The sequence below is a fragment of the Paracoccus sp. R86501 genome (assembly GCF_042466435.1).
Classification (GTDB): Bacteria; Pseudomonadota; Alphaproteobacteria; order Rhodobacterales; family Rhodobacteraceae; genus Paracoccus.
In genome coordinates this window covers 2,925,001-2,982,251 of the sequence record NZ_JAXHPZ010000001.1, presented here as the reverse complement: position 1 = coordinate 2,982,251, position 57,251 = coordinate 2,925,001, and the positions used below count along the sequence as shown (strand labels likewise).

51 protein-coding genes, 1 tRNA gene, 2 rRNA genes, 1 pseudogene and 1 riboswitch (2 of these 56 only partly in view) are annotated in these 57,251 nt (G+C 63.7%); of the genes and pseudogenes, 24 read left to right on the top strand and 31 right to left on the bottom strand.

The annotated features are described in order from the left end of the window. The 3 genes in view from SJY40_RS14580 to SJY40_RS14570 are tightly spaced (at most 14 nt apart) and all read left to right on the top strand, a layout consistent with a single transcriptional unit that may run on beyond the window. Nucleotides 1-12 carry the 3' portion of a circularly permuted type 2 ATP-grasp protein gene (locus tag SJY40_RS14580; protein WP_378947984.1) on the top strand. 1,398 nt of this gene lie to the left of the window's left edge, so only the last 12 of its 1,410 coding nucleotides appear in the window; its start codon lies off the left edge, out of view; the stop codon is at nt 10-12. Between the two features lie 14 nt (nt 13-26). Beyond that, the gene (locus tag SJY40_RS14575) at nt 27-983 is read left to right on the top strand and encodes an alpha-E domain-containing protein (RefSeq protein WP_378947982.1); all 957 of its coding nucleotides are present in this window, start codon (nt 27-29) and stop codon (nt 981-983) included. 4 nt (nt 984-987) lie between these two features. Then, entirely contained in the window at nt 988-1,800 is an 813-nt protein-coding gene (locus SJY40_RS14570; RefSeq protein ID WP_378947980.1) for a transglutaminase domain-containing protein, read from the top strand. Between the two features lie 43 nt (nt 1,801-1,843). On the opposite strand, the gene SJY40_RS14565 is transcribed toward SJY40_RS14570, so the two are convergent. Next, nucleotides 1,844-3,817, bottom strand: coding sequence for a bifunctional 2',3'-cyclic-nucleotide 2'-phosphodiesterase/3'-nucleotidase (locus SJY40_RS14565; RefSeq protein WP_378947977.1), 1,974 nt, complete (start codon nt 3,815-3,817; stop codon nt 1,844-1,846). A 165-nt stretch (nt 3,818-3,982) separates the two neighbouring features. Between SJY40_RS14565 and SJY40_RS14560 the strand changes: the two genes are divergently transcribed. Together SJY40_RS14560 and SJY40_RS14555 are read left to right on the top strand one after the other, a co-directional pair. Beyond that, complete coding sequence (locus tag SJY40_RS14560; protein ID WP_378947975.1) at nt 3,983-4,708, top strand: peptidase; 726 nt, start codon at nt 3,983-3,985, stop codon at nt 4,706-4,708. 89 nt (nt 4,709-4,797) lie between these two features. Next, nucleotides 4,798-7,077: an NADP-dependent malic enzyme gene (locus tag SJY40_RS14555; RefSeq protein ID WP_378947973.1), complete on the top strand. Its 2,280-nt coding sequence runs from the start codon at nt 4,798-4,800 to the stop codon at nt 7,075-7,077. 9 nt (nt 7,078-7,086) lie between these two features. On the opposite strand, the gene SJY40_RS14550 is transcribed toward SJY40_RS14555, so the two are convergent. Beyond that, a complete protein-coding gene (locus tag SJY40_RS14550; RefSeq protein ID WP_378947971.1) occupies nt 7,087-7,962 on the bottom strand; it encodes a rhodanese-related sulfurtransferase in 876 nt (291 codons plus the stop codon). Between the two features lie 127 nt (nt 7,963-8,089). Here SJY40_RS14550 and pncA point away from each other — a divergent pair, with 127 nt between their 5' ends. Continuing rightward, complete coding sequence (gene pncA, locus SJY40_RS14545) at nt 8,090-8,686, top strand: bifunctional nicotinamidase/pyrazinamidase (protein ID WP_378947969.1); 597 nt, start codon at nt 8,090-8,092, stop codon at nt 8,684-8,686. Between the two features lie 63 nt (nt 8,687-8,749). After that, entirely contained in the window at nt 8,750-10,042 is a 1,293-nt protein-coding gene (pncB, locus tag SJY40_RS14540) for a nicotinate phosphoribosyltransferase (protein ID WP_378947966.1), read from the top strand. On the opposite strand, the gene SJY40_RS14535 is transcribed toward pncB, so the two are convergent. The 6 genes from SJY40_RS14535 to SJY40_RS14510 form a co-directional block, all read right to left on the bottom strand. After that, on the bottom strand, nt 10,039-11,478 hold the full coding sequence (locus SJY40_RS14535) for an inorganic phosphate transporter (protein WP_378947963.1): 1,440 nt from the start codon (nt 11,476-11,478) through the stop codon (nt 10,039-10,041). The two genes, pncB and SJY40_RS14535, sit on opposite strands and share 4 nt — an antisense overlap. Before the next feature lie 15 nt (nt 11,479-11,493). Next, nucleotides 11,494-11,952 (bottom strand): NUDIX hydrolase, encoded by a 459-nt coding sequence (locus SJY40_RS14530; RefSeq protein ID WP_378947960.1) that lies wholly within the window; start codon nt 11,950-11,952, stop codon nt 11,494-11,496. Continuing rightward, nucleotides 11,949-12,371, bottom strand: coding sequence for an alternative ribosome rescue aminoacyl-tRNA hydrolase ArfB (arfB, locus tag SJY40_RS14525; protein ID WP_378947957.1), 423 nt, complete (start codon nt 12,369-12,371; stop codon nt 11,949-11,951). The genes SJY40_RS14530 and arfB overlap by 4 nt, the downstream gene beginning before the upstream one ends. A gap of 70 nt (nt 12,372-12,441) precedes the next feature. Further along, the gene (locus tag SJY40_RS14520; protein ID WP_378947955.1) at nt 12,442-13,302 is read right to left on the bottom strand and encodes a carbon-nitrogen hydrolase family protein; all 861 of its coding nucleotides are present in this window, start codon (nt 13,300-13,302) and stop codon (nt 12,442-12,444) included. Next, nucleotides 13,299-13,883, bottom strand: a complete 585-nt coding sequence (locus tag SJY40_RS14515) for a GNAT family N-acetyltransferase (RefSeq protein ID WP_378947952.1) — start codon at nt 13,881-13,883, stop codon at nt 13,299-13,301. Before SJY40_RS14515 ends, SJY40_RS14520 begins: the two co-directional genes overlap by 4 nt. Further along, nucleotides 13,880-14,275 carry a ketosteroid isomerase-related protein gene (locus SJY40_RS14510; protein ID WP_378947949.1) on the bottom strand — a complete coding sequence of 132 codons (396 nt, stop codon included), beginning with the start codon at nt 14,273-14,275 and terminating at the stop codon, nt 13,880-13,882. The genes SJY40_RS14515 and SJY40_RS14510 overlap by 4 nt, the downstream gene beginning before the upstream one ends. A 165-nt stretch (nt 14,276-14,440) precedes the next feature. Between SJY40_RS14510 and SJY40_RS14505 the strand changes: the two genes are divergently transcribed. Then, the gene (locus SJY40_RS14505; RefSeq protein ID WP_378947946.1) at nt 14,441-15,829 is read left to right on the top strand and encodes a phosphomannomutase; all 1,389 of its coding nucleotides are present in this window, start codon (nt 14,441-14,443) and stop codon (nt 15,827-15,829) included. Between the two features lie 43 nt (nt 15,830-15,872). Here the strand turns inward: SJY40_RS14505 and SJY40_RS14500 are convergent, their stop codons facing one another. The 8 genes from SJY40_RS14500 to cysQ form a co-directional block, all read right to left on the bottom strand. After that, a complete protein-coding gene (locus SJY40_RS14500; protein ID WP_378947944.1) occupies nt 15,873-17,270 on the bottom strand; it encodes a hypothetical protein in 1,398 nt (465 codons plus the stop codon). Continuing rightward, nucleotides 17,267-18,961: a beta-1,6-N-acetylglucosaminyltransferase gene (locus SJY40_RS14495; protein ID WP_378947941.1), complete on the bottom strand. Its 1,695-nt coding sequence runs from the start codon at nt 18,959-18,961 to the stop codon at nt 17,267-17,269. Before SJY40_RS14495 ends, SJY40_RS14500 begins: the two co-directional genes overlap by 4 nt. Next, on the bottom strand, nt 18,958-19,983 hold the full coding sequence (locus tag SJY40_RS14490) for a glycosyltransferase family 2 protein (protein WP_378947938.1): 1,026 nt from the start codon (nt 19,981-19,983) through the stop codon (nt 18,958-18,960). The genes SJY40_RS14495 and SJY40_RS14490 overlap by 4 nt, the downstream gene beginning before the upstream one ends. Nucleotides 19,984-20,070: 87 nt before the next feature. Continuing rightward, a complete protein-coding gene (locus tag SJY40_RS14485; RefSeq protein WP_378947935.1) occupies nt 20,071-21,114 on the bottom strand; it encodes a glycosyltransferase family 2 protein in 1,044 nt (347 codons plus the stop codon). Continuing rightward, a complete protein-coding gene (gene galE / locus SJY40_RS14480; protein ID WP_378947932.1) occupies nt 21,111-22,097 on the bottom strand; it encodes a UDP-glucose 4-epimerase GalE in 987 nt (328 codons plus the stop codon). Before galE ends, SJY40_RS14485 begins: the two co-directional genes overlap by 4 nt. 5 nt (nt 22,098-22,102) lie before the next feature. Next, entirely contained in the window at nt 22,103-22,999 is an 897-nt protein-coding gene (locus tag SJY40_RS14475; protein ID WP_378947930.1) for a UTP--glucose-1-phosphate uridylyltransferase, read from the bottom strand. 190 nt (nt 23,000-23,189) lie between these two features. Continuing rightward, nucleotides 23,190-23,990: a 3-deoxy-manno-octulosonate cytidylyltransferase gene (locus SJY40_RS14470; protein ID WP_378947927.1), complete on the bottom strand. Its 801-nt coding sequence runs from the start codon at nt 23,988-23,990 to the stop codon at nt 23,190-23,192. Between the two features lies 1 nt (nt 23,991). Beyond that, complete coding sequence (gene cysQ, locus SJY40_RS14465; RefSeq protein ID WP_378947924.1) at nt 23,992-24,789, bottom strand: 3'(2'),5'-bisphosphate nucleotidase CysQ; 798 nt, start codon at nt 24,787-24,789, stop codon at nt 23,992-23,994. A 159-nt stretch (nt 24,790-24,948) separates the two neighbouring features. On the opposite strand from cysQ, the gene SJY40_RS14460 reads away from it, so the two are divergent. The 8 genes and pseudogenes from SJY40_RS14460 to SJY40_RS14425 all read left to right on the top strand — a co-directional run bounded on the left by SJY40_RS14460 (nt 24,949) and on the right by SJY40_RS14425 (nt 34,085). Further along, nucleotides 24,949-25,773, top strand: coding sequence for an ABC transporter permease (locus SJY40_RS14460; protein ID WP_378947921.1), 825 nt, complete (start codon nt 24,949-24,951; stop codon nt 25,771-25,773). A gap of 203 nt (nt 25,774-25,976) precedes the next feature. Next, nucleotides 25,977-27,887, top strand: a complete 1,911-nt coding sequence (dnaK, locus tag SJY40_RS14455) for a molecular chaperone DnaK (RefSeq protein ID WP_378947919.1) — start codon at nt 25,977-25,979, stop codon at nt 27,885-27,887. A gap of 85 nt (nt 27,888-27,972) precedes the next feature. Then, entirely contained in the window at nt 27,973-29,145 is a 1,173-nt protein-coding gene (gene dnaJ, locus SJY40_RS14450; protein ID WP_378947916.1) for a molecular chaperone DnaJ, read from the top strand. Between the two features lie 46 nt (nt 29,146-29,191). Then, nucleotides 29,192-29,962 (top strand): DNA repair protein RadC, encoded by a 771-nt coding sequence (gene radC / locus SJY40_RS14445; protein WP_378947914.1) that lies wholly within the window; start codon nt 29,192-29,194, stop codon nt 29,960-29,962. A gap of 172 nt (nt 29,963-30,134) precedes the next feature. Then, nucleotides 30,135-30,698: a ubiquinol-cytochrome c reductase iron-sulfur subunit gene (gene petA / locus SJY40_RS14440; RefSeq protein WP_378947911.1), complete on the top strand. Its 564-nt coding sequence runs from the start codon at nt 30,135-30,137 to the stop codon at nt 30,696-30,698. A gap of 11 nt (nt 30,699-30,709) precedes the next feature. Continuing rightward, the gene (gene petB / locus SJY40_RS14435; protein WP_378947908.1) at nt 30,710-32,032 is read left to right on the top strand and encodes a cytochrome b; all 1,323 of its coding nucleotides are present in this window, start codon (nt 30,710-30,712) and stop codon (nt 32,030-32,032) included. Between the two features lie 340 nt (nt 32,033-32,372). Continuing rightward, a pseudogene (locus tag SJY40_RS14430) lies at nt 32,373-33,092 on the top strand (cytochrome c1); the annotation flags it as partial. Nucleotides 33,093-33,209: 117 nt separating this feature from the next. Beyond that, nucleotides 33,210-34,085 (top strand): ribokinase, encoded by an 876-nt coding sequence (locus SJY40_RS14425; protein ID WP_378947905.1) that lies wholly within the window; start codon nt 33,210-33,212, stop codon nt 34,083-34,085. On the opposite strand, the gene aroC is transcribed toward SJY40_RS14425, so the two are convergent. Together aroC and mutS are read right to left on the bottom strand one after the other, a co-directional pair. Beyond that, a complete protein-coding gene (aroC, locus tag SJY40_RS14420; protein ID WP_378947902.1) occupies nt 34,076-35,182 on the bottom strand; it encodes a chorismate synthase in 1,107 nt (368 codons plus the stop codon). The two genes, SJY40_RS14425 and aroC, sit on opposite strands and share 10 nt — an antisense overlap. Further along, nucleotides 35,179-37,809: a DNA mismatch repair protein MutS gene (mutS, locus tag SJY40_RS14415; RefSeq protein WP_378947899.1), complete on the bottom strand. Its 2,631-nt coding sequence runs from the start codon at nt 37,807-37,809 to the stop codon at nt 35,179-35,181. The genes aroC and mutS overlap by 4 nt, the downstream gene beginning before the upstream one ends. Nucleotides 37,810-37,878: 69 nt before the next feature. Continuing rightward, a riboswitch (TPP riboswitch) is annotated at nt 37,879-37,979 on the top strand. Nucleotides 37,980-38,010: 31 nt separating this feature from the next. Between mutS and SJY40_RS14410 the strand changes: the two genes are divergently transcribed. The 6 genes from SJY40_RS14410 to SJY40_RS14385 all read left to right on the top strand — a co-directional run bounded on the left by SJY40_RS14410 (nt 38,011) and on the right by SJY40_RS14385 (nt 44,759). Next, a complete protein-coding gene (locus tag SJY40_RS14410; protein ID WP_378947896.1) occupies nt 38,011-38,991 on the top strand; it encodes a thiamine ABC transporter substrate binding subunit in 981 nt (326 codons plus the stop codon). Further along, on the top strand, nt 38,967-40,505 hold the full coding sequence (locus SJY40_RS14405) for a thiamine/thiamine pyrophosphate ABC transporter permease ThiP (protein WP_378947893.1): 1,539 nt from the start codon (nt 38,967-38,969) through the stop codon (nt 40,503-40,505). The genes SJY40_RS14410 and SJY40_RS14405 overlap by 25 nt, the downstream gene beginning before the upstream one ends. Beyond that, complete coding sequence (locus tag SJY40_RS14400; protein ID WP_378947891.1) at nt 40,498-41,190, top strand: ATP-binding cassette domain-containing protein; 693 nt, start codon at nt 40,498-40,500, stop codon at nt 41,188-41,190. Before SJY40_RS14405 ends, SJY40_RS14400 begins: the two co-directional genes overlap by 8 nt. 83 nt (nt 41,191-41,273) lie before the next feature. Next, the gene (locus tag SJY40_RS14395) at nt 41,274-42,230 is read left to right on the top strand and encodes a TAXI family TRAP transporter solute-binding subunit (RefSeq protein ID WP_378947888.1); all 957 of its coding nucleotides are present in this window, start codon (nt 41,274-41,276) and stop codon (nt 42,228-42,230) included. A gap of 55 nt (nt 42,231-42,285) precedes the next feature. Then, entirely contained in the window at nt 42,286-44,391 is a 2,106-nt protein-coding gene (locus tag SJY40_RS14390; RefSeq protein ID WP_378947885.1) for a TRAP transporter permease, read from the top strand. Next, a complete protein-coding gene (locus tag SJY40_RS14385) occupies nt 44,391-44,759 on the top strand; it encodes a DUF1850 domain-containing protein (protein ID WP_378947882.1) in 369 nt (122 codons plus the stop codon). The genes SJY40_RS14390 and SJY40_RS14385 overlap by 1 nt, the downstream gene beginning before the upstream one ends. Here the strand turns inward: SJY40_RS14385 and SJY40_RS14380 are convergent. From SJY40_RS14380 to SJY40_RS14335, 10 genes are all read right to left on the bottom strand, one after another. Further along, nucleotides 44,756-44,860 (bottom strand): DUF2474 family protein, encoded by a 105-nt coding sequence (locus SJY40_RS14380; protein WP_378947879.1) that lies wholly within the window; start codon nt 44,858-44,860, stop codon nt 44,756-44,758. The two genes, SJY40_RS14385 and SJY40_RS14380, sit on opposite strands and share 4 nt — an antisense overlap. Then, nucleotides 44,860-45,891 (bottom strand): cytochrome d ubiquinol oxidase subunit II, encoded by a 1,032-nt coding sequence (gene cydB, locus SJY40_RS14375; protein WP_378948473.1) that lies wholly within the window; start codon nt 45,889-45,891, stop codon nt 44,860-44,862. Before cydB ends, SJY40_RS14380 begins: the two co-directional genes overlap by 1 nt. Before the next feature lie 2 nt (nt 45,892-45,893). Further along, nucleotides 45,894-47,342 (bottom strand): cytochrome ubiquinol oxidase subunit I, encoded by a 1,449-nt coding sequence (locus SJY40_RS14370; RefSeq protein ID WP_378947877.1) that lies wholly within the window; start codon nt 47,340-47,342, stop codon nt 45,894-45,896. Nucleotides 47,343-47,492: 150 nt separating this feature from the next. Then, a complete protein-coding gene (locus tag SJY40_RS14365; RefSeq protein ID WP_378947874.1) occupies nt 47,493-48,503 on the bottom strand; it encodes a YeiH family protein in 1,011 nt (336 codons plus the stop codon). A gap of 54 nt (nt 48,504-48,557) precedes the next feature. After that, nucleotides 48,558-49,616: a TRAP transporter substrate-binding protein DctP gene (gene dctP / locus SJY40_RS14360; RefSeq protein WP_378947871.1), complete on the bottom strand. Its 1,059-nt coding sequence runs from the start codon at nt 49,614-49,616 to the stop codon at nt 48,558-48,560. Nucleotides 49,617-49,636: 20 nt separating this feature from the next. Beyond that, the gene (locus SJY40_RS14355; RefSeq protein ID WP_378947868.1) at nt 49,637-50,926 is read right to left on the bottom strand and encodes a TRAP transporter large permease; all 1,290 of its coding nucleotides are present in this window, start codon (nt 50,924-50,926) and stop codon (nt 49,637-49,639) included. Further along, nucleotides 50,926-51,513 (bottom strand): TRAP transporter small permease, encoded by a 588-nt coding sequence (locus SJY40_RS14350; protein ID WP_378947864.1) that lies wholly within the window; start codon nt 51,511-51,513, stop codon nt 50,926-50,928. The genes SJY40_RS14355 and SJY40_RS14350 overlap by 1 nt, the downstream gene beginning before the upstream one ends. Nucleotides 51,514-51,568: 55 nt before the next feature. Further along, a complete protein-coding gene (locus SJY40_RS14345; RefSeq protein ID WP_378947861.1) occupies nt 51,569-52,075 on the bottom strand; it encodes a flavin reductase family protein in 507 nt (168 codons plus the stop codon). Continuing rightward, entirely contained in the window at nt 52,075-52,965 is an 891-nt protein-coding gene (locus SJY40_RS14340; RefSeq protein WP_378947858.1) for an aldo/keto reductase family oxidoreductase, read from the bottom strand. The genes SJY40_RS14345 and SJY40_RS14340 overlap by 1 nt, the downstream gene beginning before the upstream one ends. After that, a complete protein-coding gene (locus SJY40_RS14335) occupies nt 52,966-54,120 on the bottom strand; it encodes an LLM class flavin-dependent oxidoreductase (RefSeq protein ID WP_378947855.1) in 1,155 nt (384 codons plus the stop codon). Between the two features lie 97 nt (nt 54,121-54,217). Here SJY40_RS14335 and SJY40_RS14330 point away from each other — a divergent pair, with 97 nt between their 5' ends. Beyond that, on the top strand, nt 54,218-54,943 hold the full coding sequence (locus tag SJY40_RS14330; RefSeq protein ID WP_378947852.1) for a GntR family transcriptional regulator: 726 nt from the start codon (nt 54,218-54,220) through the stop codon (nt 54,941-54,943). A gap of 10 nt (nt 54,944-54,953) precedes the next feature. After that, nucleotides 54,954-56,087, top strand: a complete 1,134-nt coding sequence (locus SJY40_RS14325; RefSeq protein ID WP_378947849.1) for a Gfo/Idh/MocA family protein — start codon at nt 54,954-54,956, stop codon at nt 56,085-56,087. Nucleotides 56,088-56,456: 369 nt separating this feature from the next. Here the strand turns inward: SJY40_RS14325 and SJY40_RS14320 are convergent. The 3 genes from SJY40_RS14320 to SJY40_RS14310 all read right to left on the bottom strand — a co-directional run. After that, nucleotides 56,457-56,533: transfer RNA gene (locus tag SJY40_RS14320), tRNA-Met, on the bottom strand. Between the two features lie 59 nt (nt 56,534-56,592). Continuing rightward, nucleotides 56,593-56,707, bottom strand: a 5S ribosomal RNA gene (gene rrf / locus SJY40_RS14315). A gap of 89 nt (nt 56,708-56,796) precedes the next feature. Further along, nucleotides 56,797-57,251 (bottom strand): 23S ribosomal RNA (locus tag SJY40_RS14310); it runs 2,381 nt beyond the window's last position.

Sequence of the window (57,251 nt, the reverse complement as noted above, 5' to 3'; positions counted from 1 at the left end):
CTGTCAGAATGAGGGGACGTTCCACAATGCTCAGCCGCACCGCCGCGAACCTGTTCTGGATGGGCCGTCATCTGGAACGCGCCGAAACCGCCGCCCGCCTGCTGGATGTGGGCCAGCGCATCACGCTGCTGCCCAATACCGATGCGGGTTACCAGAACGAATGGAATTCGCTTCTGCAGGCGTCCGGCACATCAGAACTGTTCACCAGCAAATACGACGACATCAGCCAGGAAAACATCGAGGAGTTCATCTTCTTCGACCGTGACAACCCCTCGTCCGTCGTCAACTGCATCGAGAAGGCGCGCGAAGCCGGTCGCATCGTCCGTACTGCCCTGACCAGTCAGGTCTGGGATGCGCTGAACGTCACCTATCAGGAATTGCGCAAGATCGAGAATACCCCGCGCAGCCGGCTGGATACGGCCTCGCTGACGGATTTCACCACGGGCCATACCTCGACCGTGCGCGGCGCGATCAATGCGACCCAGCTGCGCAACGATGGCTGGCACTTCATGAACCTTGGCTATGGGTTGGAACGTGCCGACGCGACCGCGCGTCTGCTGGACGTCAAATATTTCGTCCTGCTGCCGCGGATCGAATTCGTCGGCTCGGGGCTGGATACCTATCAATGGCAGGTGATCCTGCGGTCGCTCTCGGCGCATCGCGCCTATCACTGGGCCTATGGTGGCGACATCACGGCCGGTCAGGTGGCGGATTTCCTGATCCTGAACGGCGAAAGCCCCCGATCGCTGATCACCTCGCTCTATGAGGTCGTCTGGCATCTGGAGGGGCTGGCCCGCCGTTACGGCGATGATGTTGACAGCAATGCCCGCGACAAGGGCCGCGAGGTTCTGGAACAGCTGCAGGGCCGCGACATCGACATGATCTTCGACGAAGGTCTGCATGAATTCCTCAGCTGGTTCATCCGCGAACTGGGGACCATTTCGAACCTGGTGCACCAGGATTACCTGTTAGGGGGCGCATAAGGCCATGAAACTGCGCATTTCACATGAAACGACCTATCGCTATGGTCGCCCGATCCGCAATCTGGTGCAAAGCCTGCGCCTGACGCCGTCGATCTTCGAGGGCCAGAAGGTCCACGAATGGCAGATCGACGTGACCGACGGCATTCGCGGCCCCGGCTTCCGTGACGGCGCCGGTGATTGGATCGAGGGTTGGAACGTCCGTGGCCCCGTCGATCAGGTCACCATCAGCATCGAAGGCCGCATCGACACCCGCGATCTGGCCGGCGTCCTGCGCGGCCACCGCGAGATGATCCACCCGATGGCCTATCTGAGGGAAACCACCGCCACAAAGGTCGATGAAAGCCTGCGCGATCTGGCGACGTCGGTACAGGGCAGCACCAGCGACAGCCTTGATCTGGCGCATCAGCTGTTGACGACCGTCGGCGACAGGATCGCCTTCAAGCCCGGCGTGACCGGTCATGCCACCACCGCCTCCGAGGCGCTGGCACTGGGTGAAGGCGTCTGTCAGGACCACACCCATGCGCTGGTGACGCTGGCGCGCGTCCGCAATCTGCCGGCGCGCTATGTCTCGGGCTATCTGCATTCGACCGTTGACGGCAAGGCGCATGACGCCGCCCATGCCTGGGCCGAGATCCATGTACAAGGGCTGGGCTGGGTCGGCTTCGACGCCGCCAACAAATGCTGCCCCGACGAACGCTATGTCCGGCTTGGGTCTGGGTTGGACGCGTCCGATGCCGCCCCCATCCGCGGCGTCGCCATGGGCAGCGGCGCCGAGGAACTGGCCGTCGCCGTCCGGGTCGAGGAACTGGCGCAATAATCCGACTGGGGTGGGTTAGCGCCCGCCCCAGTCTTGCCAAATGCTACAACGTGATCCGGTAGAGGGCGAAACCGTCATCACCCTCACCCGCCGCCGCGATTTCCAGCGTGGTGATATCCGCGACATAGCTTGCCGCCCCCGGTCCGGTCTGGAACAGCACCGTCGCCCCATCCAAAGGCGCGAATGACCAGTTACCGTCCGCCTGCGGGTCGATGGTCCCCTGTTCGACGATATAGCGCACGATGATGTCGCGGTTGGTGTCCGGGCCTTCGAAGACGACAGTGGTGCCATCCGCCCCCGGGAACGATCCCCCACCCGAGGCACGATAGTTGTTCGTCGCCACGATGAACTCGGCCGCCATGTCCAACGGCTTGCCCTGCCACGTCAGATCGACGATCCGGTTCGCCCCGGCATCGGCGACGGCGCCTTCGCTGTCGAACCGTGCGGGCTGGGACAGGTCGATCTGGTAGCTGACCCCGTCGATCACGTCGAAATTATAGCTGGGGAAATCGCCGTTGATCAGTTGCTGATCCGCCTGCCCCGGCGTGATCCGGTTGAAGGCCCCGGCGCTGCGTTCCAGCCAGTCCTTGACTTGCTGGCCGGTGATGCGGACCGCACGGATGGTGTTGGGATAGAGATACAGATCGGCCACGTTCTTGATGGCGATATCGCCGGTCGGCACATCGGTATAGTAATCCGCACCGCCGCGACCGCCCGCCTTGAAGGGCGCCGCCGCTGACAGGATCGGCAGGCCCTCGTGTTCGGTCCCTGCCATCATCTGTTCGATATACCAGGCCTGCGCGTTCGAGACGATCTGCACCGAAGGATCATCGGCCACCATCGCGAAATAGCTATAGAGCGGCGCGCTGGTCTGCCCCACCGGACGGCGGATGTAATCCAGCGTTTCCTCGTGTTCCGCCTTGGTCGCATCCTGCACAGCGGCAACGCTTTCGACCAAGGGGGTGACATTGCGATCCTCGTCGCGCTCATAGATGGGGCGCGCCTCGGACTGATGGCTGGCAATGACCCAACGGTCGCCCTGCCGTTCCATCAGCAGGTCGATCAGACCCATATGCGACCCCCAGAAGCCGCCCATGACCGCCGGCTTGCCGTTGATGGTGCCCGCCGCCACGTCCACCGCTTCGACGCCTTCGAAATCCGGGCCGGGGAAGACCAGATGCTGATGTCCGGTCAATACGACATCAATGCCCTGCACCCCCGCCAGCGCAACCGAGGCGTTCTCCATCTGCGGCACGGCCGTCGCACCGCCGATGCCGGAATGGGACAGCGCCACGACCAGTTCGGCCCCTTGTTCCAGCAGCTTGGGGACCCAGGCCTCGGCGGCTTCGACGATGTCGCGGGTGGTGACCTTGCCCTCCAGATGCGCGCGGTCCCATTGCATGATCTGCGGCGGAACAAAGCCGATGACGCCGATGCGGATCGGATGCGACACGCCCGCCCCGTCGGTCAGGTCATGGTCGATGATCGCATAGGGCGGCACCAGCGTCTGATCCAGATCGGGCGTCGCGCCGCGGTCGGTCACCACGTTGGCGCAGACGACGGGATAACCCGCCCCCGCCAGCGTATGTTTCAGGAAATCCAGCCCATAGTTGAATTCGTGGTTCCCCAGCGTGCCCGCCGCAACGCCGACCTTGTTCATGGCGGTGATGATAGGATGCATCTCGCCCTCGGCCATGCCGCGTTCATAAGCGATGTAATCGCCCAAGGGGTTGCCCTGCAGGAAATCGCCATTGTCGAACAGGATCGAATTGGTGGCCTGCGACCGGATCTGCTGAACCAGTGCCGCCGTACGTGCCAACCCCAGCGTATCGACCGGCTTGTCGGCGTAATAATCATAGGGCCAGACATGCACATGCAGGTCCGTGGTTTCCATGATGCGCAGATGCGCCTGACCGGCCTCGGCGCGGGCCGAAAAGGGATGCAGCGCCACCAGCGTCAGACCCGCCACCCCCGAGGTCAGAAAGCCGCGGCGGGTCAGTGCAAGGGGATTGGACATGTCGAAGGCTCCGATATCGTGATGGTCGAAAGTTGCACGATATGAAAGCCTGTTGCCAAGAACTGTCTTTTGAAATCGACCGCGCGCCTGTCCAATAGAACTGATTGCCCTGCTGGCGGCAGAACCCTAGTCTGCCCGACGGAATACGAAGGGAAACGACCGCCGATGACCTATTGCGTCGGACTTAAACTGGATGCCGGGCTGGTGCTGCTGTCGGATACCCGCACCAATGCGGGGCTGGATAATATCTCGTGCTATCGCAAGATGTTCTTCTTTGAAAACCCCGGCGAACGCATCATCACCATCATGACGGCGGGATCGCTGTCGGTCACCCAGACCACCATCGCCCGCCTGGAAGAGGCGATCGAGGATGAACTGGCCGATGAGACCACCTCGATCCTGAAGGCGCCGACCATGCTGCGCGTGGCCACGATCATCGGCGACACCCTGTCCCGCACGCGACGCGAAATCGCCGACCAGTGCCGCGAGCTGAAACAGCAGGCATCCGCCAGCATGATCGTCGCGGGCCAGCGTCAGGGCGGCGACATGCGCATGTTCCTGATCTATCCCGAGGGCAATTTCATCGAGGCAACCGAGGACACCCCCTTCCTGCAGATCGGCGAACATAAATACGGCAAGCCGATCCTCGACCGCGTGGTGACCCCCGAAACCAGCCTGCAGGACGCCCAGAAGGCGGTGCTGCTGTCGATGGATTCGACGCTGCGGTCGAACCTGTCGGTGGGCATGCCGCTGGATATGGCGGTCATCGCGCGTGACCATTGCGGCGTGACCCTGCGCCGCCGCATTCAGGACGGCGACCCCGACTTCATGGAGATGAGCGCCGCTTGGTCCAATGCCCTGCGCGACAGTTTCAGCAAAGTCACCATCTGATCGGATGTTAGCGCAACCCGTCAGGGTTGCGCGTTGATGCCCCTAAATCTGCGCGCTAAGCATGTCGGACACATCCTTTGGGGGGCACCATGACCGACAAGACCACGCGCAGCACACGGATCACCCCCGAAGAGGCGCTGGCCTATCACCTTGAGCCGCGCCCCGGCAAATACGACATCGTCGCATCGACCCCCATGACCACGCAGCGCGACCTGTCGCTGGCCTATTCGCCCGGCGTCGCGGTGCCGGTTCAGGCCATCGCCGACCGCCCCGAGACGGCCTATGACTATACCACCAAGGGCAATATGGTGGCGGTGATTTCCAACGGGACGGCGATCCTTGGAATGGGCAATCTGGGTGCGCTGGCCTCGAAGCCGGTGATGGAGGGCAAGGCGGTGCTGTTCAAACGCTTTGCCGATGTGAACGCCATCGATCTTGAGCTGGACACCGAAGACGCCGATGAATTCATCAACGCCGTCAAGCTGATGGGGCCGACCTTCGGGGGCATCAACCTGGAAGATATCAAGGCGCCCGAATGCTTCATCATCGAACAGCGCCTGAAAGAGCTGATGGACATCCCGGTCTTTCACGACGACCAGCATGGCACCGCCGTCATCTGCGCCGCCGGTCTGATCAACGCGCTGGAACTGTCGGGCAAGAAGATCGAGGATGTGCGCATCGTCCTGAACGGCGCCGGTGCCGCGGGCATCGCCTGTCTTGAACTGCTGAAATCCATGGGCGCGCGGCACGACAACTGCATCATGTGCGATACCAAGGGCGTCATCTATCAGGGCCGGACCGAGGGGATGAACCAGTGGAAATCGGCCCATGCGGTCGTGACCCAGGCCCGCAGTCTGGAAGAGGCGTTGAAAGGTGCCGACGTCTTCCTTGGCGTCAGCGCCAAGGGGGCGGTGACGCAGGATATGGTCATGGGCATGGCCGATAATCCGGTCATCTTCGCCATGGCCAATCCCGACCCTGAAATCACCCCGGAAGACGCCCATGCCGTCCGCCCCGATGCCATCGTGGCCACCGGACGCAGCGATTATCCCAATCAGGTCAACAACGTCCTTGGATTTCCCTATCTGTTCCGCGGCGCGCTGGACATCCACGCCCGCGCCATCAACGACGAGATGAAGATCGCCTGCGCCCGCGCCTTGGCCGAACTGGCCCGCGAAGATGTGCCCGACGAGGTCGCCGTCGCCTATGGCCGCAAGCTGCAGTTCGGGCGCGATTACATCATCCCGACGCCGTTTGACCCACGCCTGATCCACGTCATCCCGCCCGCCGTCGCCAAGGCTGGCATGGAAACCGGCGTCGCCCGTCGTCCGATCATCGATATGGAGGGTTACGTCCAGACGCTGAAGAACCGGATGGATCCGACGGCCTCGATCCTGCAGGGCATCCATGCTCGCGCCCGCTCCAAGCAGGCCCGGATGATCTTTGCCGAGGGCGACGATCCCCGCGTGCTGCGTGCCGCCGTCGCATGGCAACGCGGCGGCATGGGCCAGTCGCTGGTCGTCGGCCGCGAAGCCGAGGTCAAATCCGAGCTGGAGACCCTGGGCATGGGCGATGCCTTCCGCGAAATCGCCGTGGTAAACGCCGGCAACACCCGCCATCTGGAGAGCTATCACGATTTCCTCTATCAGCGCCTGCAACGGAAGGGCGTCGACCGGGAGGATGCCTCGAAGCTGGCCAACCGCGACCGCCATATCTTTGCCGCCCTGATGCTGGCGCATGGCCATGGCGACGGGCTGGTGACGGGCGCGACCCGCAAGAACGCGCCGGTGCTGGCGCAGATCGGCCATGTCTTCGATGTGCGCCCTCAGGACGGTGCCGTGGGCATCACCGCCGTGCTGCACCGGGGCCGGATCGTGCTGATCGGCGATACGCTGGTCCATGAATGGCCCGAGGCCGAGGATCTGGCCGATATTGCCAGCCGCGGGGCCTCGGTCGCCCGTGGTCTGGGTCTGGACCCGCGCGTAGCCTTCCTGTCGTTTTCGAACTTCGGCTATCCGGTCAGCGAACGCGCGATCAAGATGGCCGATGCGGCCCGCGTGCTGGATGCCCGCGGCGTCGATTTCGAATACGAGGGCGAGATGACCGTCGATGTCGCGCTGAACATGGACGCGGCGGCGCGCTATCCGTTCAGCCGCCTGACCGCACCCGCCAACGTGCTGGTGGTGCCTGCGCGGCACTCGGCATCCATCTCGGTCAAGCTGTTGCAGGAAATGGCAGGGGCGACCGTCATCGGCCCGATCCTGACGGGCGTGCAGAAGCCGATCCAGATCTGTTCCACCAACTCGACCGTCAGCGACATCCTGAACATGGCGGCGATCGCCGCGGGTGGCGTGGGCACCGCAGGCTAGGGTCGTCCCTCAGGCGTCCCGGTCGAACTGACGCTGACGCTCGCGGAACCGTTCACGGTCCGCGGGCGTGTATTCATCGACGCAGCGATGGCAGCAGGCACCCAACTCGAACTCGGGGCGCTGGCGGTCTTCGGGGGACAGGGGGCGGCGGCAGGCGTGGCACAGCTGGTGCTGGCCCTGTTCCAACCCGTGACCAAGGCTGACCCGCTGGTCGAAGACAAAGCATTCGCCTTGCCACAGGCTGTCGTCCTGCGGGACCTCTTCCAGATACTTCAGGATGCCGCCCTTCAGGTGAAAGACGTCTTTGACGCCCTGCGACATCAGGTAGTTGGTCGATTTCTCGCAGCGGATGCCGCCGGTGCAGAACATCGCGATCCGCTTGTTGTGGAAGCGATGGGCGTTTTCTTCCCACCATGCAGGAAAATCGCGGAAGCTGGTGGTGCCGGGATCGACCGCACCCTTGAAGGTGCCGATCTGCACCTCGTATTCGTTGCGGGTGTCGATGACGGCCACATCGGGGGCGCTGATCAGCTCGTTCCAGTCCTGCGCACTGACATAGTTGCCGACAGCCGCCGTCGGGTCCACGTCCGGTTGGCCCATGGTCACGATCTCGGACTTCAGGCGCACCTTCATACGGGCGAAGGGCGGCGTCGCGGCGGTGCTTTCCTTGCATTCCAGCCCACCGAAACCCGGCCAGTCGCGGATATGCGCCAGCACCGCATCGATCCCGTCGCGCGGGCCGGCGATGGTGCCGTTGATGCCTTCACGCGCCAGCAGCAGCGTGCCGCACAGCCCCTGCGCGCGGCACAGGTCCAGAAGCGGTTCCTGCCTGACCGCAGGGTCGGGCAGTTTGGCGAAATGATATAGGGCGGCAACGATCAGCATGGCCGTGATTTAGACAGCGGCGCGGGTCGGGGCAAGGGTCGCCATCGCATCGGGGGACGCATCGGGGGTTGACGCTGACGGCATGCCTTCGGCTTACTGCGCACCCAGGGAATTGCACAGGTGGTCCATGACAAACGCGCTGATCGTGATCGACATGCAGAACGACTTCTGCCCGGGGGGCAACCTTGCCGTGCCCCATGGCGACCAGATCGTCGCGCCGATCAACAAGCTGATGGAGGGGTTCGGGACCGTCATCCTGACGCAGGACTGGCATCCCGCTGACCACACCAGCTTTGCCGACAACCACGACGGTGCGGCCCCCTTCGACGTGGTGCAGATGCCCTATGGCCCGCAGGTTCTGTGGCCGCGCCATTGCGTCATCGGCACGCCGGGCGCCGCTTTTCACCGCGATCTGGACGTCAGACGGGCGGATATGGTGCTGCGGAAGGGGTTCCGCGCGGGGATCGACAGCTATTCGGCCTTTCATGAAAACGACCACCGGACGCAGACGGGGCTTGCGGGCTATCTGCGCGAACGCGGCATCACGCAGCTGTCGCTGGTCGGTCTGGCCCATGACTTCTGCGTCGCCTGGAGCGCGATCGACGCCGCCAAACTGGGCTTTGAAACGCGGGTGATCGAGGATGCCTGCCGTGCCATCGACATGGACGGCAGCCTTGCCACCGCCCGCACAGCCATGCGCGACGCGGGGGTGGCGCTGGTCTGACGCGGGCTTGCACCCTGCGGTCGGAACGGGCACGAAAGACGAAATGCCATAAGGAAAGCGGTCATGGTCGATATCGCCACGCGCGTCTATAACCACAAGTGGAAGATCGACCCCATCGTGCGGTCCCTGATCGACACCGATTTCTACAAGCTGCTGATGTGCCAGTCGGTGTTTCGCAACAACCCCGAAACCAATGTCACCTTCAGCCTGATCAACCGCAGCAAATCGGTCCGCATGGCCGATATCATCGACGAGGGCGAGCTGCGCGAACAGCTGGACCATGTGCGCGACCTGTCGCTGACGCGGGGCGAAAGCACTTGGCTGCGCGGCAACACCTTCTATGGCAAGCGCCAGATGTTCCGCCCCGACTTCATGGAGTTTCTGGAAGGACTGCGTCTGCCTGCCTATCACCTGCAGAAACGCGACGGCCAATACGAGCTGACCTTCGAAGGCAAATGGCCCGAGGTGATGCTGTGGGAAATTCCCGCCCTGTCGATCCTGATGGAGCTGCGATCCCGCGCCGTCCTGAAGGACATGGGCCGGTTCGAGCTGCAGGTGCTCTATGCCCGCGCCATGACGCGCCTGTGGGAAAAGATCGAGACATTGCGCAAGCTGGACGACCTGCGCATCGCAGATTTCGGCACGCGGCGGCGCCACAGCTTCCTGTGGCAGGATTGGGCCGTGCAGGCCATGATCGAGGGGTTGGGCGACCGTTTCATCGGCACCTCGAACTGTCTGATCGCCATGCACCGCGACATCGAGGCTATCGGCACCAACGCCCATGAGCTGCCCATGGTCTATGCCGCGCTGGCCGAAACCGACGCGGCGCTGAAGCAGGCCCCCTATGACGTCTTGGCCGACTGGCACGAGGAGCACGAGGGCAACCTCCGCATGATCCTGCCCGACACCTATGGCAGCGCGGGCTTCCTGAACGATGCCCCCGACTGGCTGGCCGGCTGGACCGGCATCCGCATCGACAGCGGCGATCCCGCGACGGGCGCGGAAACCGCCATCCAGTGGTGGAAGGACCGGGGCGAGGATCCGCGCCAGAAGCTGATCATCTTTTCCGACGGGCTGGATCAGGACCGCATCGTGGCGCTGCACAAGCAGTTCCACGGGCGGGTCAAGGTCAGCTTCGGCTGGGGTACGCTCTTGACCAACGACTTCCGCGGGCTGGTGCCGGGCGACGGGCTGGCGCCCTTCAGTCTGGTCTGCAAGGCGGTCGCGGCCAACGGCAGGCCGACCGTCAAGCTGTCGGACAACCCCGCAAAGGCCACCGGCCCCGCAGCCGAGATCGAACGCTACAAGCGGGTCTTCGGCGTCGGCGCGCAGGAAACGCAGGCCGTCACGGTCTAGACCCCGGTCGCGCGCAGGACCAGCGCGCAGGCCAGCGCCCCAAGGCCCGCAGTGATCGGCAGCGTCACCAGCCATGCGGCGGTGATGGTGACGACGTGGCTGCGGCGCACCAGCATGCGACGGCGGGTCTCCTCGACGGGCATGGCGTCATGGCTGGCGTCGCGGCGGCGGTCCAGCCATTCGCGGGCGAAACCCACACCAAAGATGCCGCCCACCGCGACATGCGTCGTTGACACCGGCAGCCCGAAGCTGGAGGCGAAAAGCACCGTCACAGCCGTCGCCAGCGACACACAGAAGGCGCGACCCGCGTTCAGCTTGGTGATGCCGCTGCCGACCATATTGACCAGCCGCCTGCCGAACAGCAGCGTCCCCGCAGCGATGGCCAACCCCGCCCCGACCAGAATGGCCGAGGGCACTGCGCCGATTTGCCCGCTGACCGCATGCCCCTGCAGGATGACCGACAGGGGACCCGCGATGTTGCCGACATCATTGGCGCCATGCGCAAAGCCCATGATGACCACCGCAATCAGCAGCGCAGGACGCAGCAGACGCTTGGTGCTGGGCTTTTTCGGATGGTCCTGCAATTCGCGCAATACGCCGCGATGGGTGATGCCGTAACCGGCAGCCCCGCAAAGCGCGGCGGCGGCGGGCTGCAACAGGATCAGTTGCGCGCCGTCGAAGGTCAGCACCACGACATAGACCGCGAATGAAGCGCACATCGTCGCCACCATCCACGGCAGCCAGCGCAACGCGGCAGCCCCCCGGTCAGGCGCATCGACCACATTGGCGCGCAGAAAGACCAGCAGCATCGCCGCCAGACTGCCCGCCACAAGCGGCGTCGCCACCCAGACAAGGGCGATCATCAGCACCGTTGACCATGCCACCGCAGACACCCCAAGGGCCACCGCCCCCGCGCCCGCGATCCCGCCGACGATGGAATGCGACGTGCTGACCGGCAGGCCTATCCCCGTTGCCAGCGTGATCCATGATGCCGCCCCGATCAGTGCCGCCACCATCACCATCGGCCCGCGGATCCCCCGACTTAGCGGTGCCAGATCGATGATCCCCCCCGCCAGCCGGTCCGACACCGCGCCGCCCGCCAGAAACGCACCCAGCAGACCCGCCGCAGCCACCAGCATCAGCCCCGGCAACAGCTTGATCGCCCCCGCCCCGACCGCCGGTCCAAGCGAGTTCGCGACATCGTTCGACCCGATGGCCACGCCCAGCCAGGCCGCCACGACCAGCCCCGCCCCCGTCGCCAGCACCCCCGGCGCGGCCCCCGACAGCGCCAGAAAGATCAGCAGCAGCCCGACAAGAGCCAGCACTGTCAGCCCAAGCCGCCAGACGGGACGGAAGGCGTGCATCTGTGCGACCTCGGCATGGGTGATGCGGCCAAGATCCTTGTCGAGCGTCCGGAAACTGGGGCGATCGCTCATGGCGCGGGTCGGGGGTCAAAGCTGAAGATCATGATCTTCCAAATTCTCAAGCAGCGTCTTCAGTTCCGGTTCGATCACCATGCGGGCGGCCTCGGCGGGGGAAAACCAACGGCGCTTGCGTTGGTCCGCCTCGGGGAAATCATCGTGCAGCTTCTGGACCGACAGCAGAAAGACACGCACCTCGACCGGGACGGCAAAGCCCCGATCCTGCCCCTTGTCATAGCTAAATCGCCCGTGTTCGCGCGCCTCGATCCGGCCACGAACGCCCGCTTCCTCCCATGCTTCCTGCGCTGCGGCCTCGGACAGGCTGCGACCGGCCATCGGCCAGCCCTTGGGGATGACCCACCGACCGGTGTCGCGGCTGGTCACCAGCAGCACCTTGCGCGCGGCAGGATCGCAGCAGATCGCGCCCACCTGCATGGCAACCGGCCTGCGTCCCAACAGCATGTTCAGGGCCCGGGCCAGACGGCTCATTCGCTGTCATCCACCTTGCCGCGCATTGCTTTGACGCCGGACCGCACCGTCTTGGCCTTCAGGCGGCGGCGCTGGCTGCCAAGGGTCGGGCGGGTCGCGATGCGGCGTTTGGGGGCGGTCAGGGCCTGACGGATCAGTTCGGCCAGCCGTTCGCGGGCCAGTTCGCGGTTGCGTGCCTGGCTGCGGGTTTCCTGCGCCAGTATCAACAGCGCGCCTTCGGATGTCCAACGGCGACCGGCCAGCCTCTGCAGCCGGCGTTTCACGGTATCCGAGAGATTGGGCGACCTTTCCGCCTCGAATTGCAGTTCGACGGCGGTTTCGACCTTGTTCACGTTCTGCCCACCCGGACCTTGCGATCGGGTGAACTGTTCGGAAAGTTCCCATTCCTCGATGGAGAGAGTGTCGGTGACATAAAGCATGACTGCAGGATATGGCGCATTGATGTCGCGATTAAAGCGCAATCCAGTTAATTTGGTGTAAATCCCAACACTAATCGGTCAACAGACGGCTGCGGGCCTGCTCGGGCCAATGGGCAAAGGGCAGAACGGCCCCCTCGGCGCGGCTTTGACGCACGCGGGTCAGATCGACATCTGCTTGGACCCAGCCTGTTGCGTTCATCGGACCTTCGGCGATGATGCCCGTTTCCGGCCAAAATCCGTCCGGCGGACCGTAAATCGCCGCACGCCCACGGTTTTCATCCAGCGCCGGCATCCAGTTGCAATCACCCACGGTCGGGGCCTGCACCACGATGCATTGGCTTTCCAGCGCCCGCGCCATCGCCCCGATACGTACCCGGTGAAAGCCTGCAACCGTATCGGTGCAGCTGGGCACCAGCAGCAGTTCGGCCCCCGCCTCGGCCAGCACCCGCCCCAGCAGGGGAAATTCGCTGTCATAGCAGATCAGGATGCCGATGCGGCCCAGCGCCGTGTCGAAGACCCGCAGCCCCGGCGCGCCGGTCACGTCCCAATCCTCACGCTCGAACCGGGTCATGATCTGTTTGTCCTGATGCCCGATGACGCCGTGTGGGCTATAAAGCACGGCGCGGTTCACCGGCCGCGGCCCGTCGAAAACCGGCCCTGATCCGCCAAGGATGTGGCAGCCATGCGCCGCCGCCAGTTCCAGATGCAGGTCGCGCACGGCATCGGCATGGCGGGCGACCTGATGCAGGCTTGCCTCAAGATCGCCTGCCACGTCGCGCCCGCCCAGCGATGCCAGCTCCATCGCGGCATATTCGGGAAAGACCAGCAGGTCGGCGCCTTGGGCATCCGCCACCCAGCGACTGATCTTGGCGCGATAGTCGTCGAAGCTGTCGAACCAGTCGATGGGATAGGCGGCGGTCGCGATCTTCACAAAGCCCTCATCCAGAATTGCAGCGGCTTGTCGGTTTCCTCGGCCTGACCCAGATCCTTCCATGCGAACCGGGCCACGACATCGGGCTGCGGTTCATAGCCCCGCTTGCGCCAGAAGGGGTCCAGCGGGCGGTAATCGGCAGGACGGGCGGGATGGTCGTCGGGGCGGATCACGCTGCAAAAGGCGCTATAGCGGTGGCCAAGGCTGCGGGCGTGTTCTTCGCGCGCATCGAAGAAGGCATGCCCGATGCCCTGCCCGCGATATTGCGGCAGCAGCGCCGATTCCGCGCAATAGAAGATGTCGCCCAAATCCTCGGGGCGGTTCTGGAAGGCTGCGGCGAAATCGGCGGCGTGATCGGCCATCGGTGCGCCCGTGGCCGCCCCCACGATCCGGTCGCCATCCAGCGCGGCCACGACCACCGCACCGGGCGACAGATAGGCCTGCAGATATTCGCGTTCGTAATCCGCGTCTCCGTCATAGACATAGGGCCAGTCGCGAAACACCGCCATCCGCAACCGCGCCACATCGTCCAGCGCATCGGCCAGCGCCTGCCCGGTCAGGACGCGGGTGGTCACGCTCATTGACTGACCTGCCGCATCCAGTCGGCAAGGTTGTAATAGGTGGTGACGCGGGCGATCTTGCCGTCCCTGACGGTGAAGAACGCGCCCGCGGGCAGGCGGTATGTCTGGCCATTGGCGGGCGGCAGGCCTTCGTCGGTTTTCAGATAAGTGCCGTTCACCACGAATTCCGCCGCAGCACGGTCGCCATTCGCCATGATGACCATATCGGTCAGTTCCTCGCGGTAGCTGTCGGTCATATGGGCGTTGAAGGCCGCGAACAGATCGCGCCCCTTGCGGACCTGTCCTTCGTTGACATGGTGTTCGACATCGTCATGCAGCAGGTCCAGCATTCGATCAGTCTGTCCGGCGTTGAAGGCGTCGTAATAGGCTTGGATCAGGGCGGTGGCTTGCATCGGTATCCTCCGGTCGGTTTGACGGGAATCTAGCGTCATGGACGGGCGACGTCACCTGATCCCAAGGTTGCAGGTTGACTTTTCCGGCCCTCGCCAAGCCGGGTGCTTGAATTTAAGGTCGAACCTGTTAGCGCTGATAGCAACAATAGCATCGGAGGATCCGGAATGACCGGAAATGATCAGCTTGGCAGGCGCGAGATTACCTGCTTCAAAGCCTATGACGTGCGCGGCGAACTGGGCAAGAACCTTGACCCCGATGTCGCCTATCGCATCGGTCGCGCCTTTGCGCAGGCCCGCAGCGCCAAGCGTGTGGTCGTGGGCCGCGACAGCCGCGAAACCTCGCCCGAACTGGCCGCAGCCCTGATCGAAGGGTTGACCGATGGCGGCGCAGACGTGCTGGACCTGGGTCTGGCCGGCACCGAGGAGGTGTATTTCCACACCGGCAACCAGGATACCGATGGCGGGATCGAGGTTACGGCCTCGCATAACCCCATCAACTACAACGGCATGAAGATCGTGGGCCGTGGCTCGGCGCCGCTGGACCCTGCGACGGAACTGCCGCCCATCGTCGAACTGGCGACCAATGGCGATTTCGCCCCGGCCACCAAGGGCAGCGTCACCGATTTCAGCGATGCCCGCGCCGAATACGCCAGCCGCATGGCCGATTTCGTCGACATCGACGCGCTGCGCCCGATGAAGATCCTGGTCAACGCTGGCAATGGCACCGCGGGCCCGACCTTCGACGCCATCGCCGCCGAACTGGAACGCCGCGGCGCGCCGCTGACCTTCGTGCGCATGCACCACAATGTCGACAGCAGCTTCCCGAACGGCATCCCGAACCCGCTGCTGGACGAAAACCAGCCCCCCACCGTCGAACGAATGATCGCCGAAAAGGCCGATCTGGGCGTCGCATGGGACGGCGATTTCGACCGCTGCTTCTTCTTCGACGAAAACGGCCGCTTCATTCCCGGCGAATATATCGTCGGCCTTCTGGGCGCTGCCTTCCTTGAGAAATCGCCGGGCGAGAAGATCGTGCATGACCCCCGCGTCATCATGAACACCCGCGCCATGATCGAGGAAGCCGGCGGCGAGGCTGTGGTCAGCAAGACCGGTCACGCCTTCATCAAGCGCAAGATGCGCGACGTCAGCGCCATCTATGGCGGCGAGATGTCGGCCCACCATTACTTCCGCGACTTCTATTACTGCGACAGCGGCATGATCCCGTGGTTGCTGATGATCGAATTGCTGTCGCGCAAGGGCAAGACGCTGGCAGAACTGCTGGAAGAGCGGATGCGGCTTTACCCGTCGTCGGGGGAAACCAACTATACCATCGCCGATCCCGATGCAGCCATCGCGCGCCTGATCGACACCTATGAGGCGAAAGCCGACAGCCGTGACGATCTGGACGGTGTGTCGCTGAACTTCGGCAACTGGCGCTTCAACCTGCGCAAGTCGAACACCGAACCGGTCGTTCGCCTGAACGTCGAGGCCGATGGCGATGCCGCCCTGGTCCGCGAAAAGCAGGCCGAGCTGGCAGCCCTGCTGAAAGCCTGATCCCGAAGGGGGGCCGCATCATCCCGATGCGGCCCCTTTTCCTTTACGCCGGGTCTTCGAACCCGAAGGCGATGTAGTCGCGCAGATAGGCCGCCCGCGCCGCGTCGATCAGCGGCTGGCGCAGCAGAAATTCGGGTATCGCATCGACCTGCAGGTGTCGCAGCTTGGCGTTGCCGATCCCCGCCGCCCCCGCCAGCAGTTCCATGTCCTGCGCCAGCCGATCCTCGCGGATCAGCATGTCGGGCGTGGCGAAACGCGCAAAGCCCGAGATCACCTCGGACTGGCTGGCCCATGCGGCATAGGTCGGCAGCGTCGTCTGGCCGTTCAGATTGCGGCGCAGGAAGTTCAGGAACGGCTTGAACAGGTCCAGCTGCTGATCCTGCGACAGACCACTCAGGTCGTTGTCATCGGGCAGCGGCACCCGCTGGACCTGGCGCAGCAGTTGGCGCAATTCGACCGGACCGTCGGTCAGAACCTGCTGGAAGGCATGCCACGCCCGATACAGCGGGTGGCGCAGCACGGTGAAGCTGCGATGGCCGGGGTGCTTGCGCTTCCATTGCCGCAGGCTGGATTGGGTGAAATCCTGCCCCAGATCGCCCAGCTTGTCCATCCAGTCGCGCACCTGCGGGCCCGGACCGCAACGCACCGGCATGTAGAGCAGCCCCTGCCCCGCCTCGACGGCGGTGAAGCTGGGGACGGAAGGCCCCCGGCGCGGTTCGAAGTTCGGGATGCGGCGCAGGATGAAGGGATCGACCTGCTGCAGGTCCTGCTGCATCTGGTCGAAGTTCTTCACCTTTTCGGCCAGTTCGCGCGGGTTCTGCGGGACCTGGTCGCGGGCAGGCTCCAGTCGGGCCACGTCGCTGCGCCCCAGCCAATGCGCCAATCCGGTCATCACGTCGGCATCGCGCAGATCCTCGTAGCCCAGCCAGAAACCGGTCTGACCCGACACCTGCATCCGGTGCAGCACCCGCGCCTGAAAGCGTTCGACCGCATCCAGCATCTGGCGGAACTCGGGGCCGTCATAGGTGATGGTCGCGGGGATCGGGGTCTCGGTCTCGTTCAGCTTCCACTGGTTGGTATCCCATGCCAGCCGCGTCGAGACATAGCTGTCCAGCGGATTGCGCGTCAGGATGATCTTGGCGCAGCTGGCGTCGGTCATGATGGCATCGAAGACGCGCGGGTCGTGATCGTGGAAATAGCGGAAGCCCGACATATGCCCCGGCTTGTCGATCAGCCGGTTCAGCAGGACCAACGGGTCGGCCTCTCGCTCGGCCCGGGTGACGCCTTCCAGCTCGTCCTTGTCGGGCCAGCCCATCATATAGGGGTTGAACGCCTCGCCAAAGCAGGTGACGCCGCGTAGCCCGTTCAGGGTCGCTTCCAGCAGGTTCGAGCCGGTCCGCATCTCGGCAAAGATCACGAAGCTGCGAAATGGTTCGGTCATTCGGCGGCCGTCCTTTCAGGCAGAGGGGTATCGACAAGCGGCAGGCCATCGCCCGACAGGCGCGGCCGCAGCCCGGAATTGCGCAGGCGGCGCAACAGTTCGGACAGACCGTCCAGATTGCGCATCCGCGGCATGCTGTCCAGCACGCTTGGCGCGACGGGCATCTGCTGCAGGGCCTGCATGATGACGCCTTGGGGGCGCGCCAGGAAATCGTTCAGTTCGTGCACCTGCACCCGCGCCTTGACCCAGACCGAATTCAGCACCTCGAGGTGGTCCGTTTCCGCACGCTGCAGGATGGCGGTAACGCGGCGGATGTCGTCGAAGGGCATTTCCGATTCCAGCAATGGCAGCATCCAGGCGCCGGTGACGACGTGGATATGCGCGTTGGGATCGGTGGCCATGAACCAGTTCAGTGCCTGATTGTCGCGCGGGCTGGTCTGGAAGACCTGCATCCGCGGCGCGATGCGGATCAGGGCCGTCAGAAAGCCCTGCGGATCACGGTCGCGGATCTGCGGGTTCGACGATATCGCCCCGGGCCCGATATCGGGACGGCCCGCGAATTCCACCATCTGTGGGGCAAACAGATGCCCGTGGATGTCGGCGTCGATGATGCCCGCCAGCCAGTCCTCGAAGCCGGGAAAGATGTCGGTGAACCCTTGGAAGACCGCATAGGGCGCCGAGGTCTTGCCGTTTTCGCTGTCCTTGCGAGGATAGCGGCTTTGCATGTAGAGGCCCGGCCGCCCCTGTGTGCGGCGGCGCACCGTGCGGCTGATCATGCGTTCGAACCGCTGCGGCTGCGGCGGGCGCAATCCGCCGTCGCCCGATCGTGCGACGGGGAAGTGGTCCAGCAGCAGCCGTGCCCCCGGCCATATCTTGCGCGCCACGAAGCAATGCAACTCCTCCAGCATGCGGGCGTGATCGTCGTACAGCTGATAGGGCCGCCCGTCCTGATCGAACTTGGCCAGCGTCAACGTATGGCTCTCGATGCGCATCGCGTGGCGGCGGGCCAGCGTCTGGAAATAGCTTTCGTCCGGAATCCAGGTCAGACGGAAGTAACGGTCGAATTCCTCGCGCCGCGGGTCGTCCAGAATGGCGCGCAGGGTGGATGCGGTCAGGCACCACCATTGCGATCCCAGATAGGGAACAAGGCCCTTGGGGGGCTGCCGCCTGATCTTCATCCGCCGCTGCCAGTCGACCAGCCGGTCGAACAACCAGCGCTGCCGCCGCCAGTCCAGCGGGTAATACAGGGTAAAGCGTTCCTCGTTCAGGCCGCCGACGGTCCAGCCGACATCATTGGCGCTGACGCTTTCGATGTGGTCGCGTTCCGGATCCATCCCTAGATAGCTGCACAGTTCCGAGACGGGGCGCAGCGGCAGGCACGACCCCGATGCCAGATAGACATGCGTCAGATCGGGATGCTTCTCCAGCAGCAGCTGCGCGGCATCCTGCGTCGCCTGGATCAGCGAGAACCGCCCCCAATCGCACGACATCCGCCGCGAGTAGGCGATGTCGGGCAGGTCCTGCAGGCTGTCCTTCATCGCGGCCACCGCTTTGGCCGGGGCCTTGGCATCGATGTGGATGACAACACGGGCACCGCCCTTGACCCAGATGCGCGCCATATGCGCGGCCACGTCCAGCTGCGCGTGGCACAGCAGGATGACGCCAAGGCGGATGTCGCAGGCTTCGGTCATGCCCAGTTCCCCCGCGACATCAGCCCCAGATCCTCCAGCTGGCGCCAGTCCTGATATTCGCGCAATTCGCTGCACCACAGGTCGGTGCCGCTGGTCAGCCCGGCGTGATAGGCCTTGTATTCCTTGCTGTTGGCATAATGCTGGCGGCGGTCCAGCTCCTCGGCGGATTTATCGGCGAAGGTGGACAGGAACTTGGCATGCAGCAGACACCCCGAGGCCTGTTCGCCGCCGTCCTCGTCATAGACCTGGTTCAGCGACTTGGGCAGCAGCATGTGGGTCGAACTGACATAGGCATAGCGCCACGACCATTTCACCAGCGGCGTCTTGTTCAGCGCCGGTCCCGAGATCGGATCCGAGGTGAAGAAATTGCGCGTCCGCGGCCCCCCTTGAATCCACAGGTTGCCGTAATAGGGGTTCTTGGTGATCGTGTAATTCGCCGGATCGAACCACCGGGCGATGGTGAAGGGATCGGCGCCCTCCTCATAGATCTCGTCCTCGATGTTGCCGCGTGGATACATGTCCAGCAGCATCGCGGGAAATGACCGCCGTCCCGAAGCCTCCAGCCAGTTCGTCAACGCCTGCAATGGCCGCGTGTCGCTGTGCGGATAGATCAGGAATTCATCGGGATCGACGGTCAGGCACCAATGGCCGTCCCCGTATTTCATCAGCAGTCGGTTGATCCAATCCATGCCGAACCGCGACCGCTTGTAGCCGGCATTGGTCCACCACAGCGACACGTCGGGCTGTTCGGACAGATAGTTCCCGCTGCCGTCATGGCTGTTGTTGTTGACGAACAGGAAATGCTTCACGCCAAGGTTGCGATAGTAATCCAGAAAATACGGCAGCCGCACACGTTCGTTGCGCAGCGTGACAAAGGCCAGCACGTCGTCCTTGCGGATCTGGGCGGTGCGATTGACGATGCATTTCAGGGCGCGACGTCGGTTGAATGCGCGCGCGATCAGGTACTGGCGTTCGATCCGCCTGCTCAGCCGGTCCGAGATGGGCAGTCTAGTGATACGCATCGCCACCGCCGGCCGGATATCGGGAATTGGACAACAATCGCATAGGTCCAAGCAATGTGCTGCATGTCCCCGATTGGCAAGGGTTTTTCAGGAATCCGGATCAGGCGGCCAATCGCCTGTGCCCATCAGGCCCAGCTGCACCAGTTGAGGCCACCCCGTAAAGCGTTGTGAATTCGCGTCGCGCAGGACCGGCCCCTGCGCCACCGCCCGATGATAATCGGCATAGGCTTCGGGGCGGACGAAGTGCTGGCGGCGGGTCAGTTCCTCGGTCGATTTCGCGACGATATCGGGCAGGAACTTGCCGTGCAGCAGCACCCCTGACAGCCGTGGATCGGACGGCCCGTCGTAAAGGTCGTTCAGGTCCCGCGGCAGCACCGAATGGGTGGAATTCACATAAACCTGCCGCCAGTTCCAGCGCATCAGCGGCAGCTTGTTCAGGGTCGGAGAGCGGGCCGGATCATCGGCAAAAAACACCCGCTCACGCAAACCGCCCTGCACCCACAGGTTGCGGCGCGGCATCATCCGCCGCACGCGATAGGGACCGGCATCGAACCACGGCAGCCGCTGCGCCAGCGGCGCACCTGCGGGGGCATCGGCGCCGCCCACCGGCCCACTGGGGGCAAGATCCAGCATCAGCGCGCCCATGCCCGCGATGCCACGGGCGTCCAGATGGGCGACCAGTCGCGGCAACGGGCGCGTGTCATGATGCGGATAGATCAGCAATTCGTCCGCATCGACGGTGACGCACCAATGGCCGTTGCCATGTCGCATCAGCAGGGCGTTCGCCCAGTCCAGACCAAAGCGCGCCTGACGATAGCTGGCATCACAGCGCCACAGCGACACGTCGGGCTGCGCGGCAAGATAGCGGTCCGAGCCGTCGTCGCTGGCATTGTCCACCATCAGGAAATGCGCGACGCCAAGCTGGCGGTAGTGATCAAGAAAACCCGGCAGATGGGACAGTTCGTTGCGCAGCGTGGTGACGACCAGAATGTCGTCGGGATCGATCATGCCGGTGCGATCGATGATGGGCTGCAGACTGCGGCGCGCCTTGATGGCGCGCCACAGCAGTTCGCGTCGCTTCCACCTGGCACGATAGGCCTGCCAGGCGTTGCGAACGGGGCCGAAGCTCACTGTTGGTAATCGCCCGCCTGATGCCAGCGCCACGCATCCGCGATCATCTGCTTCATGGTCGAACGGTCGGGCGTCCAGCCAAGGTCGGTCTTGGCACGCTGGCTGCCGCAGACCAGCTTGACGGCATCACCGCCGCGACGCGGGCCATCAACCATCGGCACCTGCCGGTTGGTCACATGGCGGGTGGCATCGACCACCTCACGGACCGAGAACCCGTCGCCGGTGCCCAGACAGAAGACACGGCTGCCCTTGTCGGCCTGAAGCCACTCCAGCCCCTTCACATGCGCATCGACCAGATCCATCACATGGACATAATCGCGAATGCAGGTGCCGTCGGGCGTCGGATAATCCGTGCCGTGAATGGTCAGCGCCGAACGCTTTCCATCGACCGCATCCAGAATCAGCGGAATCAGATGGGTTTCCGGGCGGTGGAATTCGCCGATCTCACCTTCGGGGTCCGCGCCCGCGACGTTGAAATAGCGGAAGATGACGTGGTTCAGCCCATGGGCCGAGCCGAAGTCGATCAACATATCCTCGATCGCGCGCTTGCTGGCGCCATAGGCGTTCAGGGGCGCCTGCGGAGTATCTTCGTCCAGAATCTCGCCGTCGCGGTCACCATAGGTGGCGCAGGTCGAGCTGAAGACGAAGTTCATGCAGCCTGCCGCAACCGCCGCCTCGATCAGGTTCAGCGACCCCGAGACGTTGTTGCGCCAGTATTTCCCCGGCTCGGCCATGGCTTCGCCCACCTGCGACAGCGCTGCGAAATGCAGCACGGCTACAGGCTGATATTCAGCGAATGCCGCATCCAATGCCGCGCGATCCATCAGATCGGCCTGCACCAGCGGGCCGAACTTGACGGCATCGCGCCAGCCGGTCGTCAGGTTGTCCAGCGTGACAGGGGTATATCCCGCCTTCGAAAGGGCCTTGCAGGCGTGCGAGCCGATATAGCCCGCACCGCCCGTGACCAGCACGTTCTTCGTCATCAGGATTACTCGGCCGCGCGGTTCGTCAACATGACGTGGTTCAGATAGTCGGCGAATTCCTCGCGCAGTTCTTCACGCTCGAGGCCGAAGGCCACGGTCGCCTGCAGGAAGCCCGCCTTGGAACCGCAATCGAAGCGCTGGCCACGGAAACGCAGGCCGAACACGTCGCGCCCGGCTTCGATTTCCTCGGCGATGGCGTCGGTCAGCTGGATCTCACCACCGGCACCCTGCTTCAGCTTGTTCAGGTTCTTCATGACGGTCGGAGCCAGGATATAGCGTCCGATCACGGCCAGGTTCGACGGCTGCGTGCCCATCGCGGGCTTTTCGACCATGCCCTTGGCACGGACGATCGCGCCCATGTCTTCGGCCACGTCCAGCACGCCGTAGGAGGAGGCCTTTTCAGGGGCGACTTCCATCGTGGCGACCATGCTGCCGCCGGTTTCGCCATAGGCTTCGATCATCTGCTGCAGGCAGGGCGGCTCACCCTGAATGACGTCATCGGTCAGAACGACGGCGAAGGGTTCGTCGTCGGACAGCAGACGACGGGCGCACCACACGGCGTGACCCAGACCCAAGGCCTTGTGCTGGCGGATATAGGCGATGGCGCCCGAATCCATGTTGGTCTGGCGAAGCGTTTCCAGCAACTTGTCCTTGCCGGCCTTCTTCAGGTTCGATTCCAGTTCGTGCGAATGGTCGAAGTAATCTTCCAGCGCACCCTTGCCACGCGAGGTGACGAAGATGAATTCCTTGATGCCCGCAGCGCGCGCTTCGTCGATCGCGTATTGAATCAGCGGCTTATCGACAAGGGACAGGATTTCCTTCGGGATGCTTTTGGTGGCTGGCAGGAAACGCGTTCCCAAACCTGCAACCGGAAAGATGGCTTTTGTAACCTTGCGACCCATTTCAACTACCTCTGATAACACGGCGGCCCCTTGGACCACCTTCAATTTTCGCCTCTGCCTACACGCAGCGGCTTGGATTTCAATAGACAGACTATATTCTAGGCAGTTAACCGCCAAGCCGTTCCACTGTAATGTTGCGAATTGTTCACAGTTTCCGCCCAAGTCGGCAGCACCGATGATGTCGGGACGATCAGTGAAGACCCATTTCGGACATCATCTGTTCAAGGCGCTCAACATCCTGGGGGTTGTTCAGTTCCCAGAATTGACGCCCCCGCGCCTGAACCTGAACGCAAAGGACGTGACGTCCCCGTTCCAGGAAGCGCAATTGCTCCAACCCTTCCAGCTTTTCAAGCGAACCTTCGGGCCAGGTGGCGTATTCGCCCAGCGCCGCGGGGCGATAGGCATAGACGCCGACGTGATGGAAAACCGGGCTGTCGGCATCGTCCGCCACTTCGCCTGGCACGAAAGGGATGACCTCTTTCGAGAAATAGAGCGCTTGCCCGTCATGCCCGAAAACAGCCGTGGTTCCGCCGACGCGACCGGCATGGCGGTCGGCGATCAGATCGGCGCGCATCCGGCCCGAACAGCGCAGCACCGGCGTGGCAACCTGCGCATCGGGGGCGGCGCGCAGACCGGCGACCAGATCTTCGACGAACCAGGCGGGGGTCAGGGGCGCATCGCCCTGCAGGTTCACGACGATTTCGGGGGTGATGCCCAGATTGGCGATCGCCTCGGCGCAGCGTTCGGTGCCATTGCGGCATTCGGTGCTGGTCATGACGACCTCGGCGCCGAAACCTTTGGCATGGTCGCGGATGCGGTCGTCATCAGTGGCCACCACGACCCGGTCCACGCCCGAGACCGCCATGGCCGCGTCCCAGCTGCGGCGGATCAGGCTGCGTGCCTGCCCGCCTGCGCCGCGCAGTTCGACCAGCGGCTTGCCCGGATAGCGCGTCGAGGCATGGCGCGCGGGGATGACGATGACGACCGACATCTTACGGCTTCACCAGCAGAACACCGGGGGCATAGGCGATGAAGAACGGGTTTTCGAAGCCCGGCTTGCCATAGACGAAGGTGCTGTGGTCATCAAAGCGCACGACCTCGCCGCCCGCACCGCGCAGGACGGCATCGCCGGCGGCGGTGTCCCATTCCATCGTGCGACCCAGTCGCGGATAGAGATCGGCCTCGCCCGTCGCGACCAGACAGAACTTCAGCGACGAACCGGCGCTGGTCATGTCTCGCACGCCGTATTGCCCGATATAGGCGTCGGTCGCGGCATCGCGGTGCGACTTGGAGGCCACGACCATCAGGCCGCGGTTGTCGGGGGTGGCATTCACGCCGATCGGTTCGACCTTGCCGGGGGCATCGCCGAAGGGTGCCTTTTCCTCGACCGACATGCCGTCGGCGCTGGTATAGAACAGGCGGTCCTTGGCGGGGGCATAGACCACGCCACGCACCGGCACGCCGTTTTCGACATAGGCGATGTTGACGGTGAAATCGCCGCGGCGCTTGACGAATTCCTTGGTGCCGTCCAGCGGATCGACGATCAGGAAGGTCGACAGCGTCTGTCCGTGGGTGTCGGCCTGTTCCTCGGTGACCAGCGGGATATCCGGGAAAGCCTCGCGCAGGCCGGCCGAGATGATGGCATCTGCGGCCTCATCGGCCTCGGTCACGGGCGAATCGTCGGCCTTGGTGCGCGTTTCGAAATCATCGGACTGATAGATTTCCATGATCCGCTCGCCTGCCAGCAGGGCAAGGCGGCGCATTTCGGTGGTCAATCGGTCGAATTGCATTCACTTTCCTTTACGTGGCGGGGCCGGTCCGGCCATGCCGGATTGTGTGAGGGTCCTGCAATCCTTATGATGCCCCCAAGGGATATCGGCAAGCACCGCCACCATGGCAGCCCCGATGCTGCGACAATCCCGCATCAATTCTTTGCCAGAGGTGTCGGAATGCTGTTCAAGCAACGTCAAAGCCGGAACATGGTCCAGGCGGCCTTCACGACGCTGGCGCTGATCTATCACCAGACAGTCTACAACCTGCGGACCGAACACCGCAATGCCGCCGTCGGCCTGCTGCTGACCATCGTGCAGACCTCGCTGTTCATGCTGGTGTTTCTGGCGCTTTACGCGCTGGTCGGCATCAAGACGGCGCCGCTGCGCGGGGATTTCCTGCTGTACATCATGTCCGGCATCTTCGTCTTCATGCTGCATGTGCAATCGGTGGGGGCGGTATCGGCCAGTCATTCGGTGTCATCGGGGATCATCAAGCACGAACCGCTGAATGCGGCGGTGCTGATCTCGGGGGCGGCGCTGGCGATCCTCTACAAGCAGGCGATCAGCATCATCGTGCTGCTGCTGGCCTATCACGCGCTGTTCACGCCCATCACCATCTATGATCCGCTTGGGGCGGGGGCGTTGTTCCTGCTGTCATGGTTCTCGGGGTGCTGCGTGGGGCTGGTCTTTCTTGGCATCAGGCCTTGGTCACCGGCCACCGCCAAGATGCTGACAACGCTGTACCAGCGCGTGAACATGTTCGCCTCCGGCAAGTTCTTCGTGGCCAACACCATGCCGACCTTCATCATGCCGTGGTTCTTCTGGAACCCGCTGTTCCACCTGATCGATCAGGAACGCGGCTTCCTGTTCATCAACTATTCGCCCAACAAGACGATCCTGCTTTACCCGCTGTGGTTTTCCATCGCGATGCTGATGATCGGACTGCTGATCAACTTCACGACCCGCAAGCACGAATCGATCAGCTGGGCCGCTACGCAGTAATTTCATCCCGCGCAAAGCTGCAAAAGGCGTCACGCAGGGCCGATTTTGCGGCCCCGCGGTGCTTGCGGGGCTGAATTGCATCCCTATATACACCCCCGAAGCAGCCCGGTTCGTACCGGGTCTAATTCAAGCAAGGGATCGGGCCACGGGGGCCAAAACGGACCCGTAGCTCAAAATATCGCCGCAAGAGAGGTTATATCCACATGTCTAAAGTCATCGGCATCGACCTTGGCACCACCAACAGCTGCGTGGCCATCATGGACGGCAGCCAGCCCAAGGTCATCGAAAACAGCGAAGGCGCCCGCACGACGCCCTCGATCGTGGGTTTCACGGATGGCGAACGTCTGGTCGGCCAGCCCGCCAAGCGTCAGGCCGTGACGAACCCCAGCAACACCGTGTTTGCCGTCAAGCGCCTGATCGGCCGTCGCATCGGTGACGAAGCCGTCGAAAAGGACCGCAAGCTGGTTCCCTACAACATTGTCGATGGCGGCAATGGCGACGCATGGGTCCAGGTCAAGGATGAGAATTACTCTCCTTCGCAGGTCAGCGCGATGATCCTTCAGAAGATGAAGGAAACCGCCGAATCCTATCTGGGCGAAACCGTGACCCAGGCCGTGATCACCGTTCCGGCCTATTTCAACGACGCCCAGCGTCAGGCCACCAAGGATGCGGGCAAGATCGCCGGCCTTGAAGTCCTGCGCATCATCAACGAGCCGACCGCAGCCGCACTGGCTTACGGTCTGGACAAGAAAGAAACCAAAACCATCGCGGTCTACGACCTTGGCGGCGGCACCTTCGACATCACCATCCTGGAGATCGACGACGGCCTGTTCGAAGTGAAATCGACGAACGGCGACACCTTCCTGGGTGGCGAAGATTTCGACATGCGCATCGTAAACTATCTGGCCGACGAGTTCAAAAAAGAACACGGCGTCGATCTGACTGGTGACAAGATGGCCCTTCAGCGCCTGAAGGAAGCCGCTGAAAAAGCCAAGATCGAACTGTCCAGCAGCAGCCAGACCGAGATCAACCAGCCCTTCATCAGCATGGGCAGCAACGGCCAGCCGCTGCACATGGTCATGAAGCTGACCCGCGCCAAGCTGGAAAGCCTGGTTGCCGATCTGATCAAGCGCACCATGAAGCCCGTTCAGGAAGCCCTGAAGGACGCCGGTTGCGCCAAGGGCGAAATCGACGAGATCGTTCTGGTCGGCGGCATGACCCGCATGCCCAAGGTTGTTCAGGAAGTCACCGACTTCTTCGGCAAGGAACCCCACAAGGGTGTGAACCCGGACGAAGTCGTTGCACTGGGTGCCGCCATTCAGGCCGGCGTTCTGCAGGGTGACGTCAAGGACGTGGTTCTGCTGGACGTGACCCCGTTGTCGATGGGCATCGAGACCCTTGGTGGTGTCTTTACCCGCCTGATCGACCGCAACACGACGATCCCGACCAAGAAAGGTCAGATCTTCTCGACCGCCGAAGACAACCAGAACGCCGTGACGATCCGGGTCTTCCAGGGCGAGCGCGAGATGGCTGCCGACAACAAGATGTTGGGCCAGTTCAATCTTGAGGACATCCCGCCCGCACCGCGCGGCATGCCCCAGATCGAGGTGACCTTCGACATCGACGCCAACGGCATCGTCTCGGTTTCGGCCAAGGACAAGGGTACCGGCAAAGAGCATAACATCACCATCCAGGCGTCCGGCGGTCTGACCGACGAAGACATCCAGCGCATGGTCGATGATGCCGAAACCAACGCGGAGGCCGACAAGGGCCGCCGCGATCTGGTCGAGGCCCGCAACCAGGCTGAAAGCCTGATCCACTCGACCAAGAAGTCGCTGGCCGATCATGGCGACAAGGTCAACAGCTCGACCGTGGAAGCGATCGAACTGGCCATCGGCGCCTTGGAAGAGGCCCTGAAGTCGGAAGACGCGGGCAAGATCCGTTCGGGCATCCAGAACGTCATGGACGCATCCATGCGTCTGGGCGAAGCCATCTACAAGGCTCAGGAAGGCAGCGAAGAAGCCGCTTCCTCCGAGGACTCCGAGCGCGAAGTCGACGAAGACATCGTGGATGCCGATTTCGAAGATCTGGGCGAAGACAAGAAGCGCGGCTGATCGAGGCCAACTCTCAGGAAAGGGCCGGTCTGCATTCTGATGCGGACCGGCCCGCTTTTTTTGAGACAAACGAACAGGACGACACATGAGCAAGCGTTGCTATTACGAGGTGCTCGGGGTCAGCCGCGGGGCTTCGGCCGACGAGATCAAGAAGGCCTATCGTACCAAGGCCAAGGAACTGCATCCCGACCGCAACCCGAATGACGCGACAGCCGAGACCCGCTTCAAGGAAGCGAACGAGGCCTATGACTGCCTGAAGGACGATCAGAAGAAATCGGCCTATGACCGCTTTGGCCATGCGGCCTTCGAAGGCGGCGGCGGTGGTTTCGGCGGCGGTCGCGGCGGCGCGGGTCCGCAGGGCGACTTCGGTTCGGCCTTTGCCGATGTCTTCGAGGATCTCTTCGGCGACATGATGGGCGGACGCCGCGGTGGGGGCGGTGGCGGACGGTCGCGCGCACAGCGCGGTCAGGATCTGCGCTATAACCTGCGGGTGTCGCTGGAAGACGCCTATGTCGGCGTGCAGAAGCCGATCACCGTCAACGGATCGGCCGCCTGCGACGAATGCGACGGCACCGGCGCCGAGGGCGCGACCCAGCCCGCCGCCTGCCCGACCTGTGCAGGCATGGGCAAGGTCCGTGCGCAGCAGGGTTTCTTTACCGTCGAACGCGCATGCCCGACCTGTGGTGGTGCCGGTCAGATCATCAAGAACCCCTGCAAATCCTGCCACGGTGCGGGACGTACCGAACGCGAACGCACGCTGTCGGTGAACATCCCGGCAGGCGTCGAAACCGGCACCCGCATCCGCCTTGCGGGCGAAGGCGAGGCTGGCCTGCGCGGTGGTCCGGCGGGCGATCTGTACATCTTCGTCGAGGTTCAGGAACATTCGATCTTCCTGCGCGACGGCAAGATGCTGGCCTGTCAGGTGCCCGTCAGCATGGCGACCGCCGCCCTTGGCGGCGAGGTCGAGGTGCCGACGATCGACGGTGGACGCGCAAGGGTCAAGGTGCCCGCGGGCAGTCAGACCGGACGCCAGATGCGCCTGCGCGGCAAGGGCATGCCCCCCCTGCGTCACGGCGCCGGAGCGGGCGGCGAGCTGGGCGACATGCTGATCGAGCTGACGGTGGAAACCCCCGTCAACCTGACCACCCGCCAGCGCGAACTTCTGAGGGAATTCGAGGAAGTGAAGGCCGACAACAGCCCTCAGTCCGACGGTTTCTTCGACAAGGTCCGCAGCTTCTGGGACGGGATGACCCGCTGATCGCGGTTTAACCCTTTGTTTACTGATCGGGCCCATGCTTGCGGGCATGGACCCGAATCGTTCCTTTGGCGAAATGCCCCAATCCTTGTTCGACCCCGCGCCCGACGACGTGGCGCCGGTGGTTCCGACACGCGGCAAGACTGCCCCCTCTTATCTGGCCGATCATCGCGCGCGCCTGCGTGACCGCTTCATGCAGGGCGGTGCCGCTGCCATGCCCGATTACGAGATGCTCGAGCTGGTCCTGTTCCGCGCCATTCCCCGACAGGACCTCAAACCACTGGCCCGTCGCCTGATCGAGACCTTCGGCGACTTCAATCGCGTCCTGACGGCCACGCCTGCCCGCCTGCAATCCATCGACGGCGTCGGTCCTGCCGTTGTCACCGAACTGAAGATCGTCGAAGCCGCTGCCCAACGTCTGGCCCGCGCCCGTGTCATGCACCGCCCCGTCCTGTCCAGCTGGCAGGATCTGCTGGATTATTGCCACACCGCCATGGCCCACCGCGAGGTCGAGCAGTTCCGTGTCCTGTTCATGGACCGCAAGAACGTGCTGATCGCCGATGAGGAACAGGCCCGCGGCACGGTCGACCACGTCCCCGTCTATCCGCGCGAGATCATCCGCCGGGCGCTGGAACTGAACGCGTCGGCGCTGATCCTGGTGCACAACCACCCCTCGGGCGATCCCACGCCCTCGGATGCCGACATTGCGATGACCGCCCGCATCGCGCAGGCCGCCGAAAGCATGTCCATTACCATCCACGACCACCTGATCATCGGCAAATCGCGCGAACTGAGTTTCCGTTCCGAAGGTTTGCTGTAACGGGAACGTTGTGCATTTGCGACAGATGCGTCGAAATGCGCAGCATGGATCGGGCTTACAGTCTGGACTGACGGTAATTTGAACGGTAGAACCGCGACGCGAAGGCTACGTCTCGGACGTGGCCCGGAATGTCGTATCGGCCTGAATTTCGGCCCGAATTGGAGTATGACCCGTGTCCCACGCAGATGACCACGTAGGCACCCGGAGGGATTTCCTCTATTATGCCGCGGCGGGCGCAGGCACGGTGGCCGCCGGTGCCGCCGCCTGGACGCTTGTGAACCAGATGAACCCCTCGGCTGATGTTCAGGCCCTTGCCTCGATTCCGGTCGATGTCAGCGGCGTGGCCGAAGGATCCCAGATCACCGTCCTGTTCCTGGGCAAGCCGGTCTTCATCCGCCGCCGCACCCCCGAGGAAATCGAGGCCGGACGCGCCGTCAAACTGAGCGATCTGGTCGATCAGAACGCCGAAAACCCGAACCTGCCTGCCGGTTCGCCTGCCACCGATGAAAACCGCACCCTGGACGAAGCCGGCGAATGGCTGGTTCAGGTCGGCGTCTGCACCCACCTGGGTTGCGTGCCGATCGGTGACGGTGCCGGTGACTTCGGCGGCTGGTTCTGCCCCTGCCACGGCAGCCACTATGACACGGCAGGCCGTATCCGCCGGGGCCCCGCGCCTCAGAACATGCACATTCCCGTGGCGTCGTTCATCAACGACACCACCATCCAGTTGGGCTGAGGAGGGTTCTCATGGCCGGAATACCGCACGACCATTATCAGCCCAAAACGGGCTTCGAACGCTGGCTGCACCGCCGTCTGCCGGTGGCCGGACTGCTCTATGACACGCTTGTCATCCCGACGCCGAAGAACCTGAACTGGATGTGGATCTGGGGCATCGTCCTGACCTTCTGTCTGGCGCTTCAGATCATCACCGGCATCGTGCTGGTCATGCATTACACCCCGCATGTCAACCTGGCCTTCGCAAGCGTCGAACACATCATGCGCAACGTCAACGGCGGCTATATGCTGCGGTATCTGCACGCCAACGGCGCATCGCTGTTCTTCGTCGCGGTCTATCTGCACATCTTCCGCAGCCTGTATTACGGCAGCTACAAGGCCCCGCGCGAGGTCACCTGGATCGTCGGCATGCTGATCTATCTGCTGATGATGGCAACGGCCTTCATGGGCTATGTGCTGCCTTGGGGTCAGATGTCCTTCTGGGGCGCGACCGTCATCACCGGCCTGTTCGGCGCCATTCCCGGCATCGGTGAATCGCTGCAGACCTGGCTGCTGGGCGGACCTGCCGTCGGCAATGCGACGCTGAACCGCTTCTTCTCGCTGCACTATCTGCTGCCCTTCGTCATCGCGGGTCTGGTGATCGTCCACATCTGGGCCTTCCATTCGACCGGCAACAACAACCCGACGGGCATCGAAGTGCGTCGCGGCTCGAAAGAGGAAGCACAAAAGGACACGCTGCCCTTCTGGCCCTATTTCGTCATCAAGGACCTGCTGGCGCTGGTCGTGATCCTGGTCGTCTTCTTCGCGATCGTAGGCTTCATGCCGAACTATCTTGGCCACCCCGACAACTATATCGAAGCGAATGCGCTGGCGACGCCTGCCCATATCGTTCCCGAATGGTACTTCCTGCCCTTCTACGCGATCCTGCGCGCCTTCGACGGCGATGTCTGGGCCGTGCAACTGGTGCAGTTCCTGTCCTTCGGCATCGTCAACGCCAAGTTCTTCGGCGTTCTGGCGATGTTCGGTGCGATCATCGTCATGGCGCTGGTGCCCTGGCTGGACACCTCGCGCGTGCGCTCGGGCCGTTACCGTCCGCAGTTCAAGTGGTGGTTCTGGCTGCTGGCCGTCGATTTTGTCGTGCTGATGTGGGTTGGCGCCATGCCGACCGAGGGTCCCTATCCCTACATCGCGCTGCTGGCCTCGACCTATTGGTTCGCCTACTTCCTGGTCATCCTGCCGCTTCTGGGCGTCATCGAGAAGCCCGAGCCCATGCCGGCCACGATCGAGGAAGACTTCAACGCGCATTACAGCGCCAAGGCGACACCGGCCGAGTAAGGAGAGCCAAGGAATGACCCTGAGAACCAAGACGCTCACGGCCGCATTGGCCCTGACGATCTCTGCGACCGGCTTCGCGCTGGCGCAGGAGGCCACCACGACCACGGTGCCGATGCAGCAGGCGGACAGCGCGCAGGACGCGCCCGCCGAGGGCACGACCTTCGTCGCCACCCCGGCCGATGCCGCCACCGAGGAAGCTGCTGCGGAAGAACCCGCCGCAGCGGAACCCGAGGCGCAGGCCGAGGCCGACCACGGTGAGACCGAGGCCGATCATGGCGACACCGAGCATGCCGATGCCGGCCATGCCGAGGGCGAGGATGATCACGGCGGCGGACATGACGCCGCCCATATCGAGGACATCGACTTCAGCTTCGAAGGTCCCTTCGGCAGCTATGACCAGTTCCAGCTGCAGCGCGGCCTTCAGGTCTATACCGAGGTCTGCGCCGCCTGCCACGGCATGAAGTTCGTCCCGATCCGCACCCTGTCCGACGACGGCGGCCCCGGCCTGCCCGAGGATCAGGTCCGCGCCTATGCCGCGGATCTGCTGCCGATCATGGATGATGCCACCGGCGAGGAACGCGACCGCGTTGCGACCGACCACTTCCCGACCGTCTCGGGCATGGGCATGGGTCCCGACCTGTCGCTGATGGCCAAGGCACGGGCCGGTTTCCACGGCCCCGTCGGGCTGGGGATCAACCAGTTCGTCAAGGGTATCGGCGGACCGGAATACATCCACGCCGTCCTGACCGGTTATACCGGTGAAGAACAGGAACAGGCCGGATCCGTGCTTTACGGAAACAGCGCCTTCCCCGGCGGCTGGATCGGCATGCCGCCCCCGCTGTCGGAAGACCGCGTCACCTATGCCGATGGCACCCCTGCCACCGTGGATCAGATGGCGACCGACGTGTCGGCCTTCCTGATGTGGACCGCCGAGCCCAAGATGATGGACCGCAAGTCCGTCGGTTTGGTCGCCGTGCTGTTCCTGATCATCCTCAGCGCGCTGCTGTATCTGGTGAACAAGCGTCTGTGGGCACCCCACAAGGGCAAGCTCAAGCACTGATCGCCCGCGATCATGACGATCTGAACGAACGCGCCCCGCAACGGGCGCGTTTTTTCTTGGCTGGACAAGGGCCCGCCCGCCCGGTCACATGTCGCCCGTTGAACGGAGGAGACGGCCATGGCGATCTGGAATCTGGGGTCCATCAATATCGACCGGGTCTATCGGCTGGACAGCCTGCCCGAGCCGGGGGAGACGCTGACCTCGCGCAGCCATGCATCGGGGCTGGGTGGCAAGGGCGCGAACCAATCGGTCGCCGCCGCGCAGGCGGGGGCCGTGACGCATCATCTGGGCGCGATGGGGTCGGGCGATGATTGGGTGATCGAGCGGCTGGCCGAAAAAGGCGTCGGCACCGATCATGTCGCGCGGATGGCCGATCAGGTCACCGGTCACGCCATCATCATGGTCGACAGTCACGCCGAAAACGCCATTGTCATCCACTCCGGTGCGAACCGCGCCATTGGCGACGACCGTCTGCGGCAGGCGCTGGCAGGGATCGGGGCATCCGATACGCTTCTGATCCAGAACGAAACCAGCGGTCAGGTCGCTGCCGCACAAGCCGCGCAGGTCGCGGGCGCGCGCGTGATCTATTCCGCCGCGCCCTTCGATCTGGAGGCCGTGCGCCAGATCCTGCCGCATGTCACCATTCTGGCCATGAACGAAGGCGAGGCCGCGCAGTTGTTCGCTGCCATGCCCGGCGATCTGCCGGTGCAGGGTCTGCTGATCACGCGCGGATCGAAGGGGGCTGAGTATCGCGATCTGACCACCGGCCAGACGCATGAACAGGCGTCCTTCAAGGTGACGCCAGTCGATACGACCGGGGCGGGCGACACCTTCGCGGGTTATTTCGCCGCCGGTCTGGACGCGGGGTTGGCGATCCCCGACGCGCTGCGCCGCGCATCGGCGGCGGCGGCGCTGCAGGTCACGCGGCAGGGGGCGGGCGATGCCATCCCTTCCGCCGCCGAGGTCGACGCCTTTCTGGCCGATCAGTCCTGACCGATGCGCCCGCGCAGGCCACCGGTCTGCGCGCGGTCCATCAGCAGATGGTCCAGCAAGACGCAAGCGGCCATTGCCTCGGCCACAGGTACAGCGCGAATGCCAACACAAGGGTCGTGGCGGCCCTTGGTGATGACCTCGATTTCCTCGCCACGCGAATTGATCGACCGGCGAGGCGTCGTGATCGAGCTGGTCGGCTTGATCGAGAACCGCACCACGATGTCCTGACCGGTGGAAATACCGCCCAAGATTCCGCCCGCATGGTTCGACAGGAACTCGGGGCCGTTTTCGCCCATGCGGATTTCGTCCGCATTCGACACGCCGGTCAGGCTGGCCGCAGCCATGCCCTCGCCGATCTCGACGCCTTTGACGGCGTTGATCGACATCATTGCCGCGGCCAGATCGGTGTCCAGTTTCGCATAGACCGGCGCACCGAGGCCCGGCGGGCAGTGCCGCACCAGAACCTCGATCGCGGCGCCGACGCTGTTCTGGTCCATGCGGATGCCATCCAGATAATCGGACCATGCATCGACCGCGCCCGCATCGGGCAGGAAAAACGGGTTGGTGTCGATGGCATCCGCGTCAAAGCGGTCGCGGTCCAGATGCATGTCGCCCATCTGCACCATATATCCGATGATCTGCATGTCGGGCGCCAGCTGCGCCAGCACCGCATGGGCCGCCGCCCCTGCCGCCACCCGCGCCGCCGTTTCGCGCGCAGATGACCGACCGCCGCCGCGATAATCGCGCACGCCGTATTTCAGGTGATAGCTGATATCGGCATGACCGGGGCGAAAACTGGTGGCGATATCGCCGTAATCCTTGGACCGCTGGTCGGTATTCTCGATCATCAGCTGGATCGAGGTACCGGTCGTCACGCCTTCGAACACGCCCGAAAGGATGCGGACCTGATCGGCCTCGCGCCGTTGGGTGGTGTGTTTGCTGGTACCGGGGCGGCGGCGGTCCATGAAGCGCTGGATGTAATCCTCGGACAGCGGGACGCCGGGGGGGACGCCATCGACGGTCGCGCCCAGCGCGGGGCCGTGGCTTTCACCCCAGGTGGTGAAACGGAATTCGCGGCCGAAAGTGTTGTAGCTCATGTTCGGGCGTCCTCGGTCAGGGCTTTCAATTGATAGACCAGATCCAGCGCCTCGCGCGGGGTCAGGCTGTCGGGATGCACCGCTTTCAGCGCCGCGTCCAGCGGGGATGCCTTGGCGGGTGCGGGGGCTGGCGGGGCCGCGCGGAACAACGGCAGGTCGTCGATCAGCGCGGCGGGACGGGCGGCACCTTGGCGTTCGCCCGATTCCAGCGCGTCCAGAACCTGCCTTGCGCGGTCGACAACGGACGCGGGCAGACCGGCCAGACGCGCCACCTGCACACCATAGCTGCGGTCGGCGGCGCCCTTGCGGACCTCATGCAGGAAGATCACGTCGCCTTCCCATTCGCGCACGGCGACAGTGGCGTTTTCCACACCCTCCAGCCGCGCGGTCAGGGCGGTCATTTCGTGGTAATGCGTGGCAAACAGCGCGCGGCAGCGGTTGGCAGCATGCAGATGCTCCATCACCGCCCATGCGATGGACAGCCCGTCCCAAGTGGCCGTGCCGCGTCCGATCTCGTCCAGGATGACCAGCGCGTGGTCGTCGGCTTGGTTCAGGATGGCGGCGGTTTCCACCATTTCCACCATGAAGGTCGAACGGCCCCGCGCCAGATCATCGGCGGCACCAACGCGGCTGAACAACTGGCTGACGATGCCGATATGGGCGTGGCTGGCGGGCACGAAACCGCCCGCCTGCGCCAAGACCGCGATCAGGGCGTTCTGGCGCAGAAAGGTCGATTTACCCGCCATGTTGGGACCGGTCAGCAACCAGATTGCAGGGGTCGCGCCCTTTGTCAGGTCGCAGTCGTTGGCGACAAAGCTTTCGGCCTTGCGCTTCAGCGCGCGTTCCACCACCGGATGCCGCCCGCCGGTGATGGAAAAGGCGCGGCTGTCATCGACCTGCGGGCGCGTCCAACCTTCGCCGGAGGCGATATCGGCAAAGGCCCCGGCCAGATCAATCTCGGCCAGCGCCCGCGCCGCCTGTCCGATGGGTCCAGCGCGGTCCAGCACGGCGGCCCGCAGGCGGTCATAGATGCCGCGCTCGATCTCCAGCGCACGGTCGCGGGCATTCAGGATGCGGGTTTCCAGTTCGGACAGTTCGACGGTGGTAAAGCGGATCTGGTTGGCAGTGGTCTGGCGATGGATGAAGGTCTGGTTCAGCGGCGCGGCCATCATGCGTTCGGCATGGGTGGTCGTGGTTTCGATGAAATAGCCCAGAACATTGTTATGCTTGATCTTCAGTGCGCTGACACCCGCCATGGCTGCATATTCGGCCTGCATTCCGGCAATGACCCCGCGCCCTTCGTCACGCAGACGGCGGGTCTGGTCCAAATCTTCGTCATAGGTTTCTGCTACAAACCCGCCGTCACGGGCCAGCAGGGGTGGTTCCGCCACCAGCGCATCGTCCAGCAGGTCGATCAGGTCGTCATGGCCGGTCAGATCGGCCACCGCATCGCGCAGCACCGGCGCGGCGTCATCGGGCAGGCGTTCGGCAATGGCGGCCCCTTGGGTCAACCCAGCGCGGATCGCGGCAAGATCGCGCGGACCACCGCGTTCCAGCGCCAGACGTGACAGGGCGCGGTCCATATCGGGCACGCGTGCCAGCGCGCTGCGCAGATCGGTCAGCAGGCGCGGATCATCGACCAGCATCGCCACACTGTCCTGACGTGCACGGATCAGCGCCAGATCACGGCTGGGGGCGCTGACGCGTCGTTCCAGCAGACGCGCCCCCGGCGCGGTTACCGTGCGGTCGATGGCGGCCAGCAGGGACCCTTCGCGACCACCGGACAGGGCTTGGGTCAGTTCCAGATTGCGGCGGGTGGCAGCATCGATCTGCATCGCGCCGCCGGCCTTTTCGCGGATCGGGTGGCGCAGCAGCGGCAGCTTGCCCTTTTGCGTCATGTCCAGATAATCGACGATTGCGCCCATCGCGCCCTGTTCGGCGCGGGTGAAACTGCCGAACCCGTCCAGCGTTTCCACGCCATAAAGCGCGCATAGCCGCCGCACGCCCGCGCTGCTGTCAAAGGCACCGGCATGCAGATCGGTCAGGGCGGCACCGGCATCCTGCACCAGCTCCTCGAATTCATAGCCTGCGGCCAGAACCTCGCGCGGGGTCAGGCGGGCCAGTTCGGGGGCCAGCCGCGCGGGCGGGCATTCCATCACCTGAAAGGCACCGGTCGAAATATCGACCCACGCCAGCGCGCCTTCGTCACGGACCTGCGCATAGGCGGCAAGGTAGTTGTGGCGGCGCGCCTCCAGCAGCAATTCCTCGGTCAGGGTGCCGGGGGTGACAAGGCGAACGACATCGCGGGCCACGACGGACTTGCTACCGCGTTTCTTGGCCTCGGCAGGGTCCTCCATCTGTTCGGCGATGGCGACGCGGAAGCCCTTGCGGATCAGCTGCAACAGATAGCTTTCCGACGCATGGACAGGCACGCCGCACATCGGGATCGGTTCGCCCTGATGCGTGCCGCGTTTGGTCAGCGCGATGTCCAATGCGGCTGCGGCCTGCACGGCATCGTCGAAGAACATCTCGTAGAAGTCGCCCATGCGATAGAACAGCAGCGCACCGGGGTTCGCCTCGCGGATCGCCAGATATTGCGCCATCATCGGGGTGGGCTGGTCGGTCATGGGTATTCCGTCACTGTCATCCGGCCCCGTATCTAGCCGCTTGCGTGCTGCGGTTAAACCATTACATTCAGGCCAACCTCGGGGTGCCCTGCATGGGATGAGACGCAATTGCGGACCCGTTGAACCTGATCCGGCTGACACCCGGCGGAGGGAAGGTGACGGCTGTCCTTTCTTTCGAAACCCGTTTGAGAGGAGACTGCCTTGAAACCCCTGTTCATCGCCACCGCCCTGCTGGCCGCGACCCCCGCCTTGGCGCAGGACCGCGCGCTGACCGTCTATGCCAGCGATTACATCGCCAGCGAATGGGGCCCCGGCCCGACGATCAAATCCGAATTCGAGGCCTTCTGCGATTGCACCCTGGACTTCGTCACCGGCGACATCCTGCCCCGCCTGCTGATGGAGGGTGAGGGGACGGACGCCGACATCGTCTTCGGCCTGAACACCGATGTCACCGCCCGCGCCCGCGCGTCGGGCCTGTTTGCGCCCCACGGGCAGGACACCTCCGACATGTCGCTGCCGGTGGAGTGGAGCGATGACATCTTCCTGCCCTATAACTGGGGCGAAACGGCGTTCATCTATGACGAAACGCGGCTGGAAAACCCGCCCGCCAGCTTTCAGGAATTGCTGGACGCGCCCGATGATCTGAAGATCGTGATCCAGGACCCGCGGTCGTCCATTTCCGGCCTAGCGCTACTGTTGTGGGTCAAGCAGGTCTATGGCGATGACGCGCCCGAGGCTTGGGCCAAGCTGGCCCCCAAGGTGCTGACCGTGACGCGCGGCTGGTCGGAATCCTATGGCATGTTCACGGACGGAGAGGCGGATATGGTCCTCTCCTACACCACCTCGCCCGCCTATCACATTGCAGCGGAAGACGACCTGACCAAAAAGGCCGCCATCTTCCCCGAAGGTCATTACTTCATGGCCGAACTGGCAGCGCAGGTCGCATCGACCGATCAGCCCGAACTGGCACAGCAATTCATGGACTGGATCCTGACGCCGGAATTCCAGAAGACCATCCCGCTGGCCAATTGGTCCCTGCCCGCCAAGCTGCCGCAGGACGACTGGCCGCAGGTCATGCGCGACCTGCCCCGCCCCGAAAAAACGCTGTTCTATTCCGAGGACGAGGCCGAAGCCCTGCGCCAGCCGGCGCTGGACGAATGGCTGCGCGCCTTCGCGGGGTGATATCCGGTCGCATCGTCGCCGCCGGTCTTGCGGCCCTGATCCTTGGCACGCTGGCCGCTGTCGCATGGCAGGCGGGCGGGTTGTCGGGCTTGGGAGAATGGGACTGGCGCGCGGTGCGCTTCACCGTCTGGCAGGCGGCGCTGTCGGCCACGCTGTCGGCGGCGCTGGCGGTGCCCGTCGCGCGGGCGCTGGCGCGGCGGCGCTTTCGCGGGCGCGGGTTGCTGGTCACGCTGCTGGGCGCGCCCTTCATCCTGCCGGTGATCGTGGCGATCATGGGACTGATCTCGGTCTTCGGGCGCAACGGCGCGCTGAACGAGGGCCTGCGTGCCCTGGGCCTGCCCGAACTGGGCATCTATGGCTGGCAGGGCGTGATTCTGGCGCATGTGTTTTTCAACCTGCCACTGTCGGTGCGGCTGATCCTGCAAGGCTGGCAGGCGATCCCTTCCGAACGCTTCCGTCTGGCATCCAGCCTTGGCTTTGCCCCCGCCGATGTCGCCCGCCATCTGGAACGCCCGATGCTGCGTGCGGCCCTGCCCGGCGTCTGGCTGGCGGTTTTTCTGGTCTGCCTGACGTCTTTCACCGTCGCTTTGGCCCTTGGCGGCGGCCCGCGTGCCACCACGGTCGAGCTGGCGATCTATCAGGCGTTCCGCTTTGATTTCGACTTGGGACGGGCGGCGACGCTGGGCTTGGTGCAGATCGGGTTGTGCATTGCCGCGATGCTGGCGGCGCGCTGGATCGCCATTCCGGCGGGCTTTGGCGTGGGCATGGATGCAGGCCAAGGGCCGGTCGGGCCGCGCGGCTGGCGTGTCTGTTCCGATGCGGCAATCATCGCACTGGCGGCGGGGTTCCTGCTGTGGCCCTTGGTGGCGGTTCTGGCGGTGGGCGTGCCGCGCCTGCCTGCGCTGGCGCCTGACGTCTGGTGGGCGGCGGGGCGGTCGGTGGTGATGGCCGTCACCTCGGCCCTGTTGGCGGTGGCGCTGTGCCTGATGCTGGCCCTGGCCATCGCACGCGGCGCGGGCCGTTGGGTCGAGGCGGCGGGTATGCTGCCCCTGATCGCATCGCCTCTGGTTCTGGGGACGGGGCTGTTCATCCTGCTGCGCGACGTGGCCGGCCCGCAGCAGATGGCCCTGCCAGTGACGGTGGCGATCAACGCCGCCATGGCCCTGCCCTTCGGGCTGCGGGCGCTGATCCCGGCGGCACGCAGCCTGCAGGATGATTATGGCCAGCTTGCGGCATCATTGGACCTGAGAGGCTGGGCGCGGCTGCGATACCTGACCCTTCCGCGTCTGGCGCGCCCCTTGGGCTTTGCCGCAGGCCTGGCTGCGGCTTTGGCGATGGGCGATCTGGGTGTGATCACACTGTTCGCCAGCGACCAGCCGACATTGCCGCTGAAGCTGTATCAGTTAATGAATAGCTATCGCATGGCGGATGCGGCAGGCGCGGCGGTACTGCTGATGGCGCTCAGCTTCGGGCTGTTCTGGATGTTCGACAAAGGGGGCCGCTTGGATGCTTGAACTTCGGGATATCGCAATCCGACATGACGATTTCAGCCTGACCGCCGACCTGTCCCTGCCCAAGGGCGGACGATTTGCGGTGATCGGAGCCTCGGGGTCCGGCAAATCCACGCTGCTGTCTTTGATTGGTGGATTTCTGGCACCCAATCAGGGGCGCATCCTGTGGGACGGGCAGGATATGACGCAGATGGCACCGGGGGATCGGCCTATTTCGACCCTCTTTCAACACCACAATTTGTTTCCACACCTTACAGTGAAACGAAATATAGGCATGGGACTGCGAGCTGATCTACGACTGGACACTGATCAGAAGGACCGCGTGACGCAAGTGCTGGATCAGGTCGGGCTGTCCGGCACGGGCGACCGCCGCCCCGCTGCATTGTCGGGTGGCCAGCAAAGCCGCGTCGCGCTGGCTCGCGTGCTGCTGCGGGCGCGGCCCGTACTGCTGCTGGACGAACCCTTCGCCGCCCTTGGCCCCGCCCTCAAGTCCGAGATGCTGTCCCTGCTGACAGGCATTGCCGACAGGACGGACGCCACCGTCCTGATGGTCACCCATAACCCGCAGGATGCCCGCGTCTTTTCCCCCCAGACCATTCTGGTCGAGGATGGCCGCGCCCATCCACCACGCGACACAGGCCCGCTGCTGGACAACCCGCCCCCCGGTCTGCGCGCCTATCTGGGATAAGTTCGCGCCCTGCAAAACATCATGTTCCCGCAACGCAGATAGCTTGCTACGCTCCGCCCCAGAACATCATGGGAGGAGACCACATGTTCCATCGCATCGCCACCGCCGTTCCGATCGCAGCCCTGGGCGGGCTGATGGCCACCGCGCCCATGGCACAGGCGCAGGACTTCATCAACGTGCTGACCGGCGGCACCTCGGGCGTCTATTACCCGCTTGGGGTCGCCCTGTCGGAAATCTATGCCGAGGGCATCGAAGGGTCGCGCACGCAGGTGCAGGCCACCAAGGCCAGCGTCGAGAACCTGAACCTGCTGGCCCAAGGCCGCGGCGAGATTGCCTTCGCCCTTGGCGACAGTGTTCAGGCCGCATGGGAAGGAAACGAGGAGGCCGGCTTCCCCCGCAAGCTGGAGGAACTGCGCGCCATCGCCGCCATCTATCCCAACTATATCCAGATCGTGGCCGATGCCTCGGCAGGTGTGACCACGCTGGAGGATCTGCGCGGCAAGACCATGTCCGTGGGCGCCCCCGCATCCGGCACCGAACTGAACGCCCGCGCCATCTTTGCCGCCGCCGGCATGAGCTATGATGATCTGGGCAAGGTCGAATACCTGCCCTTCGCGGAATCGGGCGAGCTGATCAAGAACCGCCAGCTTGAGGCGACGCTGCAATCATCAGGGCTGGGGGTCGCGTTCATCAAGGACCTGTCATCCACCCATGACATCAGCATCGTCGCCATCCCCGAAGAAACCGTCCAGACCATCGGCGCGCCCTTTGTGCCAAGCGTGATCCCGGCAGGCACCTATACCGGCCAGGATCAGGACGTGCCGACCGCAGCCGTCGGCAACATGCTGATCAGCCATGACGGCGTCAGCGAGGAAACCGCATATCAGATGACCAAGCTGCTGTTTGAAAATCTGGACCGCATGACCTCGGCCCATGCAGCGGCGGGGGGCATCTCGGCAGAGACTGCGATGGACGGAATCTCCATCCCGCTGCATCCGGGCGCGGAACGCTATTACCGCGAAATCGGCCTGATCGAGTAAGCGACTCTTGGCCCGCGGCACAGGCTGCGGGCCGATCCCCCACGAAAGGTCCCCGATGTCCGCATCCCATCCCCCCGCAAGCGGGCCCGCCACGCTTGATCCCACCGCCGAGGCCGAATTCAGCGAGGGCCTGCCCCCCGGTTTCGGCACCGGCATCATGGGCCGCGTCGCCTTCTGGCTGGCGGTCGTGTTTTCCCTGTTCCAACTGTGGGCCGCGGGTTACGGCAGCCTGCCAAGTCAGGTTGTCCGCGCCATGCATGTGGGGTTCCTGCTGCTGCTGGGCTTTGGCCTTGTCGGCAACCTCGTCGCTAAGACGCAGCGTGGGCAGGCCTTCTTTTGGGCGCTTGGGCTGTTGGGGTTCTCCACCGGCATCTACAACTGGGTCGAATACAACGACCTGATCCGCCGCACCGGCTTCCTGACGCAGATGGATCTGGTGATGGGCACCATCCTTGTCGTTCTGGTGTTCGAGGGTGCGCGCCGCCTGATGGGCTGGCCCCTGGCTGCCATCGCGGGGATATTCCTCGCCTATTGCTTCCTTGGCCAGCATTTGCCGCCGCCCTTCATCCATCGCGGCTATGGGTTCGAGCAGATCGTCGAACATTTCGCCTTCGGGACCGAGGGCATCTATGGCAGCCCAATCTATGTCAGCAGCGCCTATATCTTCATTTTCGTGGTTTTCGCGGCGTTTCTTGAACGCGCAGGCATGCTGAACCTGTTCAATGATTTCGCCCTTGGGCTGGTCGGTGGCGTGCGCGGCGGGCCTGCGCAGGTGGCCGTGCTGTCATCGGCGCTGATGGGGACGATTTCGGGGTCGGGGGTGGCCAATGTCGTCGCATCCGGCCAGTTCACCATTCCGATGATGAAGAAATCCGGCTTCAAACCGGCCTTTGCCGGCGGGGTCGAGGCGACGGCATCCATGGGCGGCCAGATCATGCCCCCCGTCATGGGTGCCGTGGCCTTCATCATGGCCGAGACGCTGAACGTCCCCTATGCATCCGTGGTCAAGGCGGCGATCATTCCGGCGCTGCTCTATTTCGGCGTGGTCTTCTGGATGGTCTGGCTGCAGGCCGGACGCGACAACCTGAAGGGCCTGCCCCGTGCCAGCCTGCCGAACCCGTGGCACGCCGTGCGCGATCAATGGCCGCTGGTGCTGCCGCTGGCGGCCTTGGTCTATCTGCTGTTCGCGGGCTATACGCCGATCTTTGCGGGCACGATGGGTCTGGCGCTGGTGACGGTGCTGATCCTTGGCGCGCCGCTGGCGGCGATGATCGGACCATATGCCTTCCGCGTCATCTTCTGGCTGGCGCTTGGGGTCGCCTCGGCGCTGTTCCTGAAATACGGGATCAACCTGCTGGTCGCGGTGATCGCTGCATTGGTGCTGGCCTGCGCGATGTCCAAAGGCGCCCGCCCGACCATCGGCATCATCCGTGATGCGCTGGCCCAAGGGGCGCGCAACGCCCTGCCCGTCGGCATGGCCTGTGCCATTGTCGGCGTTGTCATCGGCACGCTGACGCTGACCGGCATCGCATCGACCTTTATCGGGGCGATTATTGCCATCGGTCAGGACAACCTGTTCCTGTCGCTGTTCCTGACCATGCTGACCTGCCTTGTTCTGGGCATGGGGATTCCGACGATCCCGAACTATATCATCACCTCGTCCCTTGCGGGTCCGGCGTTGATGGAGCTTGGGGTTCCACTGCTGGTCAGCCATATGTTCGTCTTCTACTTCGGGATCATGGCCGATCTGACGCCGCCCGTGGCACTGGCCTGCTTTGCGGCGGGGCCAATTGCCAAGACCTCGGGGCTGAAGATTTCCATGCAGGCGATCCGGCTGGCAGCGGCGGGGTTCATCATCCCGTTCATGGCGGTCTATACGCCATCGCTGATGCTGCAGGATGGCGGCCCGATCGCCGAAGCCTGGGGCTATCCGGTCGAGGTCGCCTATATCCTGCTGAAAACGGTGCTGGGCGTCGGGCTGTGGGGCGTGGCGATGGTCGGGTATTTTCTTGACCGCACCAATGTCGTGGAACGCACGCTGGCCTTTGCCGCAGGGGTGGCGCTGATTGTGGCGATGCCGCTGTCGGACGAATTGGGCTTTGCGCTGGCGCTGGTCTTCGGCGCGATGCACTGGCTGCGGCTACGCAAGGTCGTGGCCTGATGTTGTGCGTGGCCAGCGGGGCGTTTTTGCTGTCGCTGGCCACGGCGGAATTCACGCTGGATTGGCAGCATTCGGTCGAACACACCGTCTGGTGGGAACGCTGGCAGATTACCGATGCGGGGCTGGCCCCCGTCGCGGCGCGGATAACGGCGTCGGGTGCGGGGATGGAACCCCCGCCCGATGCTGTTCTGCGTGATGGAGTCTGGGAATTTACGCCGACCGTTCCGCCACAGCGTGATATCTGGCTGGGCGCATCTGGGGCGACGGTCGGCGGCTGGCAGTTATGTGCGGGCGGCCAGTGTCACGCCCTGCCGGAAGGGGGCGATCCACTGCATCTGTGGTCCGCCCCCGATTGCACCCAGCCCTAGACAATCCACAGCCGGATCAGAAAGGCCACCGTCCCGATGCAGGCGACACTGGCCAGCCAGATGCCCACGAACCACGCGAACTTTCCGAAGCCCTGCCGCATCAGTGATACCCCTCACCGGGGATGATCTTGCCGCGGAACACCCAATAGGAAAACGCCGTATAGGTCAGGATGATCGGGATCAGGATCGCAGCGCCGACCAGCATGAAGATCTGGCTGTTGCGGGGGGCGGCGGCCTCCCAGATGGTGATCTCGACGGGGACGATGTAGGGGAACATCGAGAAGCCCAGTCCCGCGAAGCCAAGGATGAACAGGCCCAGCGCAAAGAAGAACGGCCAGTAATCGTGGTGGCGCACGGTCAGCGTGCGGAACATGCCGAAGGCCAGCGCCAGTACGGCGACGCCGACGCAGGCGGCAAGGGCGATGTTCCAGCCTCCGAACCAGCGGCTGTAGTATCCGTCCTGCAGGAAGGGCGTCCACAGGCTGACGATGCCGATGAAGATCACCGTGGCGATGCCCAAAACCCAGGCCTTGCGGCGCATGCGCTCCTGCAACGGCCCTTCGGTCTTCATCACCAGCCACGTTGCGCCCAACAGCATATAGCCCGCCATGACGGCCACGCCGACCATCAGCGTGAAGGGCGTCAGCCAATCCCACCAGCCGCCGGCATAGGCACGACCGGGCTTGTCGATGTCGATGCCCTGCAACAGCCCGCCCAGCGTTACGCCCTGCGCCAGCGCTGCCATGGCGGAACCGCCGATGAAGGCCACGTCCCAGACTGGACGCCAGCGGGTGGTGCGCCAGCGGAATTCAAAGGCCACCCCGCGGAAGATCAACGCCAGCAGCATGGCGATGATCGGCGCGTAAAGCGCGGGCAGGATCAGCGCATAGGCAAGCGGAAAGGCCGCGAACAGCCCGCCACCGCCAAGGACCAGCCAGGTCTCGTTCCCGTCCCAGACCGGGGCGACCGAGTTCATCATGACATCGCGATCCTCGCTGTCGTCCTCGGTCGCGAACAGCATGCCAAGGCCCAGATCGAAGCCGTCCAGCACGACATAGACAAGAACCGCAAAGGCAATCACGAATGCCCAGATCACGGTCAGATCGAAGGAAACGCCTTCTGCAATGGTCATGGTCACTCTCCAGGTTGGACGGGGTTGTGCTTGCGGGTCATGTGCTGCTGGGCGGGCGTGGTGCCTGCCGTGCGCGTCGGGCTGTTGGTGACATCCTTGAGGCGCGGTTCGGCGCGTGCGGGTGCACGGTTCATCAGGCGCAGGATGTAATAGGTGCCGGCCCCGAAGACCGCGAAATAGACGATGACGAAGGCCACCAACGATGCACCCACCGCGGCCGCATCAAGCGGCGCGGCACTGTCCGAGGTGCGCAGGAAGCCATAGACCGTAAAGGGCTGGCGGCCGACCTCGGTGGTGACCCAACCGGCCAGGACGGCGATCAGGCCGGAAGGCGCCATGGCGACCGCCGCACGGTGCAGCATCGCCCATTCGAACAGCCGTCCCCGCACCCGTGCCAGCAACGACCACAGCCCGACGCCCAGCATGGCAAAGCCCAGCGCGATCATGATGCGGAACGACCAGAAGACGATGGCGACAGGTGGCTGATCTTCGCGCGGGATGGTGTCCAGCCCGTCCAGCGGCGCGTTCAGATCGTGCTTCAGCACCAGCGAGGACAGTTTGGGGATGCCGATGGCGTAATCCAGCCGCTGTTCGTCCTGATTGGGGATGCCGAACAGATACAGCGGCGCGCCGTCGGGGTGGCTCTCGAAGTGACCCTCCATCGCCATGATCTTGGCGGGCTGGTGTTCCAGCGTGTTCAGCCCGTGCATGTCGCCAAGGAAGATCTGGACCGGCGCAAAGACCGCAGCCATCCACATCGCCATGGAAAACATCGTGCGCGTGGCAGGGCTGATCAGGTCGGGGCGGTGCCGGTTGCGCAGCAGATGCAGCGCGGCCACGCCACCGACGATGAAGGCCGTCGTCAGATAGGCCGCCGTCACCGTATGCATCAGACGGAACGGGAACGACGGGTTGAAGATGACCTGCCAGAAGTCGGTGGGCAGGAACTGCCCGGTTTCGGGGTCGATCTCGAAGCCCGCGGGGGTGTGCATCCAGCTGTTCACCGACAGGATCCAGAATGCCGATATGGCCGTCCCCACCGCCACCGCCAGACAGCCGATCATGTGCAAGGTCGGGCCGACACGGTCGCGGCCAAACAGCATGATGCCAAGGAAGCCCGCCTCCAGGAAGAAGGCCGACAGCACCTCATAGGCCATGGGCGCGCCGATCACCGGGCCCGCCTTGTCGGAGAACACCGACCAGTTGGTGCCGAACTGATAGGACATGACGATGCCCGACACGACGCCCATCGCAAAGGCCAGCGCGAAGATCTTGACCCAGTAACGGAACAGATCGAGGTATTTCGTGTCATTGGTCCACAACCACAGCCCGTTCAGGACCGCCAGAAAACTGGCCAGACCGATGGTGAAGGCGGGAAACAGGAAGTGGAAGCTGACCGTAAAGGCGAATTGGATGCGGGCCAGCAGAACGGCATCGACGGTTTCGAACATCAGGAACCTCGCGGCAAAGACCCTGTCCGGCGTGCCCTTGCGGGATCACGCTGCGGGCGGCTTCGTTTGATGAAAACTAGCCGCCGGGGGATGCTTTTAGCAAGTGTCCTGACGTCGCACCGCCGGATCCGTCATCCGGTCTTGGGGCCGCTAAACCAGCCCGAACAACAGGGGCACCAGCACCAGACAGGCCAGCGCCAGCGTCTGCAGGGTCAGCATGGCGAAGGCCGCACCGCCCACATCGACCAGCCGCCCCAGAGATGTCTTCATCCCCACCGCCGCCACCGCCGTCACCAGAAGCGAACGCGACAAGGTCGAGGCCGGGTCGGTCATCGCCTGCGGCACCAGATGCAGCGAATTCAGCGCCGCCAGCAGCAGGAAGGCCACGACAAAGCCCGGCATCAGCGGGGGGCGCTTGCCCGTCGCCGGGTGATGGCGGCGCAGAACCAACGCGCCGATCAGCACCGTCGGCGCCAGCAATGTCACGCGGATCAACTTGACGACCGTGGCGATATCGCCGGTTTCGTCGTTGACCGAATAGCCCGCGCCGACCACCTGCGCGACGTCATGGATGGTGCCGCCCAGAAACAGCCCCGTCTGGTGGTCGCTTAGCCCCAACGCCCCCGCGACGATCGGGTAAAGGATCATGGCCACCGTCGAAAACGCCGTGACCGAGATGACCGTGAAGGCCAGATCGCGTTCCGACGTCTCGCGCTGCGGCAGGATGGATGCGATGGCCATTGCCGCCGATGCGCCGCAGATGGCGACCGATCCACCGGTCAGGAACCCGAAGGCCCGGTCGCGCCCCATCAGCCGCGCCAGCAGCACCGACGCCAGAATCACCACCGCCACGCAGGCGACCATGACCAGCACGAAGCCCCAGCCGATGTCACGCACCATGTCCAGCGACACCCGCAGGCCAAGCAGCGCGACCCCGGCGCGCAGGAAGACCCGCGCGGCAAAACCGATGCCGGGGCCGGTGCGGTCGTGTTCGGACAGGAAGTTAAAGGCGATGCCCAGCAGGATCGCCATCAGCATCACCGGCGCGCCGTAATGGTCCGACAGGAACTGCGCGGCCATCGCCACGATCAGCGCCAGCGCAATGCCGGGAAACAGCCGTCGCAATGCCTGCGCCGAATGGCGGGCGGATGTCATCTGCATGATAAGGGGGTCCTGCATGGGGCAGAAGGGGGCCCGAAGGCCCCCCTTGCGGTCTTACTGGATGTCGCGGGTGCGGTTTTCATCCATCTGGCCCTGCACGGCCGAAACCTCGGCGCGCAGGGTTTCCAGGATCTCGGCGCCGCCGTCGACATTCTGGGTGAACCAGTCATAGACGGGCTGGGCGGCATCGGCGAAGGCCTGTTTCTCCTCCTCCGAGGGGACATAGATCTGGCCGCCGGCTTGGGTGAATTCCTCGTATGCCGGGATGGATTTGCGCTTGGGCGAGGCGAAGGTCGCCTGTTGCAGCTGATAGAAGCCGTCGTTGACGATGACGCGCAGATCTTCGGGCAGCGACATGAAGGTCTGGTTCGACATCCACCACAGCGCGCCCATATAGGCATGCCCGTCCAGCGTGATGTATTTCAGACCGGCATCGGGGAATTTCATCGACATGATGTCGGTGATGCCGTTCTGCGTCCCTTCCACGACGCCCGTCTGCAACGAGGTGAACAGTTCCGGCCAGGGGATCGGCGTGGGCGATGCGCCCATCGCGCGGACCAGTTCCTGCGGCAGGTCGGCCACGACGCTGCGCAGCTTCATGCCGTTCAGATCGTCAGGCGTGGTGACCTGCTTCTTGGTATTGGCAAAGTTGCGCCAGCCGCCGGTGTTGCCGATGGTCATCAGCCGCATTGTATCGCCCGAATCCGCCAGCATGCGTTCGCGCAGATCACGGGTGAAATCGCCCGACAGCACGGCCTCGGCCACGCGGTCGTTGGGCAGGATATAGGGCAGGTCAAGAACCTGCACATAGGGGAACAGCCCCGCCGCCCCGTCCGAGGTCGAGATATAGACGTCGATCGAACCATCCGCGACGCCCTGCAGGCATTCCGCGCCATTGGAACACAGCTGGGTACCCATATAGATCTCGACCGCGATGGCGCCGTTCGAGGCGGCCTCGACATAGGATTTGAAGACCTGCAGGCCATCGTAATCCTCATCGCTTTCGTTCGAATTGGCGACGGCGCGGATGGTGAAATCCTGTGCCATGGCAGGCAGGGCCATCGCCGTGCCCAGTGCCAGCGCGGCGGCCAGTGTCAGTGTCGTCTTCATCATATTCCTCCCACAGAATTCAGTCAGTTTGCAAAGCCGGTCAGGCGCGGAATCGTCAGCGAGATGGCGGGGAAATAGGTGATCAGGAAGATCACCAGGATCTCGACCGCAAGGAAGGGCAGAATGGCCCGCGATATGGTCGACACCCTTTCCCCCGACACTGCCGAGGCCACGAACAGCACCAGCCCCATCGGCGGTGTCGCCAGACCCACCGTCAGATTAACGCACATGATCATGGCAAAATGGATACTGTCCACGCCCATGCCGGTAAAAACCGGACCCAGGATCGGGCCAAGAATGATGATGGCCGGACCCGCGTCCAAGAACATCCCGACAATGAACAGCAGGATGTTGATCAGGAACAGCAACAGCAACGGGTTGTCGGTCAGCAGCAGGATGAATTCCGCCAGCTGCTGGGGTGCATGGCTAAGCGACACGACCGTCTTGAATGACATCGCCGCACCCACCAGCAACAGCACCACCGCCGAGGTCAGCCCCGCCTTGCCCAACACATCCGGCAGTTCGCGGATGCGCAGCGTGCGCAGGACGAACAGGCTGATGACCAGCGCATAAAGGACGGCGACGGCGGCAGCCTCGGTGGGCGTGAAGATGCCGAACAGGATGCCGCCGAGGATGATCACCGGTGTCATCAGCGGGAAGAACGCCTTGAGGCTGGCCTGACCGCGTTCGGGCCATGTGTATTTGCGCGACGCGACCGGGAAATCGTATTTGTCGGCCATCAGCTTGATCAGCAGCATCAGCCCGACGCCGACCAGCACCCCCGGCACCAGACCTGCCAGAAACAGCGCGGCGACGCTTTCGCCCATGACATAGGCATAGATGATCATGATCCCCGATGGCGGGATGATCGGCCCGATGACCGAACTGGCCGCCGTGATGGCGGCGGCGAACTTGCGGGTATAGCCCTGTTTCTCCATCGCGGGGATCAGCATGGACCCCAAGGCGGATGTATCGGCCACGGCGCTGCCCGACAGACCCGCGAACAGCATGGATGAAAGCACGTTCACATGCGCCAACCCGCCGCGCAGATGCCCAATCAGCGCCTGGCTGAATTCGACCAACCGCAGGGTGATCCCGCCGCGGTTCATGATCTCGCCCGCCAGCATGAAGAAGGGGATGGCCATCAGCGGAAAGCTGTCGATGCCGTTATAGAGGTTGCGGTACAGCAGCGTCAGGTCGCGTTCCTGACCGTTCAGGAACAGTAGCAGCCCCGGCGCGGCCAGCAGTGCAAAGAAGACCGGCAGGCCGACCAGCAAAAAGACCAGAAAGACCGGAAGAAACCACACCAGCATCATTCGGCCCCTTGCGTGTCGGTTTTGGGGATCGCCGGAAGATCGGTCACCCCCAGCAGCAGCGCGATGTTGCGCAACAAAAGTTCGATATTGACGATGATCAGCATCACCGACCCCACCAACAGCGACGCCATCATCCAGCTGCGCGGCACGCGGTACCACTGGCTGAAATCAAGCGAGATCGGCAAATGCAGCGAGGCGCTGGCAAAGCGGCCGCCGATGCCCGTCACCTCGGCCCATGCGATGGGAATGGCGACATAGAGCACCAGCAGCGACAGGCACAGCAGGATCAGGTTCAGGATGCGCGCGACGGTGGCGGGCAGCATTTCGGGCAGAACGTCGATGGCCACGAAACCACCGGTGCGGAAGGCAGTGGGCGCCATCAGCCCGGTCATCCACAGCATGCAGAAACGCGCGGCCTCGTCTGGCCAGGCAAGGGCACTGTTCAGGACATAGCGGCTGAAGACTTGCAACAGGGTCACGGTGACCATGATCGCGACGGCGGTGATACCGATGGCGCGGCCGACACGCAGGACGTGGTCGTTCAGCCGCGACAAGGGCCTGATCAGCCCGCTTAGAAAACCCATCATTCCCCCTACGCCCGATGCCGTGACCCGTCTCCTCGGCGGGATGCGGCGACGCCTATTTGCAGTCCAGCCGCGATACCCTGCCGCCGAAGAATGCCAGCGGATCGCCCGCGCGCATTTCGGCACGCAGGACCTGCCCTACGATGATGGCATGATCGCCGGCCTCGTGGACAGCGTGGCGGGCGCAGTCGAAACGTGCAAGGCAGTTCGACAGGACCGGCACGCCCTGTTCGTTCAACGTCAGCTTGTCGGCAGGCAGCGCCGCCTGATCACGCGCCACTGCGAATGCCAGCGATTCCTGTTCCGCGCCCAGCACGTGGATGGCGTAATGCTGCGCGCCCACAAAGGCCGGATAACGCGACGAGGCCCGCCCCGGCGACCACAGCACCAAGGGCGGCTGCATCGAAACCGAGGTGAAGCTGTTCGCCGTCATCGCCACGCAGCCGTCCCGCCCCTGCGCCGTCACGATGGTCACGCCCGTGGCGAAGCGCCCGAAGGCGTCGCGCAGGTCGCGGCTGTTGTCGGCGGTGGGAACGAAGCTGGTGGCCGCGCCATGCTGCATCACGCGACCTCATGGCCCAATGCGGCCTGATAGAGCCGGAACCACTGCTGGCGATCCAGCCCGACCTTGGCGGCATCGGAAATGGCCGCGACGCGCGGCAGCGAATTTGTGCCCAGCACCGGCAGGATCGTCGCCGGATGGCGCAGCAGAAAGGCCACGGCCACCGCCGCACGATCAACGCCGAATTCGCCAGCCAATTCGTCCAGCACCGCCTGCACCGGGCCTTCGCCGGTCATCAGGCTGCCGCCACCTAGGGGCGACCAGGCCATCACGGCATCGCCACGCTTCTGGTGGAAAGCCAGATCACCATTGGCAAAGGGCGCAATGCTGGCCAGCGACAGCTCGATCTGGTTGGTGGCCAGCCTGGTGTTCATCGCCGATTGCAGCAGTTCCACGTCCCAAGGGCGGAAATTCGACACGCCGACCGCGCGCAGCTTGCCCTCGCGCACCAGCGCATCCAGCACGCCGCCGGTTTCATGGTGATCCATCAGCGGATCGGGGCGGTGGATCAGCAGCAGGTCCAGATGGTCGGTGCCGAAATCGCGCAGCGAGCTTTCGACCGAGGCGCGGATATGCGCCTCAGAGGTGTCGTAATGCTTGCACGACACATCAGCATATTTTCCGCAGGGCGCGACGATATCGCATTTGCTGACCAGCTCGACCTTGCTGCGCAGGCCGGGGTCGGCCTTCAGCGCGGCACCAAGGATGGCTTCGGCGGTGTAATCGCCATAGATGTCGGCCTGATCCAGCGTGGTAATGCCCTGATCCAGACAGGCATCGATCTTGGCGCGGACATGTGCGACCGAGGTGTCGGCATCATCGCCCACCCGCCACATGCCATAGACAAGGCGGGACAGGGACAGACCTTCGGCAATCGTGACGCGTTCCATTCAGCGACGTTCTCCTGCGCCAAGTGGCGTCTGCGGCGTGGTGGCGGGGACGCGGCCCCATTCCCGGTTCAACTGGCAGGTCTTCATCTGCGGCAGCACGCGGGTTCCGAAATGTTCGGCCTCATCGATATGCGGATAGCCTGACAGGATAAAGGACCGGATGCCCATCTTCTGCAACTCCTCCAGCTTGGAAAGCACCTGATCGGTCGATCCGACGATGGCCGCGCCGCAGCCCGACCTTGCCCGCCCAACGCCGGTCCAGAGGTTCGGTTCGATGTAACCTTCCAGATCGGCCAATTCGCGGTTGCGCGCCTGTCGGCTGACGCCCAGAGAGCCTGCGTCCAGCGCACGTTCGCGGATCAGCCGCCCCTGTTCGTCGTCCAGCTTCGACACGAGTTCACGGGCATATTCGCGGGCCTCGGCTTCGGTATCGCGGACGATGACATGCGACCGGAAGCCGTAATCCAGCACCCGCCCGTGACGTTCGGCCGCAGCATGGGCGGCCTTCATGCGGTCGGCGATGTCTTCGGTTTTTTCGGGCCACATCAGATAAACGTCGCAATGTTCGCCGCAGAGATCCAGCGCTGCGGGGGAATAGCCACCGAAATACAGCATCGGCCCGCCCGTCTGATAGGGCTTGGCGGGGTCTGTGGACACGTCGCTGAAATCATAGACCTGACCGTGGAACTCGATTTTGTCCTGCGTCCATGCCTGCTTCAGGATCTGCACCACCTCGCGCGAGCGTTGGTACCGAAACTCGCTGTCGGCTTTTTCACCCGGAAAATCGGACGAGATGATGTTCAGGGTCAGCCGCCCCTGCATCATGTGGTCCAGCGTGGCGACCGTGCGGGCCAGCATAATCGGCTGCATTTCCCCGCATCGCACCGCGGCCAGCATATTGATGCGGTCGGTGATCGGCGCGCAGCCCGCGACAAAGGACAGCGTGTCCTGCCCCACCTGATAGGACGACGGGCACAGGATGTTGCCGAACCCCTGCGCCTCGGCGGTTTTCACGATGTCGGAACAATGCGCCCATGACGACCGCAGGTCATCGTCGGGAACCCCCAGATGGCGGAAATCATCCGAACAGAGCGCGGAGAACCACGCGACCTCGACGCGGTCCAGATCGGCCGATGTGACGGGAACGACGGTCATGATTTCCTCCGCAGGGTCATCCCAACTTTCCACTTGCATAGCCGCGCCCCGGGTGTAAATCAATGGTGCATCAATTATCCGATGGGGAGGTCGGGGATTGAACTCCAGCCGCCGTACATCACCTGCGCGCCCCGACGCGCTGCCGATCCATCTGCAGATCGAGGAACTGGTCATCCGCGACATCGCGGCGGGCCGACTGGTCGATGGCCAGCGCCTGCCCCCCGAACGCGACATGGCCGCGGCGCATGACACGACGGTTCGCACCCTGCGCAAGGCTCTGGCCCAACTGCAGGACAAGGGACTGATCGAGCGTCGGCAGGGGTCGGGCAATTATATCAGGGCGGGACAGCAGGTCGCCTCGGTCTATTCGATGTTCAGGTTGGAACATGCGATAGGCGGTGGTGGGCTGCCCAATGCCGACATTCTGTCCGTGGATTACCTGCCCAAGGATGCCGGACAGCCCGATTACGGCACGTCCGACCATGCCACGCGCTTTCGACGCCTGCGGTTTCTGGACGATATCCCCATCGCCATCGAGGAGATCTGGCTGGATGGCGGTGCGGGCCGGGTGCCGCGCGACAAACTGCAGGATTCGCTTTACCTGACCTACAAGCGGGCGCTGAAGCTGTGGATTACCCGCGCCGAGGACCGCGTGGGCATCGCCCCGGTCCCCGATTGGGCGCACGACCGCTTTGGTCCGCGCCCGGGAACCATCACTGCCCATATCCAGCGACTGTCTTGGGCCCAATGCCCCCATGCGGTCGAATTTTCCCGAACCTGGTACGACACCGACAGGGCGCTCTATGTGCAGCGTCTGATCTGAGGAGATCCGCATGACCACCCAGACCTTGGTCCCCGCCAAGACCCGGACCGTCACCTATGGCATCATCGGCTGCGGCATGATGGGGCAGGAGCATCTGCGCAACATCGCCCTGTTGGACGACACGGCCATCGGCGCGATCTTCGAGCCTGATGCCGGGATGCGCGCAGCCGCCCGCCTGCTGGCCCCCAAGGCGCAATTCGTCAACAGCATCGAAGCGCTGCTGCAGGTCCCCGACCTTGATTGCCTGCTGATCGCCAGCCCCAATTTTCGCCACCTGGAACAGTTGCAGGCGATCGCCGCCCGGCGGCCCCTGCCCGTTCTGGTCGAAAAGCCGCTGTTCACCGACCTGTCGCAACTGGCCCAGATCGATGCCTTTGCCGCCAGCTATCCTGCGCCGGTCTGGGTCGCGATGGAATATCGCTACATGCCGCCCGTCGCCAAGCTGATCCAGCAGGCGCAGGCTGTCACCGGCGGTATCAAGATGCTGACCATCCAGGAACACCGATTTCCGTTCTTGGACAAGGTCGGCGGCTGGAACCGCTTCAACGATCAGACCGGGGGCACCTTCGTCGAGAAATGCTGCCATTTCTTCGACCTGATGCGGGTTTTGCTGCAATCCGACCCGGTACGGGTGATGGCTTCGGGAGGACAGGCGGTCAATCACTTGGACGAGGAACAGGACGGCCGCCGACCCGACATCTTCGACCACGGTTACGTCATCGTCGAATTCGCCAACGGCGCCCGGGCCATGCTGGAGCTGTGCATGTTTGCCGAAGGCGCGCGTTTTCAGGAACAGATCTCGGCCATCGGGCCTTTGGGCAAGATCGAAGCCTTCGTGCCCGGCCCCGGCCGTTTCTGGCCCGAGGATCTGGGCCCCGCGCCAACCCCCGAAGTCGTCTTGTCACCCCGCCACCCCAAAGGCCCACGTCTGGAACCCGTGCCCGTCGATTCCGTCCTGCTGGAGGCAGGAGATCACAACGGTTCGACATATTACCAGCACAAGCGGTTTCTGGAGCTGCTACGTAGCAGCCGAAGCCAAGCCGAGGTCAGCCTTGCCGACGGCCGTTGGGCCGTCCTGATGGGTCTGGCGGCACAGAGGTCAATGGAAACGGGATCATCGGTGATGCTGGAATCGCTGATGTGAAGCGAGTGTGCCGGGACTATAGGTAAAAACGACACGGTACAGGACCATCACTTTCAGGGCTGGTAAGGTTACAAGATCCATTGCCTGACACCCGCGCTGGCATATGAAGCAAACTGCCCGGTAGGAGAACTATCGGTCGTCGCATTTTGCATCGCCATAAGGTGCCGAACTAGCAGCCACGTTGACCGATCCGGACGCCGTCCTTGGATACCATCTGTGGAATCAATGAGGCGGCCACCGTCTACGTCACCTCTGACGGGTTCACGTCATATCTTACCGAAGCTTTGTCTGCGCTGGTTGTTCTTGCGCAGGGCGGAACGTCAGGAAGCCCCGCTTTTCGAGCGGGGCATTGTAACTTCGGTATATTTTTGGTTGCGGGGGCAGGATTTGAACCTGCGACCTTCAGGTTATGAGCCTGACGAGCTACCGGGCTGCTCTACCCCGCGCCAAGTTTGTCCTGATCGTGTTTTTTCATCGTTTCAGAGGGATATGCGTCTCTTTCCAGGTCTGGCGGTGACCTACTCTCCCACGTCTTGAGACGCAGTACCATCGGCGCAGCGGCACTTAACGGCCGAGTTCGGGATGGGATCGGGTGTTTTGCTCGCGCTAGGGCCACCAGACCAGGAAAGAGACGCTCAGCGTGGGCTATTGCCCATGTTGTCCAAGGATGCATTTGGAGGAAGACTTTGAAGTCTGTCTTCTTCCGGATCAAATCAAGCCTATCGAGCCATTAGTACCGGTCAACTGAATGCATTGCTGCACTTACATCTCCGGCCTATCGACGTGGTGGTCTTCCACGGCTCTCAAGGGAGACCTTGTTTTGAGGGGGGCTTCACGCTTAGATGCCTTCAGCGTTTATCCTGTCCGAACATAGCTACCCAGCACTGCCGTTGGCACGACAACTGGTCCACCAGTGGTTCGTCCACCCCGGTCCTCTCGTACTAGGGGCAGCTCCTCTCAAGTCTCCAACACCCACGGCAGATAGGGACCGAACTGTCTCACGACGTTCTAAACCCAGCTCACGTACCTCTTTAAACGGCGAACAGCCGTACCCTTGGGACCTGCTCCAGCCCCAGGATGAGATGAGCCGACATCGAGGTGCCAAACGATGCCGTCGATATGGACTCTTGGGCATCATCAGCCTGTTATCCCCAGCGTACCTTT

Excerpts from the sequence above, each read along its gene's own strand:
- dnaJ (WP_378947916.1), top strand. The coding sequence starts at position 27,973 with ATGAGCAAGCGTTGCTATTACGAGGTGCTCGGGGTCAGCCGCGGGGCT.
- SJY40_RS14515 (WP_378947952.1), bottom strand. The coding sequence starts at position 13,883 with ATGAGCGTGACCACCCGCGTCCTGACCGGGCAGGCGCTGGCCGATGCG.
- SJY40_RS14350 (WP_378947864.1), bottom strand. The coding sequence starts at position 51,513 with ATGGGTTTTCTAAGCGGGCTGATCAGGCCCTTGTCGCGGCTGAACGAC.
- SJY40_RS14395 (WP_378947888.1), top strand. The coding sequence starts at position 41,274 with ATGTTCCATCGCATCGCCACCGCCGTTCCGATCGCAGCCCTGGGCGGG.
- SJY40_RS14510 (WP_378947949.1), bottom strand. The coding sequence starts at position 14,275 with ATGCAAGCCACCGCCCTGATCCAAGCCTATTACGACGCCTTCAACGCC.
- SJY40_RS14390 (WP_378947885.1), top strand. The coding sequence starts at position 42,286 with ATGTCCGCATCCCATCCCCCCGCAAGCGGGCCCGCCACGCTTGATCCC.
- SJY40_RS14400 (WP_378947891.1), top strand. The coding sequence starts at position 40,498 with ATGCTTGAACTTCGGGATATCGCAATCCGACATGACGATTTCAGCCTG.
- SJY40_RS14530 (WP_378947960.1), bottom strand. The coding sequence starts at position 11,952 with ATGAGCCGTCTGGCCCGGGCCCTGAACATGCTGTTGGGACGCAGGCCG.
- cydB (WP_378948473.1), bottom strand. The coding sequence starts at position 45,891 with ATGACCATTGCAGAAGGCGTTTCCTTCGATCTGACCGTGATCTGGGCA.
- aroC (WP_378947902.1), bottom strand. The coding sequence starts at position 35,182 with ATGAGCTACAACACTTTCGGCCGCGAATTCCGTTTCACCACCTGGGGT.
- SJY40_RS14345 (WP_378947861.1), bottom strand. The coding sequence starts at position 52,075 with ATGCAGCATGGCGCGGCCACCAGCTTCGTTCCCACCGCCGACAACAGC.
- radC (WP_378947914.1), top strand. The coding sequence starts at position 29,192 with ATGGACCCGAATCGTTCCTTTGGCGAAATGCCCCAATCCTTGTTCGAC.
- SJY40_RS14550 (WP_378947971.1), bottom strand. The coding sequence starts at position 7,962 with ATGCTGATCGTTGCCGCCCTATATCATTTCGCCAAACTGCCCGACCCT.
- SJY40_RS14365 (WP_378947874.1), bottom strand. The coding sequence starts at position 48,503 with ATGCAGATGACATCCGCCCGCCATTCGGCGCAGGCATTGCGACGGCTG.
- SJY40_RS14385 (WP_378947882.1), top strand. The coding sequence starts at position 44,391 with ATGTTGTGCGTGGCCAGCGGGGCGTTTTTGCTGTCGCTGGCCACGGCG.
- arfB (WP_378947957.1), bottom strand. The coding sequence starts at position 12,371 with ATGCTTTATGTCACCGACACTCTCTCCATCGAGGAATGGGAACTTTCC.
- SJY40_RS14500 (WP_378947944.1), bottom strand. The coding sequence starts at position 17,270 with ATGACCGAACCATTTCGCAGCTTCGTGATCTTTGCCGAGATGCGGACC.
- SJY40_RS14470 (WP_378947927.1), bottom strand. The coding sequence starts at position 23,990 with ATGTCGGTCGTCATCGTCATCCCCGCGCGCCATGCCTCGACGCGCTAT.
- dctP (WP_378947871.1), bottom strand. The coding sequence starts at position 49,616 with ATGATGAAGACGACACTGACACTGGCCGCCGCGCTGGCACTGGGCACG.
- mutS (WP_378947899.1), bottom strand. The coding sequence starts at position 37,809 with ATGACCGACCAGCCCACCCCGATGATGGCGCAATATCTGGCGATCCGC.
- SJY40_RS14575 (WP_378947982.1), top strand. The coding sequence starts at position 27 with ATGCTCAGCCGCACCGCCGCGAACCTGTTCTGGATGGGCCGTCATCTG.
- pncA (WP_378947969.1), top strand. The coding sequence starts at position 8,090 with ATGACAAACGCGCTGATCGTGATCGACATGCAGAACGACTTCTGCCCG.
- SJY40_RS14460 (WP_378947921.1), top strand. The coding sequence starts at position 24,949 with ATGCTGTTCAAGCAACGTCAAAGCCGGAACATGGTCCAGGCGGCCTTC.
- SJY40_RS14490 (WP_378947938.1), bottom strand. The coding sequence starts at position 19,983 with ATGCGTATCACTAGACTGCCCATCTCGGACCGGCTGAGCAGGCGGATC.
- galE (WP_378947932.1), bottom strand. The coding sequence starts at position 22,097 with ATGACGAAGAACGTGCTGGTCACGGGCGGTGCGGGCTATATCGGCTCG.
- SJY40_RS14370 (WP_378947877.1), bottom strand. The coding sequence starts at position 47,342 with ATGTTCGAAACCGTCGATGCCGTTCTGCTGGCCCGCATCCAATTCGCC.
- SJY40_RS14325 (WP_378947849.1), top strand. The coding sequence starts at position 54,954 with ATGACCACCCAGACCTTGGTCCCCGCCAAGACCCGGACCGTCACCTAT.
- SJY40_RS14555 (WP_378947973.1), top strand. The coding sequence starts at position 4,798 with ATGACCGACAAGACCACGCGCAGCACACGGATCACCCCCGAAGAGGCG.
- SJY40_RS14475 (WP_378947930.1), bottom strand. The coding sequence starts at position 22,999 with ATGGGTCGCAAGGTTACAAAAGCCATCTTTCCGGTTGCAGGTTTGGGA.
- dnaK (WP_378947919.1), top strand. The coding sequence starts at position 25,977 with ATGTCTAAAGTCATCGGCATCGACCTTGGCACCACCAACAGCTGCGTG.
- pncB (WP_378947966.1), top strand. The coding sequence starts at position 8,750 with ATGGTCGATATCGCCACGCGCGTCTATAACCACAAGTGGAAGATCGAC.
- SJY40_RS14505 (WP_378947946.1), top strand. The coding sequence starts at position 14,441 with ATGACCGGAAATGATCAGCTTGGCAGGCGCGAGATTACCTGCTTCAAA.
- petB (WP_378947908.1), top strand. The coding sequence starts at position 30,710 with ATGGCCGGAATACCGCACGACCATTATCAGCCCAAAACGGGCTTCGAA.
- SJY40_RS14495 (WP_378947941.1), bottom strand. The coding sequence starts at position 18,961 with ATGACCGAAGCCTGCGACATCCGCCTTGGCGTCATCCTGCTGTGCCAC.
- SJY40_RS14570 (WP_378947980.1), top strand. The coding sequence starts at position 988 with ATGAAACTGCGCATTTCACATGAAACGACCTATCGCTATGGTCGCCCG.
- SJY40_RS14380 (WP_378947879.1), bottom strand. The coding sequence starts at position 44,860 with ATGCGGCAGGGCTTCGGAAAGTTCGCGTGGTTCGTGGGCATCTGGCTG.
- cysQ (WP_378947924.1), bottom strand. The coding sequence starts at position 24,789 with ATGCAATTCGACCGATTGACCACCGAAATGCGCCGCCTTGCCCTGCTG.
- SJY40_RS14340 (WP_378947858.1), bottom strand. The coding sequence starts at position 52,965 with ATGGAACGCGTCACGATTGCCGAAGGTCTGTCCCTGTCCCGCCTTGTC.
- SJY40_RS14560 (WP_378947975.1), top strand. The coding sequence starts at position 3,983 with ATGACCTATTGCGTCGGACTTAAACTGGATGCCGGGCTGGTGCTGCTG.
- SJY40_RS14535 (WP_378947963.1), bottom strand. The coding sequence starts at position 11,478 with ATGAGCGATCGCCCCAGTTTCCGGACGCTCGACAAGGATCTTGGCCGC.
- SJY40_RS14405 (WP_378947893.1), top strand. The coding sequence starts at position 38,967 with ATGGCTGCGCGCCTTCGCGGGGTGATATCCGGTCGCATCGTCGCCGCC.
- SJY40_RS14355 (WP_378947868.1), bottom strand. The coding sequence starts at position 50,926 with ATGCTGGTGTGGTTTCTTCCGGTCTTTCTGGTCTTTTTGCTGGTCGGC.
- SJY40_RS14335 (WP_378947855.1), bottom strand. The coding sequence starts at position 54,120 with ATGACCGTCGTTCCCGTCACATCGGCCGATCTGGACCGCGTCGAGGTC.
- SJY40_RS14425 (WP_378947905.1), top strand. The coding sequence starts at position 33,210 with ATGGCGATCTGGAATCTGGGGTCCATCAATATCGACCGGGTCTATCGG.
- SJY40_RS14565 (WP_378947977.1), bottom strand. The coding sequence starts at position 3,817 with ATGTCCAATCCCCTTGCACTGACCCGCCGCGGCTTTCTGACCTCGGGG.